This window comes from Kitasatospora sp. MAA4 (genome assembly GCF_029893355.1).
GTDB lineage: Bacteria > Actinomycetota > Actinomycetes > Streptomycetales > Streptomycetaceae > Kitasatospora.
Genome location: NZ_JARZAI010000037.1, coordinates 1 through 57,671, shown reverse-complemented (window position 1 = coordinate 57,671; position 57,671 = coordinate 1). Strand labels below are relative to the sequence as shown.

Below are 57,671 nucleotides of genomic sequence, written 5' to 3'. Positions count from 1 at the left end.
CCCGCAGCAGCTGGCCACTCCCCTGGTGGCGCCGCAGACCGCGCCGATGGACGAGCTGGAGCCGCTGGCCGCCGACGCGATGTCCAACTTCCTGAAGGCGCACGGCACTCTGCAGGATCTCCCGCTCGCGGTCTCGCTGCGCGCCTTCTACCACATCACCGTCTGCGGCGACCCGGACACCGTCTACGGCAACGTCCGCGCGATGATCGCCCAGCTGACCACCCTGCACTCCCCCGACGACCTGATGCTCGCCGTCGCGGCCGCCCCCGGCGCGCTGGACGAGTGGGAGTGGGTCAAGTGGCTGCCGCACACCCAGCACCGCAAGGAGAACGACGGCGCCGGGTCGCGCCGGCTGATCGCGCCCGGCCTCGGCGAGCTGGAACTGCTGCTGGAGGACGAGCTGTCGGGCCGCCAGCGCTTCTCGCGCGACGCGATCCCGACCCCCGACCAGCCGCACCTGGTGGTCATCATGGACAACGCCTCGGTCCCGCAGGACTCGATCCTGGCCGGGCCGGACGGCGTGCACGGGGTGACCGTGATCGAGGTGGTCCCGGGCGACCTCGACGAGCCGACCGGCCACCTGGTGGTCAACCTCAGCAGCGAGGAGCTGGTGCTGCAGTCGGCCTCCGGCGCCTCGTACACCGGCTCTCCCGACACGCTGTCCACCTGGCAGTCCGAGGCACTGGCCCGCCAGCTCGCGCCGTACCGGATCTCGGCCGGCGGCGACGACGAGCCGCTGCTGTCCAACCTGGACTTCACCGACCTGATGGGCGTCGGCGACGCCGGCTCGGTCGACGTCGCCCGCACCTGGCGGCCGCGCGCCCAGCACGAGAAGCTCCGGGTGCCGATCGGTGTCGGCGCCAACGGCGAGCTGGTGAACCTGGACATCAAGGAGGCCGCGCTGGAGGGCATGGGCCCGCACGGCCTGTGCGTCGGCGCCACCGGTTCGGGCAAGTCCGAGCTGCTGCGCACCCTGGTGCTGGGCCTGGCGATGACGCACTCCTCGGAGACGCTCAACTTCGTGCTCGCCGACTTCAAGGGCGGCGCGACCTTCGCCGGCATGGCGGACATGCCGCACACCTCCGCGGTGATCACCAACCTGGAGGGCGAGCTCACCCTGGTCGACCGCATGCGCGACGCGATCGAGGGCGAGCTGAACCGCCGCCAGGAACTGCTGCGCTCGGCCGGCAACTACGCCAACCTCAACGAGTACGAGCGCGCCCGGTTGGCCGGCGCCGCGCTGGACCCGATGCCCTCGCTCGTCCTGATCATCGACGAGTTCTCCGAACTGCTCAGCGCCAAGCCCGACTTCATCGACATGTTCATCCAGATCGGCCGGATCGGCCGCTCGCTCGGGGTGCACCTGCTGCTCGCCTCGCAGCGCCTGGAGGAGGGCAAGCTGCGCGGCCTCGACACCTTCCTCTCCTACCGGATCGGTCTGCGCACCTTCTCGGCGGCCGAGTCCCGCGCGGCGATCGGCGTACCGGACGCGTACCACCTGCCGCCGGTGCCCGGGGTCGGCTACCTGAAGTTCGGCACCGACGTGATGGACCGCTTCAAGGCGGCGTACGTCTCGGGCCCGTACCGCGCGCCCGGGCAGCGGCGCACCAGCGGACGGGTCTCCAACGCCCAGCCGGTGCTCTTCACGGCGGCCGAGGTGCCGGTGCTGGAACTGCCGGCGCAGGAGGTCGAGCCGGAGCCGGAGCAGCTGGACGACGCGCTGGTGGACACCGTGCTCGACGTGATCGTGCAGCGGATGGTCGGCCAGGGCCCGGCCGCCCACCAGGTGTGGCTGGCGCCGCTGGAGGAGGCGCCGAGCCTGGACCAGCTGGTCCCGCCGCTCCAGGCCACCCCCGAACGCGGCCTGACCTCACCGGAGTTCGGTGCACTGGGCCGTCTGGTGGTGCCGGTCGGGATCGTCGACCGGCCGCGCGAGCAGCGCCGCGACGTGCTCTACCAGGACTACTCCGGCGCGGCCGGCCACGGCCTGGTGATCGGCGGGCCGCAGTCCGGCAAGTCGACCATGATCCGCACCATGGTGTCCGGCTTCGCGGTCACCCACACCCCGGTGGAGACCCAGTTCTACCTGCTGGACTTCGGCGGCGGCGGCTTCCAGAGCATTCAGGAGCTGCCGCACGTGGGCGGGGTGGCCGGCCGGCTGGACAACGACAAGGTCCGCCGGATGATCAGCGAGGTGCACGGCGTCCTCAACCGGCGCGAGGAGCTGTTCCGCGCCACCGGGATCGACTCGATCAGCACCTACCGCACCCGCCGGGCGGCCGGACAGCTGCCGGACGAGCAGTTCGGCGACGTCTTCCTGGTGATCGACGGCTGGCTGACCTTCCGCCAGGAGTTCGAGGCGCTGGAGCCGGTGGTCGCCGACATCGCGCAGCGGGGCATTGGCTACGGCGTCCACCTGATCCTGACCGCCTCGCGCTACGCCGAGGTCCGGCCGGCCCTGAAGGACCTGCTGCAGAACCGCACCGAGCTGCGCCTGGGTGACCCGATGGAGTCGGAGATCGACCGCAAGGTCGCCCAGAACGTACCGGCCGGCGCACCCGGCCGCGGCCTGACCGCCGCCAAGCTGCACTTCCTGTCCGGCCTGCCGCGCCTGGACGGCTCCTCCTCCAAGGACGACCTGGCCGCCGGCGTGGCCTCGCTGGTCGCGACGGTCGGCGCGGCCTGGACCGGGCCGCGCGCGCCGCAGGTGCGGATGCTGCCCTCGGTGCTGGACGGCCACACGCTGCCCAAGGGCTTCGAGCAGCCCGCGCGCGGTGTCGCCTTCGGCATCGACGAGGTCGAGATGGCGCCGGTCTTCGTCAACTTCGAGACCGACCCGCTCTTCATCGTCTTCGGCGAGAGCGAGTCGGGGAAGTCCGCGGTGCTGCGGATGCTGATCAAGCAGATCACCGAGCGCTACACCTCCGACCAGGCCGGCATCGTGGTCGGCGACTACCGGCGCGCGCTGCTCGGCGCCGTCCCGCCGGAGTACCTGGTGGAGTACGCGGCGGCGCAGCCGGCGATGTCCGCGGTGGTGGACATGCTGCGCGGCGCCTGCGCCCGCCGGCTGCCCGGCCCGGACGTCACGGCCGAGCAGCTGCGCAACCGCAGCTGGTACTCGGGCAAGGACATGTTCGTGATCGTGGACGACTACGAGCTGGTGGCCACCTCCTCGGGCAACCCGATGGCGCCGCTGGCCGAGTTCCTGCCGTTCGCGCGGGACATCGGCCTGCGGGTGATCATCGCGCGCAGCGCGGGCGGGGCCGGGCGCTCGATGTTCGAACCGGTGATGCAGCGGATGAAGGAGCTGGGCGGGCAGGGCGTGCTGCTCTCCGGCAACCGGGACGAGGGCGCGCTGCTCGGCGTGGTCAAGCCGCAGGCGCTGCCGCCGGGCCGCGGCGTCTTCGTCTCGCGCCGGATCACCAGCGGGCAGATGGTCCAGACGGGCTGGCTGCCGGCCGGGTAACCACTACGGACAGTGAGCAGGGGTCGGCCGCAGAGCTCGTGCGGCCGACCCTTTCGCGTCCAGCGGCTGGACCGTTCCGGAATGTTATGGACTTTTTCTCATACCCATGCTGCGGATGTCGTCGCCGCGCACCGGGGCGGGCGGGGGCGGGGAGGCCCTTGAGGGCACCTGGGCAGAACTGATCATCCGCGCATGGGGCCTTTGAATCCTGTGCACTATGCGGAGTTCACCTTGGATTCAAGCCCCGTTGGCCAAAGTTAACAAGTCGGACATCAATCGTCACGATCGCAAGTGATCATCGGATCCGAAGTTCACGGGCGTTCACACAACGGATTCCGAAGCCTTTTCGGCATTGACGCAATCAATACGCACCAGGTTCCATGGCGGCCTGGGAGCGAGCACCAAAGACGTAGGCAACCCCCTTCGGAGGCGATACCGCTCCCCCACCCCAGCACCGCACAGGACCCGCGCGCCGTCGCGCAGAGCCGATCGGAAGCCCTCATGACCGACACGCTTCGCCCTCCCACCGCCGCCCCCGCGGTGACGGTCAGTACCGTCGACGCCCCGCGGCAGCTCAAGCGCTCCTTGGGCGTGGTGGGTGGCACGCTGCTCACGCTCTCCTGCGTGACGCCGGCCTCCTCGCTCTTCGTCCTGGTACCCACGCTGTTCAACAACCTGGGCACGGCCACCGCGCTGACCATCGGGATCGGCGCGATCATCTGCGTCGCGGTGGCCTTCTGCTACTCCGAACTCGGCACCCTGATCCCCAGCGCCGGCGGCGAGTACGCCATGGTCGGCACTCTGGCGGGCCGCTTCGCCGGCTGGCTGGTCTTCATCCAGTCGATGATCGTCGTGATGATCGTGCCCTCGGTGATCGCGATCGGCACAGCCGCCTACCTCGCCCCGATCGTGCACCTCAGCCCGGCAGTCGCCGGCGCCGCCGTGATGCTGGCCGCCACCGTCGCGGGCCTGCTCGACCTGCGGGCCAACGCCTGGATCACCGGCATCTTCCTGGTCCTCGAAGTGATCGCGGCCGGCGTCGTCTCGGTGCTCGGCTTCGCGCACAGCCAGCGCGGCCTGGGCTCGCTCATCCACGGTGTGACCGCCGACGCCCACGGCGTCACCAGCCCGGTCGGCCTCGGCGCGATCCTCGCCGCCATGGGCACCGCGCTCTTCGTCACGCAGGGCTTCAGCACCGCGATCTACCTCTCCGAGGAGCTGGAGAACCCGCGCCGCAACGTCGCCCGCACGGTGCTCTGGACGCTCGGCCTGTCCGCCGTGGTCATCATGGTCCCGGTCGTCGCCATCACCCTGGGCGCCCCCGACCTGGCGACGCTGACCGGCGGCGACATCTCCGGCATGGTGGCCGGCTGGAGCGACTCCGCGCTCGGCACCTTCATCAGCCTCTGCATCGCGCTGGCCATCATCAACGCCGGCATCGTGATGGTCATCCAGAACTCCCGGGTGCTCTTCGCCTCCGGCCGCGACAAGGCCTGGCCCGAGCCGGTCAACAAGGCCTTCGGCACCCTCAACAAGTTCAACGCCCCCTGGGTCGCGACCCTGGCGGTCGGCCTGCCCGGCGCGGCGCTCTGCTTCGTCCCCGGCCTGCTGCTCACCAACATCACCGGTGTCGCGGTCGCCGCGCTGTACCTGCTGGTCGCCGTCGCCGCGCTGCTCTCCCGCCGGGCCCACCACAAGGACGCCCCGGCCTGGCGCCAGCCGCTGTGGCCGGTCCTGCCGGTGCTGCTGATCGTGGCCCTCGGCTACACGCTGACCCAGCTGGACCACACGGCCCTGGTCTGGACCGCCGGCATCACCGCCGCCGCCACCCTGTACTGGGCCTTCTACCTGCGCCCCCGCCAGGCCACCCACTGGGTGATCACCGTCCCGGAGGACGGCGAGGCCTGATCCCGCCCGCAGCAGTACGGCCGAGGGCCCGGACACACCCCCACGGTGTCCGGGCCCTCGGCCGTCTGCGGCTACTGCTCGGGGTGCAGCTTCCAGAGCGGGCTGGTCGCGATCGCCCGGAGCTGGTCGAGGCTCAGCGCCGGGTCGGCCCGGTCGACGGCGGAGGACTGCTTGCCCGTGCCGTTGCGGGCGGCCACCACGATCCGGGTCCCGTCCGGCCGCAGGACGTCCGCCATCCAGCGGACGGCGTCGCTGCCGCCGTCGGCCGGGTCCGGCGTGACACCGGTCACGCTGCCGTCGGGCCGCGTCAGGACGCTGGTGCCGCCGACAGCCGGGTCCGGACCGAGGACCAGCCTGCTGCCGTCGGGCAGCACCGTGGCGCCGGCGAAGGTCGGGTCGTCGGGGATCCGGCTCCAGTCCTGCACCTCGATCTCGACCAGGCTGCCGCCCTTGCCGTCGTCCACCGTGAACGTGGCCGAGCCGTCCTGGCCGACCGGGTCCCGCTCGGTGAGTCCGGCCGGGAGCAGCCCGGCCGTGGTGGCGAGGATCTCGCTCCCGGTCATCGTCAGCCGTGGGCCGGACCCCGTCGGCCAGGGCAACGGCGGCGCGACGTCGACCAGCACACCGCCCCAGGACGGCTCGGTGACGAGGGCACTGAGCTGCGCGACGCTCAGCGGCGGCTGGGGGCTGGTGTCCGGGTTCCACTCCTCCTCGGCCTGGATGTACCGGCCGTCCGGCCCCGACAGCGTCACCTGCCAGTCCTGGCTGGCGACATGCCGGTCGGGATACAGGTAGCCCTGGGTGACCTTCAGAACCGAGCCGTCCGCCAGTGTGCTGCTGGTGCAGGAGATGCCGTTGGTGTCGACCGCCGCGGGACAGGTCATGGGCTGCGCAGGCCCGCGCTGCGGGTCGGAGCGGGCCACGCTGAACGCGAGGTGCGCCGTGCCGTGGCCGCTGTCGAACTCCAGGCTCACGCTCGGGGAGGCGCCGACGCTTCCGTCGTCCGTCTCGGTGCCGCGGCCCTGCACCTGGCTGACCTGGCCCGGGGGCAGCAGGGCCCGCAAGAGCGCGACCATCTGCGTCTTGGTGACGACCCGCATGGCCGGGGTGTGCGGCGAGGGCGGCGCGGACGGGCGGCCACTGGCCGGCGGGACGGCCACGGACACCGCCGATCCGTGCGAGGCACCCGGGCCCGCCACCAGGACGCCGCCCACGGCGACCAGCACGAGCGCACCCGCGCTGCCGGCCAGCGCGGCCGTCCGACGGTGGCGACGGCGCCGGCGGCCCAGCGCCAGGCCGGAGGCGATCAGCGGATCGGTCTCGGTCCGGAAGGCCAGTCCGGCCCGGCCCAGGGCCTCGATCAGATCGTCGTCGGCCGGTCGGTCCGGCGGCGACTGCGGGTCAGCGGACATGCGGGATCACCCTCTCGGGTCGGGTCGGGCGGCTGTCGCGGTGGGTGCGGGTGGGCATGTCAGCGCTGCGCGAGTTCGGTGAGCGAGTCGCCCAGCAGCACCCGCAGCCGGGCCAGCGCGCGGACGCTCTGCGTGCGGACGGCGCCGGAGCGGGAGCGCAGCACGTCGGCGGTCTCCTCGACGCTGCGGTCCTCCCAGTAGCGCAGCACCAGCACGGCCCGGTCCCGGGCGGAAAGCTGCGCCAGGGCACCGATCAGGGTCAGGCTCAGGGCGGGGTCGCCCTCACGGCCCGGGCCGTCGGGAAGTTCCCCGACCGGGCGCTCGCCGCTGCTGCGCAGGCGCCGGTGCGAGAGGAAGATCCGGACCAGCACGGTGTGCGCGTAGGCCGCCGGATTGTCTATCCGCACGGCGCCCGCGAACCAGGCCGTCCGCCGCCGCCAGAGCACGAACATCCGGCTCAGCGTCTCCTGCACCAGGTCCTCGGCGAGGTGGGTGTCACCGCCCGTCAGCAGGCAGGCCGAACGGTAGAGGTCGCCGGTGCGACCGGCCGCGAACTCCAGGTACTCGGCCTCCCGCCCCTGGCCGGCCGTACTGCTCCGGGTCACCGCTGCTCCCTCGTTCGCGCCACCCTGACACTCTGATGACGCGGCAGAAGCGCGGCGATGTTACAGCCGACTCCGGATCAGATCGGGCGCCCGCCGCGGCGGCGGAAGTCGCGCAGCACCACCGAGCCGCCGCCGATCAGCGCGACCAGCAGGGCGGCGCAGGCCAGCACGTAGGTGGCGGTGCGGCGGTTGCGGTCGGCCTGGGTCTCGCCGAGGCCCAGCGGCTGGGGCAGGATCGGCGCGTTGGCCAGCTGGACGGGGGCGTCCGGGACCGGCTGGTCGGCGGGCGGGGCGGTGTCGGTGACGGCCTTGACCGGGTCGACCACACCCCAGCCGATGTAGTCGTTGCGGCCGCGCTCGGTGCGCTGGGCGGTCTGCTCGATCCGGGTCCGGATCTGCTGCGCCGTCCAGGTCGGGTGCTCGCCGCGCAGCAGCGCCGCCACCCCGGCGACGTAGGGGGCCGAGAAGCTGGTCCCGTTGTCGACGCACTGGCCGCCGACGGGCACGGTGGAGAGCATGTCGACGCCCGGCGCGGCGACCCCGACGAAGCTGCCGTACTGCGAGAAGGAGGCCCGCTCGTTGTTGCGGTCGGAGGCGCCCACCGCGAGCACGGTGGGGAAGGCGGCGGGGTAGGTCGGGCCGTCGTTGCCGTCGTTGCCGGAGGAGGCGACCACCACCACGTTCGCCGCCTCGGCGGCCTGGACGGCCTGGCGCAGCTGGTCGATGCCCGCGAAGGAGCCGCTGGGGTCGGTGCCCCGGACGTCCTGCGAGATGTTGATGACCTGGGCGTGGTGCTGGACCGCGATGCCGATCGCCGTGATCAAGGTGTTGACGTCGCCGTCGCCGGTGTCGTCGTTCTGCCGGATCGACAGGATGTCCGCGTCGGGGGCGAGGCCGACGAAGCCGACGCCGTCGCGCTTGGTCGCGGCGATGATGCCGGCCACCTTGGTGCCGTGGCCAACCGTGTCGGTCATGCTGCCGCCGGGGACCGGCTGGTTGCCGTTCGACTTGTCCACCAGCAGCGAGCCGCCGTCCTGCACCTTGCCGGGGGTGGAGAGCTGCGGGTTGCGGTTGTCCACGCCGGTGTCGATCACCGCGACCAGGACGCCCTTGCCGGTGACGCCGTTCTGCCAGAGCTGGTCGAGCAGCACCCGCTGCAGGGCCCACGGGGTGGCCGCGACGTCCTGGGACGGGAAGGTGCAGTCGCCGGCGGAGGTGATGCCCAGCGGGGACCAGTGCACGCCCGGCGGGTCGGCGGCGTAGGCCGGGGCGACGGCCGGCCCGGCCAGTACGCCCAGCGCGGCCAGCGCGGCGGCGCCCCTGCGGTACGACCTCGACGACACCCGTTCCCCCTCGACTGGATCATGTGTTCCACGCGCCGGAGGCGGGCGCCCGGTCCCGGACGCCCGCCCCTCGTGCCGTACTTCACCGCCCCGGTTCGGGGCGGCGGCTCACGCGTTGTGCCAGATGGCGACGTTCGACGACTCGGTCTGGGTGTAGCCCGCGTGGGCGTTGTCCAGGGCCGTGGCGATCTGGTTCAGCGTGGTGTGCAGGTCGGCGGCCTTCGCGTCCCAGGTGGCCTGGCGGGCCTGGTAGCCCTCCTGGGCCGCGCCGGTCCAGCTGCTGGCGATCCGGGTGACACCGGCCTTGAGGTCGTCCAGCTGCTGCTGGATCGTGTTGGCCGTGGTGCGGACCTCGTTGCCCGCGTTCTCGATGGTGCCGAAGTTGACGAGGATGTGACCGTCGGCGGCCATGATGACTCCTTGCGAGGAAGAGAAGGTGACTGGGCCTCCCCGAGTCGGGGTGCCCGGTGCGGTCTACGCTGCGGAGACCGGCGCGATCAGGCGCCGGAGACGCCGCTGAGCGAGGAGCGCTGGTCCTCTTCGGTGGAGGAGTACTGCTTGGTGGTGGCGTCGATCGCCTGCTGGATCTCGCCCAGCACCTTGTTCAGCGCGGTCGCGTCCTCGTTCCAGCGCTGCTGCAGCTGGTGGTACGCGGTCGCGGCCGCCCCCTGCCAACCCGAAGTGATGGACTCGACCAGGGAGTTGAGCTTGGTGAGCTCGCCCTGGATCTGCCCGTTCACCTCGGTGATCTTGCCTGAAAAGGCGCGCATCTCCTCAGCGGTCGTCGTGAACTGACCAGCCATATTCCACCGTCCCCCATGAGACAGACCTTGTCAGGATGTGCTGGCTACCAACCCACCCGACCGCATCACGGTGTGATGCCTGCAAAGCACTGTAGTCGCCGAGTGCGACAGCCCCAACACCGGGACGCGATTGGTTACCAGACCCTGACGTTGCCGCACCGTTCCTGACGGATCGTCAGGAGTTCTGGGCCTGCGTCGCGGTCTTGGTGTTCAGCGCCGGACCGGCCGGGACCAGGTCCGACCACTGCTTGGGGACCAGCACCGGCACGGTGTCCTTGTAACCGAGCCTGGCCTGCGCCTCGTTGACCTGCGGCTGGGCGGCGCCCGCCGAGGGGCTCGGGCTGGGCGAGGCACTGGCGGTCGCGTCGGTGCCCTCGCTGGTGGCGGGGACGGAGTAGCGCAGACCGGTCTCGGTGATCAGGTAGTCGCTGCCGGAACCCTCGCTGGACGCGTCCATGGCCCGGTAGAACAGGCCGTGGCCCGGACTGACGTGGGCACTGGTCGAGCCGACGGTGAACGAGGCGGGGAAGTCGGTGCCGGCCCAGACGCTCTGCTGGACGGTGCTGCCGTTCATCCCGTCGAAGGTGCTGCACACCACCTGCCGTCCGCTCTGCGCGCTGCCGGCGTTGGCCGGCGCGGTGAGCGGCTTGGCCTGCGGCCAGTCCGCGACGGCGGCCAGCGGGCCGCCGGCGGCCTGCTGCTGGCTGAAGTTGGCGTTGTCGGACGGGGTGATCGGGTCGATCGTCGGGCTCTTGCCGTCGTAGGTGTTCTGCAGCATCGGCCGCTGGCTCATCAACACGGCCTGGAACGCCGACACCTGGTAGAGCCGGTCGGTGCCGACCACGTAGTCGGAGTCCCCGAAGGTGACCAGGCGGCCGACGAACCGCTCGGCCGGGTCCGAGAGTTGGACGCTGGACGGGGTCTTCGCCTGGGTCAGCCCGGGCACCTCGGGGAAGGTGATCGCGGTGCCCTTGGGCAGGGTGTCCAGCCACTGGCCGGTGACCCGCTCGGGCTGCGCGCTGCCGAACAGCCCCGAGCGCAGCGCCCGCTGGTCGACGTCGCTCATCCCGGCCGTGCCGACCTCGTGCTTACGGCCCTGCGGGTCGATCAGGTACCGGGTGCCCTCGACGCCGTTCTGGTCGATCGCCTGGACGTACAGCGACTGGGCGCCGGAGAGCACCCGGTCCGGCCGGGCCAGCGTCGCGGCGTCGGCGCCGGCGGCCACGAAGACCGCCTGGTTGGGGTGCGCGGCGTCGGCGCCCGGGCGGACGCAGACCGACCACTTCTTCGTCGTCCCCGCGTCCGCGGCGCTCGGCAGCTTGTCCGGCGCGTACGGGATGCCGATGGTCGGGCCGTGCGTCCCGTAGTTGTCCAGCACCGAGTCCGCGACCAGGACCACCTTGGAGTCGACCGGCAGCACCAGCTTCGCGGAGGCCATGTTCAGCACCGGGTGCAGCACCTTGGCGCCGTTGGTGCCCGGCAGGATGACGTACCGGGTCGTCGAGTCCTTGCCCAGGATGATGTTGCTGCCGCTGTCCCAGCCCTGCGGGGCGCTGGGCTTGATCATGCCCCAGATGCCGAACCCGGCCATGATCACCGCGGCCAGCACGAGCGAGGGCACCACGGCGCGCACCGGTCGCGGGGCGTCCTCGTCGTTGCCGCCTCCGCCCGGCTGCAGGAAGGCGCCCACGGTGCGCTTGCGCGCGAAGGTGTACGCGTTCAGCTCGTCCCGGCGTGCTGCCATGCTCGTCGTCTCCCCTGTTACGGCTGGTGCGGTCCCGCGCCGATCGCCTGTGCGAGTCTGCCACCCGGAAGGTGCGCCACGGGGCCAACCCTCTACGATGCGGCAGACGGTGAGTACGGTACGGGTACCGTTCACCAACCGGCCAGCCGGGCCGTGACAGCTGATCAGAGAGGTCGCACGGGGGATGCCAAGCCAGACGACCGCAAGGCGACGCAAGAACGGGCACGGCAGGCGGGAGAAGCAGGTCGACGCCCCCGCCCGACGCGCCGCCCGACGCGCCGCGGCCCCCGAGCCCGGCCCCTCGGCGGGAGCGGCGGGAGCGGCGGCGGTCCCGATCAAGGTGCACCCGCGGCCCGGGCTGCTGGGCAGCCGACTGCTGCTCCAGCAACTCGTGCTGATCGAGGTCGCGCTGGCCCTGGTCGCGGTCGGATGGACCGTCAGCCGGATGCTCGCCGCGGTGTTCGCGGTGCCCGCCGTGCTGCTGCTGGTGCTCGCCGTCGTACCGGTGCGCGGACGCACCCTGCCGGAGGCGCTGCGGATCCGCGCCGCCGCCCGGGCCCGCCGCCGGGAGGCGCAGGGCTACGTCCCGCCGCCCGGCACCGACCCGGGCCTGGCGCCGGTGCTGGAGCTGGAGCCCGCGCTGCGCACCTGCACCCACGCCACCGAGACGGACGTCGGCGCCGGCCGCCCGATCCGCCGGGAGACCGGCATGATCGGCGACGGGACCTTCCTGACCTCGCTGCTGCTGGTGCAGGCCAAGGACCAGCCGCTGCGGCCGACCCGCACCGCGCTGCCGCTGCCCCTCGACGTGCTCTGCTCGGCCCTGCGGGTGGACGACATCGCCCTGGAATCCGTCCAGTTGGTCCAGCACACCCAGCCCGCCCCCGCACCGCACCTGCCCGAGCAGGCCCTGGCCACCCGTGCCTACCAGGAGCTGGCGGACGGCCTCTCCACCCCCGCACTGCGGCTCAGCTGGGTCGCGCTCAAACTCGACCCGGAGCGCGCGGGCACCGCCGTACTGGCCCGCGGCGGCGGCGAGGACGGCGCACGCAAGGCGCTGCAGCGCGTCACCGACCAGCTGGCCGGACGCCTGAACGGGGCCGGCTTCACCGCCACCGTGCTGGACGAGCGCGAGCTGATCGCCGCGCTCTCCATCGCGACCTGCGCGAACCCGCTGGCCACCGCGGGCCGGCAGGGCACCGGCAGCGGTGGCGGCGCGACCCGCCGGACCCAGGAGAGCGGCCGGTTCTGGCGCATCGACGACCGCTGGCACTCCACCTACTGGATCTCCCGCTGGCCCCAGCTCGGCCGCCCGGACGGCGCCCCGGGCCGGATCTCGGCCCCGGACCTGGTCAACCTGGTCACCGGCACACCCGCCCTGGCCAGCACCTTCAGCCTGACCGCCCGCCCGGGCACCGGCGGCTCGGTGGCGATCAGCGGGCACGTCCGGGTGGTCGGGCGCAGCGAGAGCGAGGTCGGCGAGGTCGGCCGGCTGCTGGAGCAGCGCGCCCAGACCGTCGGCCTGGGCCTGGCCCGGCTGGACCTGGAGCAGGCACCCGGCGTGCTCACCACGCTGCCCCTGGGAGGGACTTCCTGATGGCGTACCAGACCTATCCCGCCCAAGCCCCCTCGGACGGCAACGAGAAGATCCGCGCCGTCGCCCGGATCCGGGCGGGCTTCGGCCTGCGCGGGCCGCGCCGGGAGCGGCACGTGCTGACCGCCGAGGACATCGGCGCGCTCTCCTTCCCGGTCGGCGACGACGGCGTGCTGATCGGCGAGGACCAGCAGCGCCGGCCCGCCGTGCTGGGCCTGTTCCGGCCCACCGCGTACGACGTGGTGCTGGTCGGCGGCCTGTGGACGGCGCAGATCATCGCGCTGCGGGCCGCCGCGACCGGCGCCCGGATCGCGGTGGAGACCGCCCGGCCGCACCTCTGGGCACCGCTGGCGCAGGCCGCCGGCGGGGGCCAGCCGTGCATGACGGTCCATCCGTTCGGCCGGATCGGGCCGCAGGGCGCCTCGGTCTCCGCGCCCGTGCTGGTGGTGCGCGACCTCGGCGCGAAGCCGCCGCGCAGCCGCCTCTCGGCCAGCCCCTGGCAGAGCACCCTGACGCTGCTCCCGCACCTGGGTCCCAACGCGGCCCGGGTGCTGAACGCAGCCGACCTGGTCGGTGTGCAGCGGGTCGCGCCGCCCGAGGCCGAGCTGATCGGGCGGGTACTCTCGCTCGGCAGCCAGGACATCGCCGGGCTGCCGACGCTGAGTGACAACTTCACCCTCTGGGCCACCCGGATCCGCAGGCAGTTCATCCGGCTCGAACCCGGTGCCGCCGAGGGCCAACTGCTCGGCGGCCCACGGCGGATGGACTGAGAACGCCGGGAGGCGACACCGATGAGCAACTACCAGCAGCACCAGGGCCAGGCCTGGCCACCGCAGCAGCAGGCGCCCTACCCGCCGCAGCAGCCGCAGACCGAGGGATGGGCGCAGCAGGCGCCGACGTACGCCCCCGCACCGCCGCAGCAGCCGTACCAGGCGCCGGTCGAGCCCGCCGCGCCGCCGGCCTCCCGGTTCGGGTCGGTCAACTGGCGTGCGGTCAAGATCTCGATCCCGATCATCGTCCTGGCGCTCGGTCTGATCACCGTGCTCGCCTGGCCCAGCATCAACCGGCAGATCAACCCGCCGGTCGCGATGTACCGGCTCGTGCCGCCGGCCACCGAGACCGTCCGCGGACAGCAGCTCCAGCAGGTGCCGGCGACGGCGGACGACCGGCCCGGCACCGACGCCGAGACCCAGGCGACCGGGCGGAACAAGCAGTTCCTCGGCCTGGTCCGACTGGACACCACGTACAGCCCGGACGGCACCCAGTCCACCCCGCCCGGCTACCAGGTCTTCGCGGCGTACGGCGACATCGCCGACCCGGCCGCGCGGATGGCCCAGGCGGTCGCCAACATCAAGGTGGCCGGAGCCAAGCAGCTCGGCCCGATGCGGGACTACCCCGCCAAGGGCCACAACGCCGGTGACGTCCCGATCCGCTGCACCGGGGTCAGCATCAGCGACACCGCCAGCTTCGGCTGGTGCACCTGGGCCAACCGCAGCACCATCGGCACCGTCACGCTGCTCTCCGCCACCGCGGACGGCCCCAGCCCCGACGACCTCGCGAAGCTGGCCGCCGACACCGTCACGCTGCGCGACGGCATGTACGCGGCGCACTGACACCGCGCACCGGCCGCGCCCGGTCCGGCAGCTGAACGGATCGGGCCCTCCGGCTTCAACGGACCTTGCGTGACGTCCTAGTCTTGTGCCTACGGCACCGCGAAGAGCGGCGGCGAACACGAGGGAGCCCAAGTTGAGCAGCGATCGGGACGGCGTCTACGTCGGCGACAACGCGGCAGAGGACGACGACGACTGGTCCGACGCCCCCGACTACACTCCCCCGTCCTGGTACACCCAGGGCGAAGCAGCGCCGGCCGAGGCGCCCGCGGTGGCATCCGCGCCCCCGCCGGCCGCGTCCGAGCCGGCGGCCGCACCCGTCGCACCTGCGGCGGCCACTGCGGCTGCGGACGCTGCTGCCGCCCCCGCGCCCGCTGCTGCCGCCCCGGCACCGGTGCCGGCGGCCGCCCCGGCGCCTGCTCCGGAGCCCGCGCCCGCGCCCGCGCCGGACGCGCAGCTGCCGCCCCGAGTGACCGCACCTCAGCTCACGCCCCCTCAGCCCGAGCCGAGCCGACCCGCCGCGCCCACCTCCGAGCAGGCTCCGGCCGCCGCCGCCGCCGCCGCAGCAGCAGCCCAGCCCCAGCCGCAGGCCGGCCCGCCCGGTGGCTCGCCGTGGCCGGGGACCGAGCAGCCGCCCCAGCAGGTCCCACCGCAGGCCCAGCAGCAGGCCCAGCAGCAGCCGCAGCCCTACCCCGCGCCGTACGCCGCCGTGCCGCCGCAGCAGCAGTACCAGCCGCCGGCCCGGCCGGAAGCGGCCCAGCAGCCCCCGCAGACCCAGCAGCCGGGGCCCGCCGCGCCCTGGGCCCAGCAGGGACAGCCGGGACAGCAGCCCCAGCAGGGCCAGCCCGCCGCCGTCCCACCGCAGGCGCACCCCGTCGACCCCCGGCAGGGCGGCTGGCCGCAGCCCGGCCCGCCGCAGGGCCACCAGCCGCAGGCCTACCCCCCGCCAGCCGCCTACCAGCAGCCCGTCCCGCAGGCCCCCGCCGCCTTCCAGCAGCACGGCGGCCCCGGCCAGCAGCCGATGGCGCACGGCGCCCCGCTGGGCTACACCGCCGCCGTCGAGCTCTCCTCCGACCGGCTGCTGCGCAACCAGCCGAAGCAGCAGCGGCAGGGCCCGCGCATCAAGTTCGGCGGCAAGGCCGCCCAGGCCGAGCGCGACCGCCGCTTGGAGATCATCCGCACCCCGGTGATGAGCTGCTACCGGATCGCGGTGATCAGCCTCAAGGGCGGCGTCGGCAAGACCACGACCACCACCGCGCTCGGCGCCACGCTGGCCAGCGAGCGCCAGGACAAGGTGATCGCGATCGACGCCAACCCGGACGCCGGCACGCTCGGACGCCGCGTCAAGCGGCAGACCGGCGCGACCATCCGCGACCTGGTGACGGCCATCCCGCACCTGCGCAGCTACATGGACATCCGCCAGTTCACCTCGCAGGACCTCAACTCCGGCCTGGAGATCCTGGCGAACGACGTCGACCCGGCGGTCTCCACCACCTTCAACGACTCGGACTACCGCCAGGTCATCGAGGTGCTCGGCCGCCAGTACCCGATCATCCTGACCGACTCGGGCACCGGCCTGCTCTACAGCGCGATGCGCGGGGTGCTGGACCTCGCCGACCAGCTGATCGTCGTCGCCACCCCCAGCGTGGACGGCGCGAGCAGCGCCAGCACCACGCTGGACTGGCTCTCCGCACACGGCTACGCGGACCTGGTGCAGCGCAGCATCACGGTGGTCTCCGGGGTCCGCGAGACCAGCAAGATGATCCGGATCGAGGACATCGTCGCGCACTTCCAGACCCGCTGCCGCGGCGTCATCGTGGTGCCGTTCGACGAGAGCCTGTCGGCCGGTGCCGAGGTCAACCTGGAGATGATGCGGCCCAAGGTCCGGGACTCCTACTTCGAGCTGGCCACCCTGGTCGGCGAGGACATCCTGCGGGCCCAGCAGGCCGCGGCGGCCAACGCGAGCTGGCAGCAGCAGCCTCCCCAGCACCACCAGCAGCCGCCCCAGCAGCAGCACTGGAACGGCCAGCCGCCGCAGTACAACCAGCCGCAGGCACCGGGCCAGCCGTGGGGCGCGCCGCCGCCCGCCCCGGAGCCGGGCCACCCCTGGTCCCCGCAGCAGCAGCCGCAGCCCGGCCAGAACCCGCCGCCGTACGCCCAGCCGCCGGGCCAGCCGGGTGGCTACGGCTACCCGCAGGCCGCACCCGGCCCGCAGCAGCCCGGCCCCCCGCAGGACTGGCCCCAGCAGCCGCAGCCGCCGCAGCACCAGCAGCAGCCCGACCCGGCCGGCCCCCCGCCGCCCGGCTACGGCTACCCGCCGCCGCCCCCGCAGCAGCAGTGAGCACGCAGGAAGGGCCCGTCCGGAGCGCATCCGGACGGGCCCTTCCTGCGTGCTGCCGCGCTGCTCAGCCGGTCGCGGTGAGCTCCCTGGCCTGCTTGACGTCGACCGCCATCCGGTCGAGCAGCGCCTCGATCGAGTCGAACTTCTCCATCCCGCGCAGGAAGGCGAGGAAGTCCACCGCGACGTGCATGCCGTAGAGGTCCAGGCCCACCCGGTCGATGGCGTACGCCTCGACGGTACGGGCGGTGCCGTCGAAGGTCGGGTTGGTGCCGACCGAGATCGCGGCGGGCATCCGCTCGCCGCCCGCGGTCAGCCAGCCCGCGTACACGCCGTCGGCCGGGACCGCGCTGTGCGGCACGGTGTCCACGTTGGCGGTCGGGAAGCCGAGCTCGCGCCCGCGCTGCGCGCCGCGCACCACGGTGCCCTCCACCTGGTGCGGGCGGCCCAGCACCTCGGCCGCGCCGCTCACGTCGCCGGCCGCCACCAGCCGGCGGACCAGGGTGGAGGAGAACGGCTCGCCGCCGCCCGCCGCGCCGCGCACCTGGAGGTCGAGCACCTCCACCTCGAAGTCGGCCTGCCGGCCGAGCTCGGCCAGCAGCGCGACGTCGCCCTCCGCCCGGTGGCCGAAGCGGAAGTTGGGGCCCTCGATGACCAGCCGCGCGTGCAGCGAGTCCACCAGCACCTGCTGGACGAAGAACTGCGGCGACTCCTGCGAGAAGGCCAGAGTGAACGGCAGCACCAGCACCGCGTCCACGCCCAGCGTCGCCACCAGCTCGGCCCGGCGGGGCTGAGGAGCCAGCAGCGGCGGGTGGCTGCCCGGGCGGACCACCTCGCTGGGGTGCGGGTCGAAGGTCACCAGGACGCTCTTCGCGTCCAGCTCGCGGGCCCGCTGCACCGCGCGGCTGATGATCAGTTGGTGTCCCAGGTGCACTCCGTCGAAGGAACCGATGGTGACGACACTGCGCCCCCAGTCACCGGGAATCTCCTCCAGGCCACGCCAGCGCTGCACCCTGACCGCTCCTTCTCCATCGCGATTACGCCCCCGAAGCACCTGTGTCAGGTGCTCAAACGATCGAACTCGAACCCCTATAGCGTGCCATGCGCCGGTCCGCGCTCCGGCACCGGAACGCCCGCTGTGATCGACGGCGGTGCGACCGTCCTCCGTACGGGGTCCCGTTCGGCCTGTGCGGCGGCGTACTGCGGGTCCCTGCCCTGCGCCACCAACTCCCGCATCCGGGCCAGCAACGGGCCGCCGGCCGGGGGCAGCGCCTCGGCCGGCCAGTCGGCGAGCAGCAGGGCGAAGCCGGCCGTCCGACCCGCGCAGCGCACCAGCGCGGCGTCCAGCCGGTCGGCGCCGCCGGGCCGGTGGCCGGGGCCGCCGGGCTCGGTGCGCTCCCAGGCGTCGGCGATCCGGCGGACCACCGCCCGGGCCCGCTCGGGGCGGTGCGCGGCGCCGGCCAGCGCGAGCCGCTCCAGGACGGGCTCCAGCACCGCCGGATCGTGCTCGGTGGCGAGCAGCCGGTCCAGGAACTCCTCACGCAGCCCCTCCCCCGCCGCCGGCGCGACCAGCACCAGCGCGAACGCCCGCCGCACCGAGGCCGGGCGGTCCGCCGGACGCGGGCCGAGCAGCGCCGTCAGATCCCCCTGGACGGCGCTGCCGCGGGCCAGCCGGTGGGCGAGGTACTCGGCGACCAGCTCGGCCCGCTCGGGGCGCTCGCGCAGCAGCCGCCCCGCCAGCCGGGTGCCCGCATCCGGCAGCCCGGCCGGCCCGCCACCGCGCCCGCCCGGCGCGTCCGCCTCCGCCAGCAGCCGCAGCACCCGCGCGACCCCGCCGCCCGGGGCGGAAAGCCGCGCCTCGAAGGCCGTCAGGACCTCCTCCCGGTCGGTGGCGAGCGCCGGCCCGAGCGCCTCCGCCGTGACGAACGGGTCGTCGGCCCGGTACGCCGCCAGCGCGGCGGGCAGCTGCCGGGCGCGGGTCCGCGGATCACGCACCAGCAGCGCCAGGGCGGCTCCGTGCAGCCCCGGCTCGTCCTCCCGGCCCAGCAGGGCGCGGGCCGCGTGCCGCAGCAGCAGCACGCCCGCGCCGCTCGCGTAGGGGGCGACCCGCACCGCGTGCACGGCGGCGGCCACATGCCGTTCGGGGCGCGGATCGTGGCTCCAGCGGTCGACCGCGCGACAGAGCGCCGACGGCTCCTCGACCGCCAGGACGGCCAGCAGCGCGTCCGCCCGCGGGTGCGCCGCGGCGACCAGCTCCTCCGTCAACTCGTCGACAGCCAGGGCGCGGTGAGCGTAGAGCAGCTCCTGGGCGAGGTCCGCGACGCCGGCCCCGGAGCGTCCGGGCAGACCCCGTCCGTCGGCGAACCAGCGGCAGAACAGCGGCAGCGCCGCCTGCGGATCGGCCCGCAGCTGCTCGGCCGCGAGCGCGAGGAAGCCCTGCTCCGGGCCGTCCGCCCGGACCAGGCGGCGCAGCAGCTCCAGCCGGTCGGGCAGGTCCAGTGGCAGTGCGGTCCAGAAGGCCGGTCCGAACCGGCCGAGTCCGCCCGGCTGCCCGTCCCGGAGCCGGGCGAAGCCGCCGACCGGCGCGGCCTGCTCGGCGATCCGCTCGGCGAGCCGCTCCAGCAGCTCCCGGTGGGCCGCCGGATCCGGGCCTGCCCGCAGCCCGGCCGCCAGCAGCCGGGCTGCCCACCACCCGGCGCCGTCCGCCTCAGCGCTGCTGGTCGAGCCCTCCAGCGCTCGCCAGATCCGCCACAGCAGGCCGTCCAGCGCGGACGCCCCCCGGGTCTCGCCGAACGTGCGCAGCGCCAGCGTGACGGCCCCGGCCCGGTGCCGCGGCACGGCCCGCGCCGCGGCAGACTGCCCGTCCTCGGCCAGCAGCAGGCGCAGCGCCGCGTCCAGGTCCAGGTGCTGACCCTGCAACCAGTCGGCCAACTCCTCGTGCGCCAGGCGGTATCCGCCGCCCGCCACCACGAAGAGCCGCTCGGCGAGCACCGCCTGCGCCCAGCCGGCCTCCGGCGGAAAGAGCTCGGCGAACGCGGAGAGCCCCAGGGCGCCCTGCCCCGGCCCGAGCATCCGGCGGGCCGCCTCGTGCACCCGGCCCGCCACCGCGGCCGCCAGCCGCCGCACCTGCCCGGCACAGGACCGGGCGGACGGCAGCGGCGCGCCGCGGCGGTGCGCCGACGGCCGCCGGGGGTGTGCCGGGCCGTCCGCGATCCGCTGGGCGATCCGCAGGCAGTACAGGTCCAGCACGCCGGCGTACAGCTCCGAGCGGTTCGCGGCCGGCTGCGCCACCCCGGCCGCGGCCAGCTCGCCGGCCAGCCGCAGCGCCAGCGGGTCCGGCTCGCCCGCCGGGCACGGCACCCCGTACCGCAGGGCGACCAGCTGCGCCGTCTGCGCCCGCAGCGGGCCGAGCCGGTGCAGCTGGACGGCCGCCGGGTCGACGCCCGGCGCGTACTGCTCCCAGCTCTCCGGCCGGCAGGCCACCAGCAGCCGCACCCCGGTCTCTCGCAGCCACTGGAGGGTCTCCCGGTGCCAGGCCCGGTCCAGCACGGTCGCGGCCTCCTCCGGGCCGTCCAGGACGATCAGCAGCGGCCGCCCGGCCGCCCCCGCGACCCGGGCCACCGCGGACACCGGATGCGCGGCGTCGAGTGCGCGGTCCGCCGCCTGCTCCGGCGTGCGGTCTCCGGTGCGCAGGTCCGCCCCGCGCAGCCAGAGCGTGGGCAGCGGCCGCGCCCCGGCGGCCCGGCGCACCGCGAGCGCCGCCAGCTCGGAGCTCCGCCCGCTGCCGGGCTCCCCGACCAGCACGGTGAGCGGCAGCTGCGGCTCCTCGCCGGCCAGGCCGTCCGGGCGCTCCACCCGGTCGGCCGCCAGCTCCACGATCCGCCCGGGACCGGCGCTCGCCGCGGCCAACTGACGGGAGGACAGCTCCAGCACCCCGCCGAGGTCGAGCGCCGGGCCGTCGAGCGCGTCCCGCAGATGCTGGTCGATACCCGCCATGAGCGCTGCCTCCCCGCCGCCGTGCCCGCTGCGGGGAGCCTGCCCACGGCGCGGCCCGAGCGACCCCGGCCGCACCGTTCACCACCGGTGTTCACCTCGCGCGCTCGCCCGTTCGGGTGAGAAACACCCAGGGGATCAGCCGACGAACACCGCCACCGGCACGGCACGCCCGTCCTTCTCCTCCACCAGCGCCAGGAAGGTGCCGTCCGGCCCGAAGACGGCGATCGGCCCGTCCACGCCGAGCCCGGGCGCCGTCAGCCGCACCCCGCTGGAGAGCAGCCGGGCGTCGTCCTCGCCGATCTCCCAGCGCGGGAAGGCGGCCGTGGCGGCCTCGCCGATCGGCAGCACCTCGAACTTCTCCTCCAGCTGCTCCAGCGTGTGCGCGGACTCCACGCCGTACGGCCCGACCCGGGTGCGGCGCAGCGCCGTCAGATGTCCGCCGACGCCCAGCCCGGCCCCCAGGTCGCGGGCCAGCGCCCGGATGTAGGTGCCGGAGGAGCACTCCACGGTGACGTCCAGGTCGACCACCGGCGTACCGTCCTCGGCCACCGCCGCCCGCTGCGCGTGCACGGTGAAGGAGTGCACGGTGGTCGGCCGGGCCGGGATCTCGAACTCCTCGCCCTCCCGCACCCGGCTGTACGAGCGCTTCCCGTCGATCTTGATGGCGCTGACCTTGGACGGCACCTGCATGATCTCGCCGGTCAGCACCGCGATCCCGGCGTCGATCGCCTCGCGGGTCACCGCGTCGGCCGGAACCGAGGCGGTGACCTCGCCCTCCCGGTCGTCGGTGACGGTGCTCTGGCCGAGCCGGATCGTCGCCTCGTACGTCTTGGCGGTGAGCATCAGGTGCCCGAGCAGCCGGGTGGCCCGCTCGACACCGATGATCAGCACGCCGGTGGCCATCGGGTCCAGCGTCCCGGCATGGCCGACCTTCCTGGTCCCGGCCAGCCACCGCATCTTGGACACCACCCCGTGCGAGGTGATGCCCTCCGGCTTGTCGACGATGACGAGGCCGTCGGGGCCAGTGCCTTTGCGCTTCATGGGTTCTTTTCTCTACAGGTGATAAGTCAGCTGAGCGCGGCCCGGAACCGGGCCACCGCGGCCGGTACGGGCTCGCGCACCGAGAACCCGGCCGCGTGGATGTGCCCGCCGCCGCCCAGCTCGGCGCAGGCCGCGGCCACGTCGACCGCGCCCTTGGAGCGGCAGGAGCCGCGCAGGGTGCCGTCGGGATCCTGCTTGAGGACCAGCGCGACCTCGGCCTCGGCCGGGCGGCGCAGGATGTCGATCAGGCCCTCGATCTCCTCGACGGTGACGCCGAACAGCACCAGGTCCTGGTACGGCACCCAGGTCCACACCAGGCCCTGCCCGCCGACCGCCTGCGGCTCGTACACCGCGCGGTCCAGCGCGGCGGCGAGCACCTTCAGGTAGCCGAACGAGGAGGTGTCCCAGAGCTGGCGGGAGATCAGGTCGTGCCGGATCCCGGTGGCCAGCAGCCGCCCGGCCAGCTCGTGGGTGGCGGGGGTGGTGGCGGCGTACTTGAACGAACCGGTGTCGGTGGCGATACCGGTGTAGAGGCAGGCGGCGATCGCCTGGTCGAGCGGCACGCCCAGGCGGCGCAGCAGCTCGTCGACCAGCACGGCGGTGGCCGGGGCGCTCGGATCGATGATCATGTGGCTGCCGAAGCCGGGGTTGGAGGCGTGGTGGTCGAGGAGCACCATCGCCCGCGCCGCGAAGACCTTCGTGTGCAGCAACCCGAGCCGCCCCTCGGAGGCGACGTCGAAGCAGATCACCAGCTCGGGAGCGTCGGGCACGGCCGAGGCCGGCACGATCAGCTCCTGGCCGGGCAGGAAGGAGAGCGACTCGGGGATCACCTGCGGGTCGTCGCCGAAGGAGACCCGCACCTCGTGCCCGAGCGAGCGCAGCGCGAGCCCGGCGGCCAGCGCCGAGCCGAGCGCGTCGCCGTCCGGGTTGATGTGGCAGACCAGGTCGATCGAGGAGGTCCGCGCGCTGGCCGCCAGCAGCCAGCGCCACTCGTGCTCGAAGCGCTCGAACCGCTCGGATCCGGCCGGTGACTCCGTGCGAGGAGCCGGAAGCACCGCGAGGGCGTCCTCCACCGTGTTGGTGGAGGACGCCCTCGCCGAACCGGCTGCCGCCGGCTCAACCGCCGTCACTACTCGTCCTCGTCCGCGTCGCGCTCGGCGGCGGGCACCTTGTACGGGTCCGCGTCGCCTGCGTACGTCGCACCGGCCGCGGCGGTACGGACCGCCGCGTCGGAGAGCCGGACCTGGTCCAGCAGGTCGTTGATCTGCCGGGCGTTGTCCGGCAGCGCGTCGGCGATGAAGGTCAGCGTCGGCGTGAAACGCACCCCGGTCTGCTTGCCGACCTCGGAGCGGAGCACCCCCTTGGCGCTCTCCAGCGCCGCGGCGGTCGCGTCCCGCTCGGCGTCGTCACCGAAGACCGTGTAGAAGACGGTCGCGTTCTGAAGGTCGCCGGTGACCTTGGTGTCGGTGATGGTCACGAAGCCCAGCCGCGGGTCCTTGATCCGCCGCTCCAGGGTCTGGGCGACGATCACCTGGATCCGGTCGGCGAGCTTGCGCGCCCTTGCTGCGTCGGTCACGTTGCCTCCTCGTGCTGTGGGCTCGGTATCCGGGTCAACTGCTCACCCGTCGGGGCCCATGCCCCAAAATACCGGCCCGCGCCCAGCCTTGTGGGCGCTCTCGGTCCGGATCGGTGTGACGGTGGCGACTTCCCACCATCACCGCCGATCTCATTCATCGTCGTCGCCGTGGTACCGCCTCCTCGCGGAGAGCAACTGCACCTCGGGGCGGCCGGCGACCAACCGCTCACAGCTGTCCAGGATCTCGGTGACGTACCCGGCATCGCCGGACACCACCGCCAGGCCGATCTCGGCCCTGCGGTGCAGATCCTGGTTCCCGACTTCCGCTGCGCACACGCTGTACTTGCGCTGCAGCTCGGCCACGATGGGCCGCACGATCGAACGCTTCTCCTTGAGCGAATGGACATCGCCCAGCAGCAGGTCGAAGGTGAGTGTTCCTACGAACATGTATGACAGGTCACGCCGACCTGAAGGCCTCGCAGCACGCCCCTCGAAAGGGGGCCGATGACGCCGACCCTACACAGCGAGACCGGGGCCGGTCGACGGGAATTTCCCCGTCGACCGGCCCCGGGCTTGATGAGCTGTGAGCGTTACGCCCGCGGCTTCTCGCGCATCTCGAACGTCTCGATGACGTCGTCGACCTTGATGTCGTTGAACGACCCCAGGGTCACACCGGCCTCGAAGCCCTCGCGGACCTCGGTCGCGTCGTCCTTGAAACGACGCAGACCCTCGATGGTGAGGTTCTCCGTGATGAGCTTGCCATCGCGGATGAGGCGGGCCTTGGCGTTGCGGCGCAGCAGACCCTCGCGGACGATGACACCCGCGATGTTGCCGAACTTGGAGCTGCGGAACACCTCGCGGATCTCCGCGGAGCCGAGGCGCACCTCCTCGTACTCGGGCTTGAGCAGGCCCTTGAGCGCTGCCTCGATCTCCTCGATGGCCTGGTAGATGACCGAGTAGTACCGGACATCCACGCCTTCCTTGTCGGCAGCCGTACGGGCGCGGCCTTCGGCGCGCACGTTGAAGCCGATGATGATGGCGTCCGAGCCCATCGCCAGGTCCACGTCGGACTCGGTGATGGCACCCACACCGCGGTGCAGGATCCGGAGCTCGACCTCGTCGCCCACGTCCAGCTTGACGAGCGCGTCCTCAAGGGCTTCCACCGAACCGGAAACGTCACCCTTGATGATGAGGTTGAGCTGCTGGATGCCGCCGGCCGCGATCGCCTGGTCCAGGTTCTCCAGGGAGATCCGCATCGGACGCTTGGCGAACATGGCGTTGCGGTCACGGGCCGAGCGCTTCTCGGCGATCTGACGCGCGGTGCGGTCGTCGTCGACGACGATGAAGCTGTCGCCGGCGCGGGGCACCGAGGTGAGACCGAGCAGCAGGACCGGACGGGACGGGCCCGCCTCGGCGACGTTCTGACCGTTCTCGTCCAGCATGGCGCGGACGCGGCCGTGGGCGTCACCGACGGCGATCGAGTCACCGACACGCAGCGTTCCACGCTGGACCAGGACGGTCGCCATGGCGCCGCGACCCTTGTCCAGGTGCGCCTCGATGGCGATACCCTGCGCGTCCTGCTCCGGGTTGGCCCGCAGGTCGAGCGAGGCGTCGGCGGTCAGGACGACCGCCTCCAGCAGCTGCTCGATGTTGAGGCCCTGGCGCGCGGAGATGTCGACGAACATGGTGTCGCCGCCGTACTCCTCCGCCACCAGACCGAACTCGGTCAGCTGACCGCGGACCTTGGTCGGGTCGGCGCCCTCGACGTCGATCTTGTTGACCGCGACCACGATCGGCACACCGGCGGCCTTGGCGTGGTTCAACGCCTCGACCGTCTGCGGCATGACACCGTCGTTGGCCGCGACCACCAGGATCGCGATGTCGGTGGACTTGGCACCACGGGCACGCATGGCGGAGAACGCCTCGTGACCAGGGGTGTCGAGGAAGGTGATCCGGCGCTCTTCGCCGTTGACCTCCGCGGAGACCTGGTAGGCACCGATGTGCTGGGTGATGCCACCCGCCTCACCGGCCACCACGTTGGTCTTGCGGATGGCGTCGAGCAGGCGGGTCTTACCGTGGTCGACGTGACCCATGACGGTGACGACCGGAGGACGGGCCTCCAGCATGTCCTCGTCGCCCTCGTCGGCACCGAAGTCGATGTCGAACGACTCGAGCAGCTCGCGGTCCTCGTCGTCACGGCTGACGATCTCGAGCGCGAAGCCCATCTCGCCGGCCAGCATCTGGAGCGTGTCGTCCGAGACCGACTGGGTCGCGGTGACCATCTCGCCGAGGTTGAACATCACCGAGACGAGCGCGGCCGGGTTGGCGTTGATCTTCTCCGCGAAGTCCATCAGCGACGCGCCACGGGGCAGGCGCACCGAAGCACCGTTGCCACGGGGCAGCATCACACCGCCGACGGACGGGGCCTGCATGGCCTCGTACTCCTGGCGACGCGCGCGCTTCGACTTGCGGGCACGGGCCGGGCGACCGCCCGGGCCACGACCGAAGGCACCCTGCGTGCCACCACGGGCACCCGGGCCGCCGGGACGTCCACCGAAGCCACCGGGACGCGGGCCGAAGCCACCGCCGCCACCGGGAGCGCCACCGGGACGCGGACCGCCGAAGCCGCCGCCACCGGCCGGACGCGAGCCCGGACCGGCCGCACGACCGGCGAAGCCGGGACGAGCGCCGCCACCGGCACCACCCGGACCACCGGGACGAGCACCGGGACCACCCGGACGTGCGCCGGGGCCACCCGGACCACGGCCGCCGGGGCCGGGAGCCGGACGCTGCGGCATCATGCCCGGGTTCGGACGCGGCATGCCGGACGGGCTCGGGCCACCGGGACGGGGGCCGGCCGGACGGGGCATGCCGTCGGGACGCGGGGCACCGGCCGGACGCGCACCGCGCTCGGCGCCGGGGGCGCCGGCGGGACGCGGACGGTCGCCACCGGGACGCGGGGCGCCACGGTCGGCGCCGGGGGCGCCTGCCGGGCGGGGGCCGCGGTCGCCACCGGGACGCGGCGCACCGCGCTCGGCACCGGGACGGCCACCGGCGACACCCTCAGGACGGGGTCCGCGGTCGCCACCCGGACGGGCGGCACCGCGCTCGGCACCGGGGCCACCGGGACGCGGCGCGCCACCGGCACCCGGAGCGGCCGGACGGCGGTCGCCGGGGCGCGCCATTCCGGTCGCGCTGCCCGAGGTGAACGGGTTGTTGCCCGGACGCGGGCCGGCCGGACGCGGGCCCGGACGGGCACCGCCCGCAGCCGGAGCCGCAGCCGCCGGACGCGGCGCCGCAGCGGCGGGACGCGCGGCGGGGGTTTCGCCGACCACCGGGGTCGGCGAGGAGAACTCGGCCGCCGGAGCAGCCGGAGCCGGGGCGGCGGGACGCGCCGCCGGGCGCGGGCCCGGAGCGGCGGCGGCCGGACGCGGCGCCTCGGTCGGCGCGACGGGCGCAGCCGCGGCGGCGGGAGCCGCAGCAGCCGGGCTCGCGGCCGGAGTCGGACGGGGACCCGGGGTCGCGGCGGGGCGCGGACCCGGGGTGGGGGCACCCGGCTTGGGTGCGGCCGCACCGGCGGTGCCGGCGGGCTGGGGCGCCGCGGGCTTCCGCGGGCCAGGCTTGGCAGCGGAACCACCCGTAGGGGCCACTCCCAGAGCGTCAGTCAACTTGCGTACGACCGGCGCCTCGATTGTCGAGGACGCCGAACGGACGAACTCACCGAGCTCGGTGAGCTTGGCCATCACGGCCTTGCTCTCCAAGCCAAGCTCCTTGGCGAGTTCGTATACCCGGACCTTAGCCACTTCACTCCTGTCTAAAAGTCCGGGGTGATCGTCCGCCGGACCGTCGCTACTTCATGGGCGAACCCATCGCGTACTCATCGCGTACTCATCGAGTGCTCATCGCAATCTCGACCTACTTCCAACTCGCGAGGTACCTGACTGGTGGCGTGCGACATCGTGGTGCGCGCGCCGAGTTCTTTTACGGTGGTTCTCCCCCGCTCACGGCGGGGCTGGTGCCCTCCGGGCCGACCGAGGATCTCTCCTCAGGAGGCCGGGGCGCCGGTGGTCCGGGACTCGACGTATGTACGAAGAGCCTCGGTGTCGAGCACTCCCTGGAGCCGAAAGGCCCTGGAAAACGCCCGACGGCGGACCGCCAGGTCGAAACAGGCCTGATCGAGGTGCAGGTGCGCGCCTCGTCCAGGCAGCGCGCCCCGAGGATCGGGGACACAAGTGCCCTCGACCGTCGTGACACGCAACAGCTCGTCTTTGGCCGCTCGCTTGCGGCAGCCCACGCAGGTGCGTTCTGGGCATGCGCGGACACGCGTCCGGCCGGACAACTTCAAGTCTACCCCTCCGCAGGGTGTGACTGCGGCCCCGCCGATCGGAACGGGGCCGCGACTACTGGATGACAACACGACTAATCAGTCGTGGATTCCCCGCGCCGACGGTCCGAACCACCATCGTCGGTGGCCTCGGTGTCCGGGCGGATGTCGATCCGCCATCCGGTCAGGCGGGCGGCCAGGCGGGCGTTCTGCCCCTCCTTGCCGATCGCCAGCGACAGCTGGTAGTCGGGCACGATCACCCGTGCGGAGCGCTGCGCGTAGTCCACGATCTCGACCTTCGTCACCCGGGCGGGGGACAGCGCGCTGGCCACCATCTCGGCCGGGTCCTCCGACCAGTCGACGATGTCGATCTTCTCGCCGTGCAGCTCGGCCATCACGTTGCGCACCCGGCCGCCCATCGGGCCGATGCAGGCGCCCTTGGCGTTCAGGCCGGCCCGGCGGGAGAACACCGCGATCTTGGTGCGGTGCCCGGCCTCGCGGGCGATCGCGGCGATCTCGACGCTTCCGTCGGCGATCTCCGGGACCTCCAGCGCGAAGAGCTTGCGCACCAGGTTGGGGTGGGTCCGCGAGAGCGTCACCGAGGCGCCGCGGACGCCGCGGCGGACCGCGACCACATAGCTGCGGATCCGGGTGCCGTGCTTGTAGTCCTCGCCGGGGACCTGCTCCTGCGGAGGCAGGATGGCCTCCAGCTTGCCGATGTCCACCAGCACGTTCTTGGGGTCGTTGCCCTGCTGGACGACACCGGTGACGATGTCGCCCTCCTTGCCCGCGTACTCGCCGAAGGTCTGGTCGTCGGCGGCGTCGCGCAGCCGCTGCAGGATCACCTGCTTGGCGGTGCTGGCCGCGATCCGGCCGAAGCCGCCCGGGGTGTCGTCGAACTCCTTGGGCTCGACGCCCTCGTCCAGCTCGCTCGCGTCCTCCAGCGCCCACACGGTCACGTGCCCGGTCTTGCGGTTCAGCTCGACCCGGGCCCGGCGGCGTGAGCCCTCGGTCCGGTGGTACGCGATGAGGAGCGCCGACTCGATCGACTCGACCAGCAGGTCGAACGGGATGTTCTTCTCGGTCACCAGCCCACGCAGGGCACTCATGTCGATGTCCACGGCTACGCCTCCTCTTTCTTTCTTAAAGCTCGTCGTCGTTGCTGTCGTCGTGGGCGTCGTCGTCGCTCTCGTCGAGCTCGTCGGCCACGTCGAGCTCGTCGCTCTCGTCCAGCAACTGCTCGTCGTCCTTGCGGTTGAACTCGACCTGGACGCGCGCCTTGGCGACCTCCGCAAAGGCCAGCCTGCGTTCCTTGGCCTTGCCGCGCCCCTTGACGGGCTGCACCTCGACCAGCGCGCCGTCCTCGTCGGTCTCCAGGACGCGGGCGGTGATCTCGGTGCCGTCGGTCAGGGTCGCGTTGACCAGCCGGCCGATGTTGCGGCGCCAGTGGCGGGGCTCGGTGATCGGGCGGTCCACGCCCGGGGAGCCGACCTCCAGCACGTACGCGGAGCTGCCCATCACGTCGGACTCGTCCATCGCCTGGCCCACCACGCGGCTGAACTCGGCGATGGCATCGAGATCCACACCGCCGTCGGCGTCCACATCGATCTGTACCTGGCGGCGGCTGCCGGCCTGGCTCACCTTGACGTCCTCAAGGTCCAGACCCGCCTGCACGGCCAGCGGCTCCAACAGGGCACGCAACCGATCGGTGGGGGTGGTGCTCATCCGGGTGACTCCTCGGCCGCGTCTGCTGTTGTCAGAAGTTCGTAACTCGGGCCAAAGCCTATCGGGTCAACCCCCAAACCGCCGATTCCGAGCAGCGCGGAGCGCCGCACGACCGCCCCCGCCGTCGGCCCGGCGATCACCGGGCGATACGGTCCAGGCGGGCGGGCACAATACTTTCACGGTCCGTCCCGACACCATCACGGAAGCGGGGGCACCGGTGTCACCCGCACGATCCAGCGGGAGCACGTCGATGCAGTCCCCCAGCCGGCGGGCCGTCCTGACCGCCGGGACCTTGGCCGTCGCCGGTCTGCTGGCCGCCTGCTCCAGCACGGGCGGCGGCGACGGCTCGGGACACGGCGGCCACCGGGCCGACCCCGACCTGCCGCTGCGCACCCGCGCGGTGGCCGCCACCGACGCCCTGCTCGGACAGTACGACGCGCTGCTCGCCGCAGCCGGCGCCGACACCGGCCGCCTCCAGCCGCTGCGCGCGGAACTCGTCCAGCAGCGGGCGGCGCTGGCCGCCGGGCTGCCGGCCGCCGAAGCCGCCTCGCCGTCCGCCAAGTCCGCCCAGCCCTCCGCGACGGCCACCGGCCTGGTGCCGGTCCCGCCGGCCGCCCCGACCCCGGCCGCCCTCGGGACCGCCGAACGGACCACCGCGCAGGCCCACCTCGCCGACCTGGACGCCGCCTCCCCCGAGCTGGCCCGCCTGCTGGCCTCGGTCGCGGCCGCCGGCGCGCTGCACGCCGTCCTGCTGGGCGACCCGACCCCGCCGGCCGCGTCCACCCCGGCCGCCACCACTCCCGCTGCCGCCACCCCCTCCAGCGGCAACTCGTCCAGCGGCAGCCCCGCGGCCAGCGCCTCGCCGAGCCCGCTGCCCGCCTCGACCGTCACCGCGCTGCAGGCCGCGCTCGCCGCCGAGCACGCGGCGGTCTACGGCTACGGCGTCATCGGCGCCCGGATCCCGGCCGGCCCCAAGCGCGACGACGCCCGCACGGTCTACGCCGCGCACCAGGCCCGCCGCGACGCCTGGCACCGGATCCTCGGCGCCGGCGGCGCGACGCCCGCCGCCGCGGCCCCCGGCTACCAACTGCCGTTCGCCGTCCCGGACGCGGCCACCGCCGCGAAGCTCGCCGCCTACATCGAGACCCGGCTGACCGGCGTCTACGGCGACCTGGTGGCGGGCACCGCCGCACCGCTGCGGATATCCGCGGCCACCGCGCTGCGCGACAGCGTGCTCCAGGCCAACCACTGGGGCGGCGCCTCCACCGCCCTGCCGGGGATGCCCGCTCCCGCCTCCGCCGCGAGCAGCTCGGCCAGTCCTTCGGCCTAGGCCCTGTGGCGTGCCACCCGCGCTGACCAGCGCGTCTTGGCCGACAATGGACAGGTAGCACACAGGGCGAGGACCCGACCGGAAGGCCAGCATGTCGGCAGCAGCAGGGCAGTTCAGCATCCCGGACCGGCTGCGGGACACCGTCCTGCGCTGGGAGGGCGAGCGCGGCGCGGCCTGGCTGGCCCAGCTGCCCACCCGCTTCACCGAACAGCTCGCCCGCTGGGACCTCACCCTGGACCGGATCTTCGAGCCGGGCGGACGGCTCAGCCTGATCGGCTACGTCCGCCGCGACGACGGCGCGCCGGCCGTGCTCAAGGCCGGGCTGATCACCCCCGAGACCGCCCAGGAGCACGCCGCGCTCACCCACTGGGCCGGCCGCGGCGCGGTGCTGCTGCTGGCCGCCGAGCCCGCCGACGGCATGCTGCTGCTGGAGCGGCTGCACGGTGACATCCCGCTGCGCTCGCTGGCCGAGGCGAAGGCGATGCTGGAGGCGGCCGGCCTGCTGCAACGGCTCTGGACGCCGCCCGGTGAGGGCCACCCGTTCACCTCGGTGGCCGAGCACGTGGGCGTCCTCAGCGCGGAACTGAGACGTCGTCGGCCGCTGGCGGAGCGGGTGGACGCGCAGCCGCTGGTCGACGAGGCGCTGGAGACGGCGGCCGGGCTGCTGGCCTCCGAGCCCGAGCAGTACCTGCTGCACGGCGACTTCCACCACGGCAACGTGATGGCCGCCGACCGGGCACCCTGGCTGGCCATCGACCCCAAGCCGCTGGTCGGCGAACGCGCCTACGACCTGGCCTGGCTGGCCCAGGACCGCAAGGACACGCTGGCCGGCTCGCCCGGCCCGCGCGGCGCGGCCCGGCGCCGCCTGCACCTGCTCGCCGACGCCGTGGACGTGGACCACGACCGGTTGCGCGGCTGGACGCTGCTGCGCACCGTCGCGGCCGGGCTGTGGAGCCTGGAGGCCGGCGACGCCCAGGAGGCCGAGCTCTCCCTGGAGTTCGCGGGCTGGCTCTGAGCGGCTCTGGGGCCTAGCCCTGGCTCCAGCGGTCCAGCAGCGGGAGCCGGGCGCCCATCACAGCGTACGGGCGGTCGGTGTTCGGGAAGCGCACCGCCCGGGCCAGGTCCCGGTATCCGAGCGAGCGGTAGAGCCGGCGGGCCGGGGTCTCGGCGTCGATCGCCGAGAGGATGCTGCGGTGCCTGCCCGAGCGCTCGCACAGGGTGCGGATCAGCGCGCTGCCCAGACCGCAGCCCTGGTACTGCGGCAGCACGTGCAGCTCGGTGACGGCGAAGACCTCGTCCAGCCAGTCCCCGTAGCCGCGCGCCTCCAGATAGGGCTGGATGACGGTGCTCCACCAGTGCTCGCGCAGGTTCGGCATGCCGTAGCCGAAGCCGACCAGTCGGCCGCCGCAGAGCGCACCGAGCGCCAGCACCCCCGGCTGCTGCGCGTGCCGACCGACGATCTGCAGCCGGACCGCGACCTCCTCCGGCGAGAGCCCGAAGGCGGCCGACTGCACCTCCAGCGCGTACGGCGCCCAGGCCGCCAGGTCGATCGGCTCGATGGTCACCTCGGACAACTGCATCTCAGAAGAGTACCGACATGAACGCGCCGATCTCGCGGAAACCGACCCGCTGGTAGGCGGCGCGGGCCGGCAGGTTGTAGTCGTTGACGTAGAGGCTGACCACGGGCGCGACCTCGCGCAGCGCGATCTCCAGCACCGCCGCCATCCCCGTCTCGGAGAGCCGGCGGCCGCGGTGGGCGGGGGCGACCCAGACCCCCTGGATCTGGCAGGCGCCCTGGGTGACGGCGCCTATCTCGGCCTTGAAGATCACCTCGCCCTGCTCCGAGATATGGGCGAACGAGCGTCCGCCGCCCACGAGTTCGGCCACCCGGGCCTGGTAGAGCAGCCCGCCGTCACCGGCCAGCGGGGAGACCCCGACCTCCTCGGTGAACATCGCCACGCAGGCCGGCATCAGCAGGTCGATCTCGTCCTTGCGAACGCGGCGGACCAGCGGATCGGGCGCCACCTCCGCGGACGGCTCGGTGGTGGCCAGCAGCGGCTGGTGGCCGCGGACCTCGCGGGCCGGCCCCCAGCTGCGTTCCAGCAGCGCCCAGAGGGCGGCCGTCGACTCGGCCGGGCCGACGATCGAGGAGCAGCGCCGCCCCTGCCGGCGGGCCCGTTCGGCGAAGGCCCGGACCGCCTCAGGGCCGGCGTTGATCGGGACCAGGTTGGCGCCGGCGTAGCAGAGCGACTCCAGTCGGCCGTCCCGGTCGGACCAGCCCCACATCTCACCGCCGAGCCGCCACGGGTCGAGCCCGACCGCCTCGACCCGGGTCGCGACGAACGCGTTGACCACCGGGTCCCGGCGCAGCACCTCCAGGGTGTCCGCGAGATCCGGGCCGTCCAGGACCCGGGTGGCAATGAGTGCCCGTGCGGCCTGCAACGAGCTGGGGAGCATCACACCTCGATCGAGCACAGCACCTCATTCAACGGCATCGCGGCACCCTACTCCGCCGCCGTGAGCGGCAAACGGCAGGGGGGTCCTCCGCCTGCGGACGACCCCCCTGCCGATCCGGCTCCATGCGCCGTGGTCAGTCGGCGGCGATCACGGTCGGGGCGCCGGACTCCACGCCCTCGGCCTGCATCTGCTCGGCGAGCTTGAGCGCCTCCTCGATCAGCGTCTCGACGATCTTCGACTCCGGGACGGTCTTGATGACCTCGCCCTTCACGAAGATCTGGCCCTTGCCGTTGCCCGACGCCACACCCAGGTCCGCCTCACGCGCCTCACCCGGACCGTTCACCACACAGCCCATCACCGCCACCCGCAGCGGCACCTCCATGCCCTCAAGCCCCGCGGTGACCTCCTCCGCCAGCTTGTACACATCCACCTGCGCCCGACCGCACGAGGGGCACGACACAATCTCCAGACCCCGCTGGCGCAGGTTCAGCGACTCCAGGATCTGGTTGCCGACCTTCACCTCCTCCACCGGAGGAGCCGACAGCGACACCCGGATCGTGTCCCCGATCCCCTCCGACAGCAGCGCACCGAACGCCACCGCCGACTTGATCGTCCCCTGGAACGCCGGACCCGCCTCCGTCACCCCCAGGTGCAGCGGGTAGTCGCACGCCGCCGCCAACTGCCGGTACGCGTTGATCATCACGACCGGGTCGTTGTGCTTCACCGAGATCTTGATGTCACGGAAGCCGTGCTCCTCGAACAGCGAGCACTCCCACAGCGCCGACTCCACCAAAGCCTCCGGCGTCGCCCGCCCGTACTTCTCCAGCAACCGCCGGTCCAGCGACCCCGCGTTCACACCGATCCGGATCGGCGTCCCCGCCTCCGCCGCCGCCTTCGCGATCTCGCCGACCTTGTCGTCGAACTGCTTGATGTTCCCCGGGTTCACCCGAACCGCCGCACACCCCGCCTCGATCGCCGCGAACACGTACTTCGGCTGGAAGTGGATGTCCGCGATCACCGGGATCCCCGACTTCCGCGCGATGATCGGCAACGCGTCCGCGTCGTCCTGCGTCGGCACCGCCACCCGCACGATCTGGCAGCCCGACGCCGTCAGCTGCGCGATCTGCTGCAGCGTCGCATTGATGTCGGCCGTCACCGTCGTGGTCATCGACTGCACCGACACCGGCGCGTCACCACCGACCGGAACGTTCCCGACCATGATCTGCCGGGAAACCCGACGAGTGGCAAGCGGCTTGAGCGGCAGGGACGGAATACCGAGCGAGATCGCGGTCATGTGCGCAGGGTTCCCCGGGGTTGAGGTGATGGACCAGCCGGGCGCGCGACTGGCGGCACGCCCGGCTGCAACGGTACGGCACCCGGGAGGACGCGAGCACACGCGCCCTGCCCCGGGGTCTAACTGATCTTGACCGGGTTGATCACGTCCGCGACCAGCACCAACAGCGTGAAGCCGATGAAGATGGTCGCCACCACGTACGCCACCGGCATCAGCTTGGCGACGTCGAAGGGGCCCGGGTCCGGGCGCTGGAAGAGCTTGGCGGCCCGGCGGCGCACCGACTCCCAGAGGGCGCCGGCCACGTGGCCGCCGTCCAGCGGGAGCAGCGGCAGCATGTTGAACAGGAAGAGCGAGAGGTTGACGCCGGCCAGCAGGTTCACCAGGAAGGCGATCCGCTGCGAGGCCGGCAGGTGCAGCGCCGCCACCTCGCCGCCCACCCGGGCCGCGCCGACCATGCCGATCGGGGAGTCGGCGGAGCGCGGGGTGCCCTCGAAGACCGAGTCCCACAGGGCGGGGATCTTGCCGGGCAGCGCGACCAGCGAGCCGATGCCGGTGCGTGCCATGTCGCTCATCCGGCTGACGCTCGCGTCGAAGCCCAGTCGGACCACGCCGGTGGTCGGCGAGATGCCGAGGAAGCCGGCGGTCACGGTCTGGCCCTGGATCGGGTCGCCGTTGGCATCGACCTTGGCGAGCACGTTGGTCCGGATGGTCGCCGAGAGCGTCACCTGCTGTCCGTCGCGCTTCACCACGATCGGCACGGTCTGCCCGGCCGACCTGCGGATGTCGTCCTGCAGCTGCTGGTAGTCGTGGATCCTGTCGCCGCCGAAGGAGACGAAGCTGTCGCCCGGCTTCAGACCGGCCGCGGCGGCCGGCGAGGACGGCGCGTCGGGCTTGCAGGTGTCGCTGGCCTGGCTGGCCGGGACCACGCACTGGGAGACCGAGCGGACGGTCGGCAGCGACTGCTGCACGCCGAAGCCCATCATGGTGACCAGGAAGAGCACGAACGCCAGGATCAGGTTCATGAACGGCCCGGCGAACATCACGATGACGCGCTTCCACGGCCTGCGGGTGTAGAAGAGCCGGTCCTCGTCGCCGGGCTGCAGCTCCTCGTAGGAGGCCTCCCGGGCGTCCTCGATCATCGAGCGCCACGGCGAGCTGCTGCGCTTGGTGATCCGCCCGTCGGCGCCCGGCGGGAACATCCCGATCATGCGGATGTAGCCGCCCAGCGGGATGGCCTTGAAGCCGTACTCGGTGTCGCCCTTCCTGCGCGACCACACGGTCGGCCCGAAGCCGACCATGTACTGCGGCACCCGGATGCCGAAGAGCTTGGCCGTCGAGAGGTGGCCGAGCTCGTGCCACGCGATCGAGAACAAGAGCCCGACGATAAAGACCACGATGCCGAGCACCGTCATCACTGCAGTCACTGCTGGTCCTCCGTCATGCCGCTCCACTCGCCATCATGCACCCGGACACCGACGACCATCAGCCCGCCGCGAGTTCGCGGGCCCGCGCGCGGGCCCAACCCTCCGCATCCAGGACGTCCTCGACCGTCAGAGAAGTTCCCGCAGCCGGGGTCCCGTGCTCGGCGACCACCTTGGCCACCGTGTCCACGATGCCCGTGAAGGCCAGCCTGCCCTTGAGGAACGCGTCCACGCACTCCTCGTTGGCGGCGTTGAAGACGGCCGGTGCCGTGCCGCCGAGCGTACCCACCTCGCGGGCCAGCCCCACAGCCGGGAACGCCTCGTCGTCCAGCGGGAAGAAGTCCCAGCTGGTGGCCTTGGTCCAGTCGCAGCCCGGGGCGGCGTCCGGCACCCGGTCCGGCCAGCCCAGGCCGAGCGCGATCGGCATCCGCATGTCGGGCGGGCTGGCCTGGGCGAGCGTGGAGCCGTCCGTGTACTCCACCATCGAGTGGACCACCGACTGCGGATGGACCACCACGTCGATCCGATCGAACGGGATGTCGTAGAGCAGGTGGGCCTCGATGACCTCCAGGCCCTTGTTGACCAGGGTGGCCGAGTTGATGGTCACCACCGGCCCCATCGCCCAGGTCGGGTGGGCCAGGGCGTCCTTGGGGGTGACGGCGGCCAGCTGGTCGCGGGTCCGGCCGCGGAACGGGCCGCCGCTGGCGGTCACCACCAGGCGGCGCACCTCGCGCGGGGTGCCGCTGCTCAGCGCCTGGAAGAGCGCGGCGTGCTCGGAGTCCACCGGGACGATCTGACCAGGCTTCGCGACCGCCTTGACCAGCGGGCCGCCGACGATCAGCGACTCCTTGTTGGCCAGCACCAGCACCCGGCCGGCCCGCAGCGCGGCCAGCGTGGGCGCCAGGCCGATCGACCCGGTGATCCCGTTCAGCACCGAGTGGCAGGGCAGGGCCGCCAGCTCGGTGGCGGCGTCCGGGCCCGCCAGCACGGTCGGCAGCGGGCGTCCGGCGGCCTGCGCGGCCAGCGCGGCGCGCAGCGCGGGCTCGGCCTCCGGGCGGGCCACCGCGACGGTGTGCACGCCCAGCCGGAAGGCCTGCTCGGCGAGCAGCTCGACCTGGCCGCCGGCCGCCGAGAGGGCCACCACCCGGAAGCGCTGCGGGTTGCGCAGCACGATGTCGATGGCCTGGGTGCCGATCGAACCGGTGGAGCCGAGGATCACCAGCTCCCTGGGACCTGACGGGTCGTCGACGACGGGGGTGAAGCGCAGCTGCGGGTGGGCGAGCGAGTTCATGGAGTCCATTGTGGCCTGCCGCACGCGCGGCGGCGCACCGCCCCGGGAGGGACGGTGCGCCGGTGGTACAGCGGTACTGCGAGCTGGATCAGAGGTCCAGACCGGTCAGCACCAGGACGCGCTCGAAGGTGAAGTCCTCCATCGCGTACTTCACGCCCTCGCGGCCCACGCCGGAGTCCTTGACGCCGCCGTACGGCATCTGGTCGGCGCGGTAGGAGGGGGCGTCGCCGATGATCACGCCGCCGACCTGCAGCTCGCGGTGGGCCCGGAAGGCGGCCTGCACGTCGTGCGTGAAGACGCCGGCCTGCAGGCCGTAGTTGGAGTCGTTGACGGCGGCGAACGCCTCGTCGGTGCCCTCCACCTTGTGCAGCGACAGCACCGGGCCGAAGACCTCGGCGGTGGCGAGCACCGCGTCGGCCGGCAGCTCGGCCAGCACGGTCGGGGCGTACGCGGCGCCCTCGCGGGTGCCACCGGTGAGCACCTTGGCGCCCTTGGCGACCGCGTCGTCCACCCAGGACTCCACGCGCTTGGCGGCGTTCTCGTCGACCAGCGGGCCGACGTCCGTCGCGTCGTCGTTCGGGTTGCCGGTCACCTGGGTACGGACCTTGGCGACCACCTTCTCGACCAGCGCGTCGTAGACCGTCGCGTCGGCGATCACCCGCTGCACCGAGATGCAGGACTGTCCGGCCTGGTAGTTGGCGAAGGTGGCGATCCGGGTGGCGGCCCACTCCAGGTCGGCCTCCGATGAGTAGTCCGCGAGCACCACGGCCGCGGCGTTGCCGCCGAGCTCCAGGGTGACGTGCTTGCGCGGCACCGAGTCCATGATCTGGTAGCCGACCTTGTCCGAACCGGTGAACGAGATCACCGGCAGGCGGCTGTCCTGGACCAGGGCCGGCATCTTCTCGTTGGCCACCGGGAGCACGCTCCAGGAACCGGCCGGCAGGTCGGTCTCGGCCAGGATCTCGCCGAGCACCAGCGCCGAGAGCGGAGTGGCCGGCGCCGGCTTGAGGATGATCGGGGCGCCGACGGCGATCGCCGGAGCGACCTTGTGGGCCACCAGGTTGAGCGGGAAGTTGAACGGGGCGATGCCGAGCACCACGCCGCGCGGGAAGCGGCGCACCACCGCGAAACGGCCCGTGCCGCCCGGGTCGGTGTCCAGCCGCATGGTCTCGCCGTTGGTACGGCGGGCCTCCTCGGCCGCCCAGCGGAACACCGAGACGGCGCGGCCCACCTCGCCGCGGGCCCACTTGATCGGCTTGCCGTTCTCGGCGGTGATCAGCTGGGCGATCTCCTCGGAGCGCTCGGCGAGCCGGCGGGAGACGTGGTCCAGCGCGGTGGCCCGCACGTGCGCGGGGGTCGCGGCGAAGACCGGCGCGGCGGCGACGGCGGCCGCGACCGCCTCGTCCACCTGCGCGTCGGTGGGCACGCTGACCGTGCCGACCAGGCTGTGGTCCCACGGGTGGTGGACCTCGAAGGTGCTGTCGCCGGTCTCCTGGCGGCCGGCCAGCCAGAATGCATGGGTCGTGGTGGTGGTCACGGTCGTACCGGCCCTCTCCTCGTCGTCACTGCTCCACCGCTGTGGGGCCTGACACCACGGTAGGTCGGGAGGCCACCTCGCGGGGTTGTCCGGTCCGTAGCGCGGCGGCCCCCGGGCACTCCACCTCGGCCTAGTCCTCCCCGGAGCGGAGCGCGAGCCAGAGCTCCATCCGGACGTCGGTGTCGTCCAGCGAACGGCCGAGCAGCTCCTCGACCCGGCGCATCCGGTAGCGCAGGGTGTGCCGGTGCACGCCGAGGTCGGCGGCGGCGGCGTCCCACTGGCCGTGCCGGGAGAGCCAGGCGCGCAGCGAGGCGACCAGGTCGCCACGGGCCGTCCGGTCGTGCTCGCGCAGCGGACGCAGCAGGCCCTCGGCGAAGGCCGTCACGGCGTCCTCGCCGAGCAGCGGCAGCAGCGAACCCGCGCCGACCTCCTCGTGGCCCACCGAGCGGCGACCGCCGCGCAGCGCCACCGCGAGGGCCCGCTCGGCCTGGGCGAAGGCGGCGCCCGCCTCCTCGATCGGCGCCGGGGCGGAGACGCCGAGGGCCAGGCCCGCGTGCTCCTCGACCGCGCCCAGGCAGGCCCGGTGCACCGCGCCGCCGTCCACCGCGAGCAGCACCAGCCGCTCGACCGGCGCGGGGCCGTCCTTACCCTTCTCGTCCTTGGCGTCGCGCCCCTCCCTCGGGACGGTCTCGCGGGCCACCAGCAGCTTCTCGCCGACCCGGCCGCCGGCCTGCTCGGCCCGTTCGGCCAGCTCGGTGAGGTCGTGCAGCGGGGCGTCCTGGTCGCTCCGCTCGGCGACACTCCGATCGCCCTTGGCGCCCTTGGCACCCTTGTCCGCCTTGTCGGCCTTCTCGCTGCGGTCCGCGCCCAGGGCGGGACCGGCCACCAGGACCCGTACGGTCCCCTCCGGCAGCCCGCCGAACAGTCCCGTGGCGACCTGGCGCGCCGTCGGCACCTGCCCGGCCAGCACCAGCCGCAGCAGCGCCGCGCCCATCCGCTCCTCGGCGTGGCGCAGCTCGCGCGAACGCTCCAGGGTCAGCGTGAGCAGCGCGACCGCGGCGTTCAGGACGTAGCGCTCGGTCGGGGTGATCCGGTCCTCGGTGCCGACCGCGAGGAAGCCGCGGGCCCGGCGGTCGGCGCCCAGCGACTGCACCACCACGAAGTCCTCGTCGGCGGTGTCGAACCCGGGGGAACGGCCCTGCAGCGCGGCACTGGCCGGCGCCGGACGGCGGCGCAGCCGGTCCACCTCGGACGCCAGCCGGGCGGCCCGCCGCGCGGCCCAGTCCGGGGCGACCACCGAGAGCGCGCCGGAGCTGTCGTACAGCGCGGCCCAGCCGCCGAGCCGGGCGGCCAGCTTGCGGACCACCGCGGCGGTGCCGTTCTGCCCGAGCGCGGCCCGGGTCAGCTCCTCCTGCGCCTCGAAGCTGGTGGTCACCGCCTCGTACTGCTCGGCCGCCAGCGCCGCCGAGACGGCCTTGCTGATCGCGATGAACGGCGTCGGCTCGGGCACCCTGAGCAGCGGCAGCCCGCGCTGCGCGGCGGCGTCCACCAGCGGCTGCGGGACCTCGGCGTGCGAGAGCCCGACACCGAGGCCCAGACCCACCACCCCGGCATCCGCCAACCGGTGGACGTACGCCTGAAGGTTCTTCGCACTGCGTCCCAGTTTGATGCCGGTGGTGAGCAGCAGCTCGCCGCCCTCGAGGAACGGCGTGGGGTCGTCCAGCTCACTGGTGTGCACCCAGCGGACCGGTCGCTCCAGGTGGTCCGCGCCGGCCAGGACCGTCAGGTGGAGCGAGGAATTGCGCACGACTGCGGCGAGTGTGGGGGGCATGGCACCTTCGGTGGGACGACCCGGCAGCCTCGTTGCCACCGGGCGGCGGGGAGCGTCGCTCTCGGTAGGATCCCTTCCATTATGGACGCTGCGGACAAGCCGCGTCGCCGAATCCACCGCTGCGTAGCTAATCGATACCGTGTGGCAGCATCGCGCGGGCGTCTCAGCTCCGCAGGTCCACCAGCAGCGGCGGGACCTGCTCCCCCGCCACCGTCGCCAGCGACACCACCGCGTGCCCGGCCGGCAGCGCGTGCGCCAGATCGGACGGCGACCAGCGCTCCCGCTCCACCTCCCGAGTGGTGACGCTCTCGGTCTGCGCCGCCGTCCCCGCCAGCGCCTTGCGGGTGAGCCGGCCCGCCTTGCGCACCATGCCCCCCGACGTGTCCGGCGCCAGCGTCACCGCCCGCTCGCGCACCAGCACGGTGCCCCAGGCCTCGGAGAACAGCTTGCCGTCCCAGGGCGCGATGCCCGGGAACGCCATCCGGCAGCCGACCGCACCGAACAGCGGCACCCGCAGCGCCTCCGGCACATCCACCAGGCTGCGCAGCAGCAGCACCGCCCCCGCGTTGGCGCCGCGCATCCCGCGCAGCGCCAGGACGGTACCCGCGTCCAGCGCGGCCGAGGCGTCGTCCACCACCAGGCCGGCGAAGAGCGAACGGTCCACCCGAGCCGCCGCGGCCTGCATGAACTGGCCCACCACCAGCCGGGACAGCATCCGCGCCGCCTCCGGGTGGCTGCGCTCGGGAAGCTTCACCCGCACCCGCAGCGGATGCTCCAGCGCGCGCATCGCGAAGGCCGGCCTGACGTCCTCCCCCGCCGGGCTGAAGCACCCCGCGAAGGCCGGTCGGTCCAGCAGCGCCAGGCGGTCCGCGAGCAGCGCCCCCGGATCGTCGGCCCGCCCGTGCTGGCGCCGCCGGTGCTGCACGTCCGGCTCGTGCACGCCCAGGCGCCCGCTCGCCCCCAGCGCCTTGACCAGTGCCTCCCAGCCCTCCGGCTCCCCGCTCAGCAGCGCCCGCAGCTCCCGCACCGTCGGGTAGCGCCCGTACCCCGCGTGGAACGGCCCCACCACCTGCTGCAACGCGATCCGGGCGCTCTCCGCGCGCAGCGCCAGCTCGTCGGGCAGCAGCGCGTCGGCGAGCCGGGCGGCCGCCTCGTCGGGATCGTTCGCCGCGCCGTAGAGGTCCAGCCCGTACGCCGAGGACGGATCACCCGGCGCGATCACCACGTCGTACGAGGCGTCCGGCCCCAGATCGGCCCCGGCCGCGCTGATCACCACCACACACGCGGTACGGGCCAGCGCCTGCAGGCAGAGCGCCTCCGCCACCGGACGCGCCAACCGGGCCGTCTTCCCCGTCCCGGCCGGACCCACCGCCAGCAGCGAGGTCCCCAGCACCTGCGGATCGAGCGCGAACCCGGCCCCCCGGTACGCGGCCGGATTCTTCGGCACGTCCTGCGCCGTCCCCAACCGCACCTGACCCACCAGCAGATCGTGCTCCGCCCCCCGCACCGGCAGATCCCGCGCCTCCGACGGATGCGCACACGCCGCCGCCCCCCGCAACGCCACCTGCTCCCCGAACGCCACCGCCAACCCCGGCTCCGCCTGCACCTCCTGCCACACCCGATGGATCCGCACATAATCCACATCCGTCACCAACCCACCCCCGGCATCCCGCTCCACCGCCCCAAGCGCCCCCCCGAGCCCGGCCTCCCGCAGAACGGCCCAGGGGTCGGCGGTCTCCCGAGCCGCGTCGGGCGAAGGTCCGGAAGGGTCGGAGGAGCCATCCTCGGTCACTGTCTTCGCCAGCGCCGGAAGAACGTTCCTCCGGAACCCGGTCGGTGAGAGGTAACGCCGGAACACCTCGGTCCAACGACCCATCCGACCGAACAGCGCTACCAGCAGAACCAGGACGACGACATTCATCAGCGAGGTGACGAGGTCGAACTGGGCAAGCGAGAGCCCCTTGAACCACCCGAGATAGTCAACCGTGTACGTCACGAAAGGCATGCCGTAGCGGTAGACGAGCAGGAAGGTCAGCAAGTTGGCCGCCGCCCGCAACAACAGCGCCCCCGACCCCACCGCGGCGGCCTCCGCGTGGGTCGGGTCTGCCTCGCGGTACCCGTACCGGTAGATCCCCGGCTCCGCCGGCGGCCGCGGCTCGGTGGCCCAGGCGGCCACCCCCGGCGCGGCCCCCGCTGCTGCTCCCGTCGAGCGCACCCGCGGGCGCGGGACGTCCGCGGGCGGGGGGGACTGTGGGGGGCGGGCGGCGAGGTCGGTGCGGTGTTCCTGTGTGCCGTCCAGTCCCATTGCGGTCCCGCTCCCTTGCCCCGTCGCGCCCGGCAGTTCCCATACCCATGCCGCCCGGCCGACGACACGCCCGCGCTCAATGTAGTGGAGCGGACCCTCCCCGTCGGCGAACCGCAACCGCACACGGCCAGTGGCCGGGCAGGACAAGTCGGACGGCGCAGTGCGCCCCAGTGGCGCATGCCGCTGTCGACGAACCCGCCGTAGCCTGCGATGACAGAGTCGAAACGTCCGTCTGGAGAATCCCTATGAGCGCCGCACCGCAGCTCCCGCAGGAGCGCCGTCTGGTCACCGCGATCCCCGGCCCGAAGTCTCAGGAGCTGCAGGCCCGCAAGCTGGGTGCGGTCGCGGCCGGGGTCGGCACCACCATGCCCGTGTACGTCGCGCGCGCCGGTGGCGGCGTGCTGGAGGACGTGGACGGCAACTCGCTGATCGACTTCGGCTCCGGCATCGCCGTGACCAACGTCGGCAACAGCGCGGCGGCCGTGGTCGCCAAGGCCACCGACCAGCTGGCCGCCTTCACCCACACCTGCTTCATGGTGACCCCGTACGAGGGCTACGTCGCCGTGGCCGAGCACCTCAACGAGCTGACGCCGGGCGACCACGAGAAGCGCACCGCGCTCTTCAACTCGGGTGCCGAGGCGGTGGAGAACGCGGTCAAGATCGCCCGTTCCTACACCAAGCGCACCGCCGTCGTGGTCTTCGACCACGGCTACCACGGCCGTACCAACCTCACCATGGGCCTGACGGCGAAGAACGTGCCGTACAAGCAGGGCTTCGGCCCGTTCGCGCCGGAGATCTACCGCGTCCCGGTCGCCTACCCCTACCGCTGGCTGACCGGCGCCGAGAACTGCGCCGCCGAGGCGGCCGCGCAGGCGATCGACGTCATCAACAAGCAGATCGGCGCGGACAACGTCGCCGCGATCATCATCGAGCCGATCCAGGGCGAGGGCGGCTTCATCGAGCCGGCCAAGGGCTTCCTGCCGGCCATCGTCGAGTACGCCAAGGCGAACGGGATCGTCTTCGTCGCCGACGAGATCCAGACCGGCTTCTGCCGCACCGGCCAGTGGTTCGCCTGTGACGACGAGGGCATCGTCCCGGACCTGATCACCACCGCCAAGGGCATCGCCGGCGGTCTGCCGCTGGCCGCGGTGACCGGGCGCGCCGAGATCATGGACTCCGCGCCGGCCGGTGGCCTGGGCGGCACCTACGGTGGCAACCCGGTGGCCTGCGCCGCCGCGCTGGGCTCGATCGAGACGATGAAGGAGCTGGACCTCAACGGCAAGGCCCAGCACATCGGCGAGGTCATGCTCGGCCGACTGCGCGCCATGCAGGAGAAGTTCGCCGGGTCCGAGCGCTTCGAGATCGGCGAGGTCCGCGGCCGCGGCGCGATGATCGCGGTCGAGCTGGTCAAGCCGGGCGGCAAGGAGCCGAACCCGGAGGTCACCGCCGCGGTGGCGAAGGCCTGCCACGCCCAGGGCCTGATCGTGCTGACCGCCGGCACGTACGGCAACGTGCTGCGCTTCCTGCCGCCGCTGGTGATGCCGGAGCACCTGCTCGTCGAGGGCCTGGACATCATCGAGAACGCCTTCGCCGGTATCTGACAGCCGAGATCCCGCGAGGACGCCCGTGCCGCTGTCGGCACGGGCGTTCTGCGTACCAAAGCAACACCGGACCACACCGGACCGCACCGGCGCACACCATCCTCGAACGCGGCGTACAGACGATCGAGCAGCCGTGGAGGTTGCTCCGATTCTGGTGAAGATACTGTGCGAGATCCTGTGAACTGCGCTACGGCCAGGCCGCCCTGACGTACTGTCGAAGCACCTGGAGAACAAGCCTCATCCGCCGACCGACCCCAGGGTCGCGGCGGGCGACAGCGAGGACGACATCGAGGACAACCAGGCGCCGCCCACGGTGGCGCTCCCACAGGACCGATCGACCGACCGTCCGGCCCACACCCCCCGGGGCGCGCGGAGCGGCGATCACCCAGGCCGCCCCGGGGCACTCCCCCCCGCCCCGGGGCGGCTCTCCGCTGTCCTGGCCTCCCTGCTGACGCCGATACTGCTGCTCCTGCTGCTGATCCCGGTGTCCTGGCAGGTCGCCGTCGGCGGACCGCTGCTGACGGTGGACCACCGGGTCCGCACCGCCGTGACGCACGCCCGGCACGCCGCGGACAGCACGGTCCTGAACCGGCTCGCCCAGTTCCTCTCCGACCTCGGCGACGGCGGTATCGCCGTCCCGGCGCTGCTCGCGACCGGCGCGCTGGCCGCCTGGCTGCTGCACCGCGGACCATCCGCGACCCCCCGGCGCTGGTGGCTACCGCTGCCGACGGCCGCCCTCACCGCGCTGCTGATCCCGCTGCTGGTGGTACCGGCGAAGGTGTACTTCGCCCGCCCCGGGCCGCTCGGCCTGCCGCTCGTCCCCGGGCAGTGGGGCTGGTATCCGTCCGGGCACACCTCGACGGCCTGCATCGCGTACGGCACGGGCGCCCTGCTGCTCGGCCGCGCCCTGCGCGCCGCGGTGCGCCGGGTGCTGTACGCGGCGACCGCCGTGCTCGGTCTCGGCGTGGGCGCGGGGCTGGTCTGGTGCGACTACCACTGGTTCCTGGACGTGCTGGCGGGCTGGTGCCTGTCCGGCCTGGTGCTCTGGGCGCTGGCCCGCCGGCTGCCCTCAGCCCGCTGAGTCCCCGTCCTCGGCGGTCTCGGCCTCGTTGCGGTACACCGTCCCGGGCTCGCCGTTGTCGCGGTGCCACTCCACCACCAGTTCGTCCCTGCCGCCGAACCGGACCAGGTGGCGGCCGATCACGTCCTCCAGGAGGGCCAGGCTGCCGCTCTCGCCCTCCACGGCGAGCAGCAGGGCGTCCGGCTCGGCGACCAGGGTGGCCGTGCCGGCACCGAGGACGAGGTCGCCCCGCCCGGTCTCGGCGTCCCAGCGCGCGGTGATCTTGCGGCCGAGGTGGGCGGCGAGCTGCTTGGCGTAGCGGGCGGACCGGTCGGTGGCGACGCGGGCTTCGGAGCGCGACATGGGTTCTCCATCGAGGGGAGCGGAAGTGGACTGTCAAATCCTGAGGTTAGCTCAACATGTGCCTGGATCCCTAGCTCCCGGACGGCTACCCTGGCCCCAGTCCCCCGCGAGGAGTGTCCGCATGACCAGCCCGTCCATCGACCACACCGCCGACCACGCCACCGACGGTGGTGCCGACGGCGCGGCCGAGCTCGCCGACGCGCTGACCCGGGCGATGAAGCGGATCCGCCGGCGGACCATGGACCGCCTGGAGCCGTACGGGATCACGCCCGCCCAGGGCCGCGCGCTGCGCGTCCTCGCCCACGCCCAGGGGCACGGGACCCCGGGACGGGCCATCCGGCTGAGCGAACTCGCCGAGCGGCTGCACATCGCACCCCGCTCGGCCACCACCGTGGTGGACGCCCTGGAGCAGGCCGGACTCGTCGAGCGGGTCCCCGACCCGGCCGACCGGCGCGCCGTCGGCCTGCTCCTCACCGCCGACGGCCACGGCGCCATGGAGCGGCTGGCCCAGGTCCGCCAGGAGGTCGCCGAGGACTACTTCAGCGGCACCGACCCGGCCGATCTGGCCGTGATGCTGCGGGTGCTCAGGAGCGTGGAAGCGGCGCAGCCGGCGCCGTCCTCGCGCGCCTGCCGCCCCACCCCGGCAGCCGCAGCACCCCCGGCCGCAGCGCACTGAGCCCGATCCCGGCGATCACCAGCAGCGCCGAGCACCCGGCCGCCGGGCTGATCGCCTCGCCGAGCAGCAGCCAGGACGAGGACATCCCGAAGACCGGCACCAGCAGCGAGTACGGCGCCACCACGCTCGCGTCGTAGCTGCGCAGCAGGAACCCCCAGGCGCCGAAGCCGAACAGGGTCGACAGCAGGCCGACGTAGGCGATCGCGCCCAGCCCGGCCGGCGTCACCGAGGCCAGCGCGTGCAGGTCCGCGCGCGGCCCCTCGACCAGCAGCGACAGCGCGAGCAGCGGCAGCGGCGGGACGGCACTGACCCAGGCCATCCAGCGCAGCATGTCCGGCGGCGCCGCCCGGCGGGTCAGCACGTTGGACAGGCCCCAGGCCACCGCCGCCGCGATGACCAGGGCGAAGGCCCCCGCCGGACCGGCCGGTCCGTAGTCGACGGCGGCCAGCACGATGCCCGCCGAGGCGATCAGCAGCCCGGCGATCCGCTGCGGGCGGGGGCGTTCACGCAGCATCCCGGCCGCGAAGAGCGCGGTGAAGACCGCCTGGCTCTGCAGCACCAGCGAGGAGAGCCCGGCCGGCATCCCCGCGTGCATGCCGAGGAAGAGCAGGCCGAACTTCACCACCCCGAGCACGAAGCCGACGGCCAGGATCCAGCGCCAGGCCACCCCGGGCGGCCCGACCAGGAAGACCGCGGGCACGGCCACCACGGTGAACCGCAGGGCGCAGAAGAGCAGCGGCGGGAAGTCCTTCAGGCCGACGTCGATCAGCACGAAGTTGAGCCCCCAGACGGCGGCGACCAGGACGGCCAGCGCGATGTGACGCGGCAGCAGGGAGGCGGGCAGGGCGGCGGAGGGGACGCCTGGCGGCGCGGGCTGAGCGGGCATGACCCGAGCATCCCCGAGGTCGACTCTTCAGCACCAGCGAAGAATCCTGAAGGCTGTTGTTCAGCTCTGCTAACCAATGCTGCCGCCGATGCCGGATACTCGTCCCATGATGGATCTCGGGCGGTTGCGCGCCCTGCACGCGGTGGCGGTGCACGGCTCGGTCGGCAGGGCCGCGGCCGCGCTCGGTTTCACCTCCTCGGCGATCTCCCAGCAGATCTCCAAGCTGGAGCGCGAGACCCGCACCGTCCTGCTGGAGCGTCAGGGGCGGGGCGTGGTGCTGACGGACGCGGCGCGCGAGCTGGCGGGCACCGCACAGCGCGTGCTGGCCCTGGTCGAACAGGCCGAGGTGACGTTGGAGGAGCAGCGCGGCCAGGCGGTCGGACGGCTGCTGGTGGCCTCGTTCGCCACCGGCGCGCGCGGCCTGCTGCCGGGGGTGCTGGCCGACCTGCGGGCCGACTGCCCGGACCTGGACGTCCGGCTGCTGGAGAGCGACCCCTACCTCGCGGCGGAGCTGGTCGCCCGCGGCGAGGTGGACCTGGCGCTGGTGCAGGACTGGCCGACCGTCCCGCTGCCCGTGCAGGAGGGGGTCTCGCGCCTGGACCTCGGCCGCGACCCGGTCGACCTGCTGCTGCGGGCCGAACACCCGCTGGCCGAGCTGGCGGTGGTGCCGGTCGAGCGGCTCTGCGGGCAGCGCTGGATCAGCGTGCCGCCGGGCAACATCTGCCACGACTGGCTGGTGCGGACCATGCGGGAGGCCGGCGAGGAGCCGGACGTGCTCTACCAGGTCGGCGAGTTCGAGACCCAGATCGCGCTGATCGCCGCCGGTCTCGGCGTCGGCCTGGTGCCGCGGCTGGGCCGCGGTCTGCTGCCGCCCGGCGTGATCGCCCGGCCCGTGCTGCCGGAGCCCTCGCGACGGATCTTCGCGCTCTGGCGCACCCAGGCCTCCCGGCGACCCGCGATCACTGCGGCCCTGGCGGCGATGCGCCGCCGCTGGCCGCTGCGCGACGCCGCGGGTGGTCCCACCGAAGCCTGATCAGTTGGCCAGGCCGATCACCAGCCACATGAACGCGACGCCGACCAGCGTGCAGATCAGCGTGGAGCGCGACGGGTGCGGGCTGTGCGCCTCCGGCAGGATGTCCGAGGTGGCCAGGTAGAGCAGGAACCCGGCGAAGAAGCCCAGGTAGAGGCCGAGCACCCGCTCCGGGATGGTGAAGAGCAGGGTGATCGCGGCGCCCGTCACCGGGGCCAGCGCGTCGGCGGCCAGCAGGCCCATCGCCCGGCGCCGGTTGTTCCCGTACAGCCGGGTCACCGTGTACGTGTTGAAGCCGTCCGCGAAGTCGTGCGCGACCACCGCGATCGCCACCACCGTCCCGACCGTGCCACCGGCCTGGAAGGCCGCACCGATCGCGAAGCCGTCCATCAGGCTGTGGCCGACCAGTGCCCCGGCCGCGGTCAGCCCGATGCCCTCGGACCGGCCGTGGTGGCCGTGCGCATGGCCGTGGGCGTGGGTGTGCGAGGCGTACTCGCCCTCGTGCGCCCGGTGGATCGCCACCGAGCGCTCCACGCAGTGCAGGGTCAGGAAGCCGGCCGCGAACATCAGCAGCGCCTGCGGCACGCCGTGCAGCTTCGCGGGGGCCTGCGAGAGGGCCTCGGGCAGCAGGTCGAAGGCGACCACCCCGAGCATCAGCCCGGCCGCGAAGCCGAGCACCAGATGCCGTCGGTCACCGGTGCGCTGGGCGACGTAGCCGCCGATCAGCGTCATCAGAAAGGCCCCGACGGCGACGAGTATCGCGGTCATCCGGATGCTCCCGACGTTCCCGTACCCGGCTCGGCGCCGCTCGGACGGCGTCCGGGATGGCGGGCCGCTGCCCTCGGTCCAGCTTGACGCCGACGCCGACCGTCCGCCCGCCGAGCCCGCTCAGGCCGCTCGGCCCGCTACTCGGTGCCGACCGAGAGCGGCAGGCCCAGGTGCGTTTCGGCGAGCGAGCGGAAGCCGGCGCCGTCGGCCAGGTGGATCCGGCGGAACTCCTCGGTGGAGACCAGGTCCAGCGCCTCCTCGGTGAAGTCCCCGGCGGTCAGCCAGAGCCCGTTCCCGGCCGACTCCTCGGCCACCGCCTCGGCCAGCGTGCGCACCTCCGCCTCCCCCACCGGCCCGGGCCGCCGGGACGCGCAGACCACCCAGCGCCCGGGCAGCGCGCTGTCCGGGGCCCCGCTGCCGGTCGCCACCAGGCCGGACGGTCCGCGCAGCAGGACGCTCCAGTCGGCCAGGCCGCCACGGGTGAACAGCTCGCGCACCAGAGCGGCGAACTCGGTGGGCGAGAGGTCGGCCACCGCCGGCACGGCCGCACCGGCCGTGGCGCACGGCTGCACGCCGATCCGGGCGTACGGGTCCGGGCTGACGGCGGCACTCAGCTCGCGCAGCCGCAGCAGCGCCTCGTCCTGCTCGGCGTCCGCGTACACGCCCGGCTCCGCCTCGTCGACGTCGGCGGCGGGGTCGGCGACGAACCTGGTCCTGGCCAGCGCGTCGCGGTCGGCATCGACGCTGAGCAGGCAGCGGGCGTCCGGTTCGCGCAGCCAGCCGTTGAGCACCACGCCGGCCAGGATGCCGTCGGTGTCGACCGCGTCGGCCGCCTGGAGGGCGCGCAGTGCCAGGCGGGAGACCAGCCGGAGGTAGTCGGCCGCGCGGTCGCCCGGTGTGCGCGGGACCGGGGCGATCTCGCCGTCGGGGGTCAGCCGGTAGCCGTCCAGCGAGGGCACCAGGCCGAGCGGCGGCAGGTCGAGGTCGAGCACGGCGGTCCTGGTGAGCGGGCGGAAGACCGCCCGGCAGGCAGCCGGCAGGTCGGGTGTGGCCGCCTCGGCGGCGGCCAGTGCCCGCTCCAGCAGCGACTCGACGGCGGCCGGTTCGACCTGCCGGTAGGCCCGCCGGCACTCCTCCAGGCTGTCGTTGTACTCCTGGACGGCGCGCGCCCTGGCCTGCTCGGCCTGCTCGTGGGCGAGCCTGGCGGCGGCCTCGGCCGGATCCGCGGCGCTCGCCCGCTCGGCCCGCCACTCGCGCAGCGCCCGCTGATGGGCCAGCCGGGCCTTGGCCAGCTCGCGCTGGAAGCCGGAGTCCAGCAAGCGGCTGGGCGCGGCGGCCTCGGGGTCCGTCACGACGAGTTCGGCGGGGGCGAAGTCCGCCCAGCTCGGCTCGCGGTCCGCGGCCGGGTCGGGCGAACCGGCCGGGTAGGGCCGGGGCTCGTAACTGCGGAGCTGGCTCTCGAAGTCCATCGCGCTGACCGGCAGCGCGAGCCTGCGCAGCAGGTCGGCGAGCCGGTCCTGATCGGCCCGGACGGCGGCCGTCCGCCGGTGGGTCAACTCGGCCGCCCGGCCGTGCTCGGCGACCGCCTCGTCCAGGCCGTCGGCCCCCGCCGCAGCGGGCTGCTCGGCGGCGAACGGGTCGGCAACGGCCGCCGCCCCCGGGAACATCGAGGCCAGAAAACCCGTACGGGCGCCGAAGGCCCGGTCGTCGGCAGGCTGGCGCTCGGTCGAATCCTGCATCGGCGGTCGGTCCCCCCTCGGAGAGCCCGGGTCCGCTCGGACACAGGCTGTCAGCATTCTCCACCGTCCGACCTCTCCGGTGGGGGTTTACCGGTGGACCGGTCGGGGCCCGCGCGACAGCTGGCGACCGGTGGGACGAGCAGCGGTCCGCCCTGCGGCGACGGACCGCTGACGCGCGGTCAGTTGGTCAGTGTGTTGGTGAGGTGCAGGCCGATGTACCCGACGTAGATCCGGCCGCTGCCCGAGCAGTCGTCCAGGTAGTGCAGCCGGGGCGCCGTCCGACCGCCGCCGATCCGCAGGTGGGCGCCCATAAAGGCCCGCCCGCTCGGATCCACGCCGGACGGGACGGCGAACATCCGCTCGCGCCGCATCTTGCTGTGGCTGCAGACCGTCTGCGACTCGCCGCGGACCGCCTTGCGCGGCGGGAAGTGGCTGCCGCCGAGCGGAGCGTGCTCGCACCACTGCTTGAAGTCCCCGCCGGCCGCGCCGTGCACGGCGACGGTGGCGTACTCCTGCAGCGCGGTCAGGCCGTCCCAGGTGAGCCGGACCCAGCCAGAGCCGGTCGTCGAGGCGTCCAGGGCCTGCGTCTCCTTCGCGTCGCCGGTGAAGGTCAGCAGCGGGAACTCCCCGATCCGGCCGAGCAGTTCGGCGAAGCTGGCCGGGCTGCCGGGGCCCTCCTCCAACGAGGCCGGATCCGGTGCCGGTTGGCCGGGCGGGCAGAGCCTGCTGTTCAGAGCGCGCAACTGGCTGCTGACCCGGCGCAGCGCGGTGCTCTGCACCTCGTTCTCGGTGCGCAGGTGGAACTCGCGGCGGCGGGAGCGGTGCAGGCTGATCCGCACACGCTGCAGCTCGTCCGCACCGGCCTGCCGTGACACGCTCAGTTCGCCGACCAGTTCGTCCAGTTGGGGATCGCGAGGGCGCGGCTCGACGAGCCGGACCCGAAGCGCCGGGACCCGGGCGAGCGGCCCGGGCAGCGGGGCGAGGTCCGCCAGTCGGCGCGGCTCGCGGGCCAACAGGGCGGCGGCCCGGCGGGGTTCGCTCTCGATCCGGTGCCGGGGCAGGACCAGATGCCGGCCGGCGTCCCGCCGGGAGGCCGGATCGACCTCCGGCAGGTAGGTCCGGACGGCGCCGCCGTAGACGGTGTGGAACTCCAGCGCCGTGTTGAAGAGCACCCGGGCCTCCGGCGCGAGCACGTAGCCGACGGCCAGGCCGGCGACGTTGCGCAGCAGCGGGTGCAGGACCTGTTCGGCCCAGACCTGCGGGTCCAGGTCGGCGGGCACGCTGGCGATCACGGTCGGGAGGCGGCGCGCCGGGTCGCAGAGCTCGTCGATGACGATGTCGACCTCGGCGGCGGTGATGATCCTCGGCAGCAGGCGCACCTCGGCCCCGGCGTCCGAGGCGTCGAGCAGTGGCAGCAGGGTGGCGACGAGTTCGGGCACCGGCACCCGGCCGGGGGTACGGACGCCGGGTGCGGACTGGTGCTCGGCCTCCAGTCGGACCCAGCTGGGGGCGCCGGGTTCGGAGGCGATGGTCAGGGTCAGCTGGTGGGTGCCGTGCGGAGCGGGCGTCCGCAGCCGGCGCCGGGTGTAGCGGCCGCCTGGTGAACCGGGGGGATCCGCGGGCAGCGGGCCGCTGTCCCGGTCGAGCAGGACCCGGTCGGCGAGGCGGTGGCGCGCGCCCGCCGACTGGTCGGAGTCGGGCGGCGGGGTCGGGGCAGGTGGCGGCTCGTCGTAGCCCTCGTGCTTCAGCCAGGCGGCAAGGCACTGGTCGGCCAGGGCGACCACGTCCGCATGGGACTGACGGGTCGTCACCGTCATCCGGTACGGCGTGGCATGGCCGGGGGCGGCGGCGGTCCGGGAATCGGTACCGGCTGCGGCAGACGGAACGGGTGGCGCGAAGCGGTCGGTGGTCATGGGCGGTACCTCCGTGGTGCGCTGGTGGGGTCTGACGGTCCTCCATCGACGGTGATGTCCGGCTCCGGCCGGCGGCTGCCGACCTGGTTCCTGCTGCTAAGAACGCGCATGCCCGGAGCTGAAGTTCCAGCTCCGGGCACCGTCAATTCGTTCGAACGTCACCGGGCCGCCTTGCGACCCGGCCGACCCGCTAGACCTTTCCTGTGGGCCCCACCAGATCCGGGTCGCCGGCGGGCCGCCCGACACTCCGGGCGGACAGCGTCGGGGCCGGCGCCGGCACGGCGAGCAGGCAGCCGTCGGCGACCTGGAAGTTGGCGAGGATCACGACCCGCTCCACCCCGTGGTTGTAACCGATGTGCACGTGCTCCGGCCCCGGCAGCTCGACCAGGGCCTGCCCCGGCCGGGTGATCTCCACGGTGCCGTCCGCCAGTATTCGGGTCAGCGTCCCGGAGAGGACCACCGCCTGCACCCTGGCCGGGTGATAGTGCCAGCCGGTGTTCTCGCCCGGCTCGATGGTGACGGTACGAATCACGGCCATCTGGGGATCTGCTCCTGGACTCGACGATCGTTTCAGGCTACTGAGCACCAGTGCCCGCCAAAACCGAATCCACACGCTTTGGCCGAAAGCCCGTCCGGTTCGTTCACCCGGCCGGTGCGCTGCGACGCTGACCGGACGGACGGCCGACCGATCATCCGGTCAGCGGGACTTCGAGGAACGTGTAGCCGGAAGGCTCCGCCACCGCGGAGCCCCCGCTGGCCTCGGCGAGCCAGGTGTGGAAGGCCGCCAGGCCCGTCTGCGGGACTCCCACCTCGATCCGCACTCCTGCCGCCTCGTACCGCAGGTCGCGGACCGCGTGGCCGGCGGCGCGCAGGTCGTTCTCCAGCCTCCCGGCCCTGGTGTGGTCGACCGCGACCACCAGCAGGGCCACCGGACGGCGCTCGACCGTGCCGACCGCGTCGACCGCCTCGGAGACCGCACTGCCGTAGGCGCGCACCAGCCCGCCCGCGCCGAGCAGCACTCCGCCGAAGTAGCGGGTGACCACGGCCACGGTGTCGGTGAGCCTGCGCCGGCGCAGCACCTCCAGCATCGGCACGCCGGCGGTGCCGCCGGGCTCGCCGTCGTCGTTGGAACGCTCGCGGCGGTGGTCCTCACCGACCACGAACGCGGTGCAGTTGTGCCGGGCGTCCCAGTAGCGCTTGCGGATCCCGGCGATGAACTCCTGCGCCTGCTCCTCGTCGCCGACCCGCGCGAGATGGCAGATGAAGCGGGAGCGCTTCACCTCGATCTCGTGGCTGCCGTCCCCCCGGATGGTCAGGTACGGCTTCGGGGCTGGCTGCGACATGAGCGGGCGGGTCTCCCAGGTGGACGGCGGACGGGCGGGTCCCGCCAGCCTATCCACCCGGGATCCGGTCGGATCAGCGGCCGGATCAGCGACCGGAGAGCGCGTCCAGCTGCCGGCGGTCGAGACCGGTGAGCGCGGTGACCTCGGCGAGGTCCACGGCGCCGCAGTCCAGCCCGCGCAGCAGGTAGCCGGAGAGCGCCTTGGCGGTGGCCGGCTCGTCCATCACGTCGCCGCCGGCCTTGGCCACGTACGCGGCCAGCCGGGCCGCCGCGGCGGCCAGGCCCTCGCGATAGAAGGCGTAGACGGCCGCGTAGCGGGTCGGCAGGTGGGCGGGGTGCATGTCCCAGCCCTGGTAGTAGGCGCGGGCGAGCGAGCGCCGCACCAGGCGGTGGTGCAGGTTCCAGGCGGCGAAGACCTGCTCGGTCGGGCCGGTGGGGATCACGTTGGTCGAGCCGTCGGACAGCCTCACGCCGGTACCGGCCGCCGCCACCTGCATCACGGCCTTCGCGTGGTCGGCGACCGGGTGGTCCATGCTCTGGTAGGCCGCGCTCACCCCGCAGGACGCGCTGTAGTCGAAGGTCCCGTAGTGCAGACCGGTCGCCCGGCCCTCGGCGGCCTCGATCATCAGCGCGACGGTCGCCCGGCCGTCGGCACCGAGGATGGCCTGGGTGGTCTCGATCTGGATCTCGAAGCCGATCCGCCCGGCGGGGAGGCCGGCGCGCTGCTCGAAGTCCTCCAGCAGCCTGACCAGCGCGGTGACCTGCTGGGGGTAGGTCACCTTCGGGAGGGTGAGCACCAGGCCCTCAGGCAGCTCGCGGCCGCCTTCGAGCAGGGTGGCCAGGAAGATCTCCAGCGTGCGGATGCCGCGGTCGCGGACCGCCGCCTCCATGCACTTGATCCGGATGCCGATGTACGGCGGCGCACTGCCGTCGGCGACCGCGGCCGCCACCAGACGCGCGGTACGGACCGCCTCGGCGTCCTCCTCGGCGTCGGGGCGCGGGCCGTAGCCGTCCTCGAAGTCGATCCGCAGGTCCTCAATCGGCTCTCGCTCGAGCTTGGCCCGCACCCGGGCGTGCACCTCGGTGATCAGGTCGTCGGCGGGGACGCCCAGGGCCTCGGCCAGCTCGGCCGGCGTGCCCGCGTGGGTGTCGAGCGCCTCCAGGGCCTGCCGACCCCAGCTCTCCACGGTGTCGGCGGCGAAGGCGTCAGCCGGGACGTACACCGTGTGCACCGGCTGCCGGCTGCCCGAGTCGCCCGGGTAGCGGCGGGCCAGCTCGGCGTCGACCGGGCCGAGCAGCGCGTCGACGCCCGCCCGTGCTGCGCTGGAGAACGTCAGGCCCTCCGCTGCGGCAGCGCCGCCGTCCACCTCGACCTGGGACATCCGGGTTCCTCCACACTGCTGTCATTCAACAATTTGTTGATGTGAAGGTAGCTCCGGGCGCCGCCGGGCGTCAATGGCGGACCAACCTGCGGACCGGCACGGCACGGTCCGCGGCAGCTGCCGTCTTCCGCTGTCGCTACTCGCGACCGAGGCTGCTGTAGCGGGCCTCCAGCTCAGGCCACATCCGGCGCATCTGATCGGCGCCGATCGGGCTGCCGGGGTCGCGGCCCGAGACGCCGTACTGGGTGAACAGGTAGAGGGCCAGCGCCTCCTGGTCGGGGTCGTGGCCACGGGCGTCCTGATAGGCGATCAGTGCCTCGACGCAGAGGTCGACCGTCAGCTCCGGGCCTGCGGCGGGGGGCTCCTCCTCAACGGCAACCCCGGTCGCTGCGGGGGCAGTTGCCGCGGCCTGCCGCTGCGCCGACCCGCGCGGGTCGAAGACGCTCGGCTCGGCCTCGGCCTGCACCGGCGGACGGAAGTGATCCTCCGTCGGCTGCGCGTCCTGCCGCACGGGCTGCTCGGTGTGCCCGACCGGTTGCGCGGGCATCGACTGCGTGGTCGGCGCCCCGGTCTGCGGGTGCGGCGGGTGCGGGCGCGGCACGCGCGGAGGCTTGAACCACGGGGACCCCTGCCCGGCCGGACGCCCGGTGTTCGCCACCGCGCCCTGGTGTGCGCCGACCTGCGCCGGCTCCGCTGCGGCGACGGTGGCACGCGGCGCGGCCGTCCGACCTCGCCAGACGTCCTGCTGGACGCGGGCCGGCTGCACCCGGGCCGACTGCGGCTCCCGGACCTGCCCGGTCGGACCGCCCGCGTTCGCCGCCGGCTCCCCGCCAACGGTCTGCGGCGCATCGCGCCAGCGAGCGGCGGCCAACTTGGTCAGCAGCGGCCCGGCGACCGCCGGGGACACCGCCGGCACCTCCGACACAACTGCCGCTGCGGCGGCGGCCGGTAGCGCGCCCGCCGCCGGAGCCTCCTGGACGATGGGTCCGTCGAGTCGGTCGAGCACGGTCACATCGAGCGGGACACCGTACTTGGCCAGCTTGAGCGGCAGCAACGCCTGGATCGGCGCGTTCCGCCGCCAGCTCCGTCCGTACCGGAAGCGCAGCTGCGCCCGGTACACCAGGCGGTTCTGCTCCAGCCGGACCACCTCGTCGTAGGAGCGCAGCTCCCAGAGCTTCATCCGGCGCCAGAGCCGGAAGGTCGGAACCGGGGAGAGCATCCAGCGCATCAGCCGGACGGATTCCATGTGCCGGTCGGCGGTGATCGCCGCAATCCGACCGACCGCGTGCCGCGAGGCCTCGACCACCACGACGAAAAGCACCGGGATGACCGCGTGCATCCCCATGGCCAGCGGATCGCCCCAGGACGCCGCCGCGTTGAAGGCGATCGTGGCCACCGTGAGCAGCCACGCGGTCTGCCGAAGCAGCGGAAAGGGTATGCGGAGCCAGGTCAGCACCAGGTCGAGCGCGAGAAGGACGACGATGCCCAGGTCAACGCCGATCGGAAAGGCGTAGGAGAAGTTCCCGAACCCCTTGTGCAGCGCGAGCTCGCGCACCGCCGAGTACGAGCCCGCGAAGCCGATCCCGGAGATCAGGCTGGCCCCGGCTGCCACCACGCCGAGCAGAACCCGGTGTGCGCGGGTAAGGGATGGACGTGCCATTCGTTGATCAACCCCTGGATCTCAGCTGCCGGCGGGCGCGACCGTTGGCTGACGGAGCCGCCATCTCGACCACGGGGATCCTACTCGGACAGACGTTCAGGACGGACGGCAGGCCGACCCCTGCGGCCCTCCAGCGGCTCGCACGGGACACCCCCGACCGGCGGGAAAAGGGTCCGGAAACGCAGGTAACCCCCATCCGATAAATCGGATGGGGGTTACCTGGAATGATTGTTCGGCGGCGTCCTACTCTCCCACAGGGTCCCCCCTGCAGTACCATCGGCGCTGTGAGGCTTAGCTTCC

Annotated in this window: 45 protein-coding genes (1 of these 45 running past the window's edge); 12 read left to right on the top strand and 33 right to left on the bottom strand. The window is 73.4% G+C overall.

Annotation, left to right across the window (positions count from 1 at the left end; translation table 11 throughout):
- Together eccCa and P3T37_RS33195 are read left to right on the top strand one after the other, a co-directional pair.
- Positions 1 to 3,466, top strand: partial view of a type VII secretion protein EccCa gene (gene eccCa, locus P3T37_RS33200; protein WP_280727651.1) — the 3' portion only. 482 nt of this gene lie to the left of the window's left edge; only the last 3,466 of its 3,948 coding nucleotides appear in the window; its start codon lies off the left edge, out of view; it ends in the stop codon at positions 3,464 to 3,466.
- 501 nt (positions 3,467 to 3,967) lie between these two features.
- Positions 3,968 to 5,374, top strand: a complete 1,407-nt coding sequence (locus P3T37_RS33195; protein WP_280727650.1) for an APC family permease — start codon at positions 3,968 to 3,970, stop codon at positions 5,372 to 5,374.
- A gap of 71 nt (positions 5,375 to 5,445) precedes the next feature.
- Here P3T37_RS33195 and P3T37_RS33190 read toward each other — a convergent pair whose 3' ends face one another.
- From P3T37_RS33190 to eccB, 6 genes are all read right to left on the bottom strand, one after another.
- Complete coding sequence (locus tag P3T37_RS33190; protein WP_280727649.1) at positions 5,446 to 6,786, bottom strand: hypothetical protein; 1,341 nt, start codon at positions 6,784 to 6,786, stop codon at positions 5,446 to 5,448.
- Positions 6,787 to 6,845: 59 nt separating this feature from the next.
- A complete protein-coding gene (locus tag P3T37_RS33185; protein WP_280727648.1) occupies positions 6,846 to 7,391 on the bottom strand; it encodes a SigE family RNA polymerase sigma factor in 546 nt (181 codons plus the stop codon).
- A 77-nt stretch (positions 7,392 to 7,468) separates the two neighbouring features.
- Positions 7,469 to 8,734: a type VII secretion-associated serine protease mycosin gene (gene mycP, locus P3T37_RS33180; RefSeq protein WP_280727647.1), complete on the bottom strand. Its 1,266-nt coding sequence runs from the start codon at positions 8,732 to 8,734 to the stop codon at positions 7,469 to 7,471.
- 108 nt (positions 8,735 to 8,842) lie between these two features.
- The gene (locus P3T37_RS33175) at positions 8,843 to 9,145 is read right to left on the bottom strand and encodes a WXG100 family type VII secretion target (RefSeq protein ID WP_280727646.1); all 303 of its coding nucleotides are present in this window, start codon (positions 9,143 to 9,145) and stop codon (positions 8,843 to 8,845) included.
- Positions 9,146 to 9,231: 86 nt separating this feature from the next.
- A complete protein-coding gene (locus P3T37_RS33170; RefSeq protein WP_280727645.1) occupies positions 9,232 to 9,537 on the bottom strand; it encodes a WXG100 family type VII secretion target in 306 nt (101 codons plus the stop codon).
- Between the two features lie 175 nt (positions 9,538 to 9,712).
- Complete coding sequence (gene eccB / locus P3T37_RS33165) at positions 9,713 to 11,281, bottom strand: type VII secretion protein EccB (protein ID WP_280727644.1); 1,569 nt, start codon at positions 11,279 to 11,281, stop codon at positions 9,713 to 9,715.
- 184 nt (positions 11,282 to 11,465) lie between these two features.
- On the opposite strand from eccB, the gene eccE reads away from it, so the two are divergent.
- The 4 genes from eccE to P3T37_RS33145 all read left to right on the top strand — a co-directional run bounded on the left by eccE (position 11,466) and on the right by P3T37_RS33145 (position 16,826).
- Positions 11,466 to 12,878 (top strand): type VII secretion protein EccE, encoded by a 1,413-nt coding sequence (gene eccE / locus P3T37_RS33160; protein WP_280727643.1) that lies wholly within the window; start codon positions 11,466 to 11,468, stop codon positions 12,876 to 12,878.
- Positions 12,878 to 13,645, top strand: a complete 768-nt coding sequence (locus tag P3T37_RS33155) for a hypothetical protein (RefSeq protein ID WP_280727642.1) — start codon at positions 12,878 to 12,880, stop codon at positions 13,643 to 13,645. Before eccE ends, P3T37_RS33155 begins: the two co-directional genes overlap by 1 nt.
- 21 nt (positions 13,646 to 13,666) lie before the next feature.
- Positions 13,667 to 14,488: a hypothetical protein gene (locus P3T37_RS33150; RefSeq protein ID WP_280727641.1), complete on the top strand. Its 822-nt coding sequence runs from the start codon at positions 13,667 to 13,669 to the stop codon at positions 14,486 to 14,488.
- Positions 14,489 to 14,621: 133 nt separating this feature from the next.
- Positions 14,622 to 16,826: an AAA family ATPase gene (locus tag P3T37_RS33145; protein WP_280727640.1), complete on the top strand. Its 2,205-nt coding sequence runs from the start codon at positions 14,622 to 14,624 to the stop codon at positions 16,824 to 16,826.
- A gap of 64 nt (positions 16,827 to 16,890) precedes the next feature.
- On the opposite strand, the gene P3T37_RS33140 is transcribed toward P3T37_RS33145, so the two are convergent.
- The 10 genes from P3T37_RS33140 to rimP form a co-directional block, all read right to left on the bottom strand.
- Positions 16,891 to 17,835 (bottom strand): bifunctional riboflavin kinase/FAD synthetase, encoded by a 945-nt coding sequence (locus tag P3T37_RS33140; protein WP_280727639.1) that lies wholly within the window; start codon positions 17,833 to 17,835, stop codon positions 16,891 to 16,893.
- 77 nt (positions 17,836 to 17,912) lie between these two features.
- Positions 17,913 to 20,819, bottom strand: coding sequence for a serine protease (locus P3T37_RS33135; protein ID WP_280727638.1), 2,907 nt, complete (start codon positions 20,817 to 20,819; stop codon positions 17,913 to 17,915).
- A 135-nt stretch (positions 20,820 to 20,954) separates the two neighbouring features.
- Complete coding sequence (gene truB / locus P3T37_RS33130) at positions 20,955 to 21,860, bottom strand: tRNA pseudouridine(55) synthase TruB (RefSeq protein ID WP_280727637.1); 906 nt, start codon at positions 21,858 to 21,860, stop codon at positions 20,955 to 20,957.
- Positions 21,861 to 21,886: 26 nt separating this feature from the next.
- Positions 21,887 to 22,990 (bottom strand): bifunctional oligoribonuclease/PAP phosphatase NrnA, encoded by a 1,104-nt coding sequence (locus tag P3T37_RS33125; RefSeq protein WP_280727636.1) that lies wholly within the window; start codon positions 22,988 to 22,990, stop codon positions 21,887 to 21,889.
- Entirely contained in the window at positions 22,990 to 23,436 is a 447-nt protein-coding gene (gene rbfA / locus P3T37_RS33120; protein WP_280727635.1) for a 30S ribosome-binding factor RbfA, read from the bottom strand. Before rbfA ends, P3T37_RS33125 begins: the two co-directional genes overlap by 1 nt.
- A gap of 150 nt (positions 23,437 to 23,586) precedes the next feature.
- Positions 23,587 to 23,883, bottom strand: coding sequence for a DUF503 domain-containing protein (locus P3T37_RS33115; RefSeq protein WP_035794051.1), 297 nt, complete (start codon positions 23,881 to 23,883; stop codon positions 23,587 to 23,589).
- Positions 23,884 to 24,026: 143 nt separating this feature from the next.
- Complete coding sequence (infB, locus tag P3T37_RS33110) at positions 24,027 to 27,239, bottom strand: translation initiation factor IF-2 (RefSeq protein WP_280727634.1); 3,213 nt, start codon at positions 27,237 to 27,239, stop codon at positions 24,027 to 24,029.
- A gap of 242 nt (positions 27,240 to 27,481) precedes the next feature.
- Positions 27,482 to 27,775, bottom strand: a complete 294-nt coding sequence (locus tag P3T37_RS33105) for a YlxR family protein (RefSeq protein WP_280727664.1) — start codon at positions 27,773 to 27,775, stop codon at positions 27,482 to 27,484.
- Between the two features lie 80 nt (positions 27,776 to 27,855).
- Positions 27,856 to 28,881 (bottom strand): transcription termination factor NusA, encoded by a 1,026-nt coding sequence (gene nusA / locus P3T37_RS33100; RefSeq protein WP_280727633.1) that lies wholly within the window; start codon positions 28,879 to 28,881, stop codon positions 27,856 to 27,858.
- Positions 28,882 to 28,903: 22 nt separating this feature from the next.
- On the bottom strand, positions 28,904 to 29,485 hold the full coding sequence (rimP, locus tag P3T37_RS33095) for a ribosome maturation factor RimP (RefSeq protein ID WP_280727632.1): 582 nt from the start codon (positions 29,483 to 29,485) through the stop codon (positions 28,904 to 28,906).
- 250 nt (positions 29,486 to 29,735) lie between these two features.
- Between rimP and P3T37_RS37110 the strand changes: the two genes are divergently transcribed.
- Positions 29,736 to 30,815, top strand: coding sequence for a ferritin-like domain-containing protein (locus tag P3T37_RS37110; RefSeq protein ID WP_348533304.1), 1,080 nt, complete (start codon positions 29,736 to 29,738; stop codon positions 30,813 to 30,815).
- Between the two features lie 91 nt (positions 30,816 to 30,906).
- Positions 30,907 to 31,830: an aminoglycoside phosphotransferase family protein gene (locus P3T37_RS33085; protein ID WP_280727631.1), complete on the top strand. Its 924-nt coding sequence runs from the start codon at positions 30,907 to 30,909 to the stop codon at positions 31,828 to 31,830.
- A gap of 13 nt (positions 31,831 to 31,843) precedes the next feature.
- On the opposite strand, the gene P3T37_RS33080 is transcribed toward P3T37_RS33085, so the two are convergent.
- From P3T37_RS33080 to P3T37_RS33045, 8 genes are all read right to left on the bottom strand, one after another.
- Entirely contained in the window at positions 31,844 to 32,395 is a 552-nt protein-coding gene (locus tag P3T37_RS33080; protein ID WP_280727630.1) for a GNAT family N-acetyltransferase, read from the bottom strand.
- A gap of 1 nt (position 32,396) precedes the next feature.
- Positions 32,397 to 33,272 carry a GNAT family N-acetyltransferase gene (locus P3T37_RS33075; RefSeq protein ID WP_280727662.1) on the bottom strand — a complete coding sequence of 292 codons (876 nt, stop codon included), beginning with the start codon at positions 33,270 to 33,272 and terminating at the stop codon, positions 32,397 to 32,399.
- Positions 33,273 to 33,405: 133 nt separating this feature from the next.
- On the bottom strand, positions 33,406 to 34,566 hold the full coding sequence (gene ispG, locus P3T37_RS33070; RefSeq protein ID WP_280727629.1) for a flavodoxin-dependent (E)-4-hydroxy-3-methylbut-2-enyl-diphosphate synthase: 1,161 nt from the start codon (positions 34,564 to 34,566) through the stop codon (positions 33,406 to 33,408).
- A 119-nt stretch (positions 34,567 to 34,685) separates the two neighbouring features.
- Positions 34,686 to 35,990: a site-2 protease family protein gene (locus P3T37_RS33065; protein WP_280727628.1), complete on the bottom strand. Its 1,305-nt coding sequence runs from the start codon at positions 35,988 to 35,990 to the stop codon at positions 34,686 to 34,688.
- A 58-nt stretch (positions 35,991 to 36,048) separates the two neighbouring features.
- On the bottom strand, positions 36,049 to 37,278 hold the full coding sequence (dxr, locus tag P3T37_RS33060; protein WP_280727627.1) for a 1-deoxy-D-xylulose-5-phosphate reductoisomerase: 1,230 nt from the start codon (positions 37,276 to 37,278) through the stop codon (positions 36,049 to 36,051).
- A gap of 88 nt (positions 37,279 to 37,366) precedes the next feature.
- Complete coding sequence (locus P3T37_RS33055) at positions 37,367 to 38,815, bottom strand: aldehyde dehydrogenase family protein (protein ID WP_280727626.1); 1,449 nt, start codon at positions 38,813 to 38,815, stop codon at positions 37,367 to 37,369.
- 130 nt (positions 38,816 to 38,945) lie between these two features.
- Complete coding sequence (locus tag P3T37_RS33050) at positions 38,946 to 40,646, bottom strand: PucR family transcriptional regulator (RefSeq protein ID WP_280727625.1); 1,701 nt, start codon at positions 40,644 to 40,646, stop codon at positions 38,946 to 38,948.
- 163 nt (positions 40,647 to 40,809) lie between these two features.
- Positions 40,810 to 42,951, bottom strand: a complete 2,142-nt coding sequence (locus tag P3T37_RS33045) for an ATP-binding protein (protein WP_280727624.1) — start codon at positions 42,949 to 42,951, stop codon at positions 40,810 to 40,812.
- Between the two features lie 245 nt (positions 42,952 to 43,196).
- On the opposite strand from P3T37_RS33045, the gene gabT reads away from it, so the two are divergent.
- Together gabT and P3T37_RS33035 are read left to right on the top strand one after the other, a co-directional pair.
- A complete protein-coding gene (gabT, locus tag P3T37_RS33040; RefSeq protein WP_280727623.1) occupies positions 43,197 to 44,552 on the top strand; it encodes a 4-aminobutyrate--2-oxoglutarate transaminase in 1,356 nt (451 codons plus the stop codon).
- 484 nt (positions 44,553 to 45,036) lie between these two features.
- The gene (locus P3T37_RS33035; RefSeq protein ID WP_280727622.1) at positions 45,037 to 45,633 is read left to right on the top strand and encodes a phosphatase PAP2 family protein; all 597 of its coding nucleotides are present in this window, start codon (positions 45,037 to 45,039) and stop codon (positions 45,631 to 45,633) included.
- Here P3T37_RS33035 and P3T37_RS33030 read toward each other — a convergent pair.
- On the bottom strand, positions 45,622 to 45,975 hold the full coding sequence (locus tag P3T37_RS33030; RefSeq protein ID WP_280727621.1) for a DUF2218 domain-containing protein: 354 nt from the start codon (positions 45,973 to 45,975) through the stop codon (positions 45,622 to 45,624). The two genes, P3T37_RS33035 and P3T37_RS33030, sit on opposite strands and share 12 nt — an antisense overlap.
- Before the next feature lie 121 nt (positions 45,976 to 46,096).
- Here P3T37_RS33030 and P3T37_RS33025 point away from each other — a divergent pair, with 121 nt between their 5' ends.
- The gene (locus P3T37_RS33025) at positions 46,097 to 46,651 is read left to right on the top strand and encodes a MarR family transcriptional regulator (RefSeq protein ID WP_280727620.1); all 555 of its coding nucleotides are present in this window, start codon (positions 46,097 to 46,099) and stop codon (positions 46,649 to 46,651) included.
- On the opposite strand, the gene P3T37_RS33020 is transcribed toward P3T37_RS33025, so the two are convergent.
- Entirely contained in the window at positions 46,560 to 47,483 is a 924-nt protein-coding gene (locus tag P3T37_RS33020) for an EamA family transporter (RefSeq protein WP_280727661.1), read from the bottom strand. The genes P3T37_RS33025 and P3T37_RS33020 overlap by 92 nt on opposite strands.
- A 160-nt stretch (positions 47,484 to 47,643) precedes the next feature.
- On the opposite strand from P3T37_RS33020, the gene P3T37_RS33015 reads away from it, so the two are divergent.
- Complete coding sequence (locus P3T37_RS33015; RefSeq protein ID WP_280727619.1) at positions 47,644 to 48,570, top strand: LysR family transcriptional regulator; 927 nt, start codon at positions 47,644 to 47,646, stop codon at positions 48,568 to 48,570.
- Here the strand turns inward: P3T37_RS33015 and P3T37_RS33010 are convergent, their stop codons facing one another.
- The 7 genes from P3T37_RS33010 to P3T37_RS32980 all read right to left on the bottom strand — a co-directional run bounded on the left by P3T37_RS33010 (position 48,571) and on the right by P3T37_RS32980 (position 57,371).
- On the bottom strand, positions 48,571 to 49,335 hold the full coding sequence (locus tag P3T37_RS33010; protein WP_280727618.1) for a ZIP family metal transporter: 765 nt from the start codon (positions 49,333 to 49,335) through the stop codon (positions 48,571 to 48,573). It abuts the gene before it with no gap.
- Positions 49,336 to 49,472: 137 nt separating this feature from the next.
- Positions 49,473 to 51,074, bottom strand: coding sequence for a restriction endonuclease (locus tag P3T37_RS33005; protein ID WP_280727617.1), 1,602 nt, complete (start codon positions 51,072 to 51,074; stop codon positions 49,473 to 49,475).
- A 179-nt stretch (positions 51,075 to 51,253) separates the two neighbouring features.
- The gene (locus P3T37_RS33000; RefSeq protein WP_280727616.1) at positions 51,254 to 52,987 is read right to left on the bottom strand and encodes a hypothetical protein; all 1,734 of its coding nucleotides are present in this window, start codon (positions 52,985 to 52,987) and stop codon (positions 51,254 to 51,256) included.
- A gap of 190 nt (positions 52,988 to 53,177) precedes the next feature.
- Positions 53,178 to 53,525: a cupin domain-containing protein gene (locus P3T37_RS32995; RefSeq protein WP_280727615.1), complete on the bottom strand. Its 348-nt coding sequence runs from the start codon at positions 53,523 to 53,525 to the stop codon at positions 53,178 to 53,180.
- Between the two features lie 151 nt (positions 53,526 to 53,676).
- Positions 53,677 to 54,330: a YigZ family protein gene (locus P3T37_RS32990; RefSeq protein ID WP_280727614.1), complete on the bottom strand. Its 654-nt coding sequence runs from the start codon at positions 54,328 to 54,330 to the stop codon at positions 53,677 to 53,679.
- 85 nt (positions 54,331 to 54,415) lie between these two features.
- Positions 54,416 to 55,711 (bottom strand): aldolase/citrate lyase family protein, encoded by a 1,296-nt coding sequence (locus P3T37_RS32985; protein ID WP_280727613.1) that lies wholly within the window; start codon positions 55,709 to 55,711, stop codon positions 54,416 to 54,418.
- Positions 55,712 to 55,847: 136 nt separating this feature from the next.
- Positions 55,848 to 57,371: a DUF2637 domain-containing protein gene (locus P3T37_RS32980; protein ID WP_280727612.1), complete on the bottom strand. Its 1,524-nt coding sequence runs from the start codon at positions 57,369 to 57,371 to the stop codon at positions 55,848 to 55,850.
- Between the last annotated feature and the right edge of the window lie 300 nt (positions 57,372 to 57,671).

Bases quoted from the DNA above. Each gene is read 5' to 3' on its own strand.
- P3T37_RS33195 (WP_280727650.1), top strand. From the start codon at position 3,968: ATGACCGACACGCTTCGCCCTCCCACCGCCGCCCCCGCGGTGACGGTC.
- P3T37_RS33190 (WP_280727649.1), bottom strand. From the start codon at position 6,786: ATGTCCGCTGACCCGCAGTCGCCGCCGGACCGACCGGCCGACGACGAT.
- P3T37_RS33175 (WP_280727646.1), bottom strand. From the start codon at position 9,145: ATGGCCGCCGACGGTCACATCCTCGTCAACTTCGGCACCATCGAGAAC.
- P3T37_RS33170 (WP_280727645.1), bottom strand. From the start codon at position 9,537: ATGGCTGGTCAGTTCACGACGACCGCTGAGGAGATGCGCGCCTTTTCA.
- eccB (WP_280727644.1), bottom strand. From the start codon at position 11,281: ATGGCAGCACGCCGGGACGAGCTGAACGCGTACACCTTCGCGCGCAAG.
- eccE (WP_280727643.1), top strand. From the start codon at position 11,466: ATGCCAAGCCAGACGACCGCAAGGCGACGCAAGAACGGGCACGGCAGG.
- P3T37_RS33155 (WP_280727642.1), top strand. From the start codon at position 12,878: ATGGCGTACCAGACCTATCCCGCCCAAGCCCCCTCGGACGGCAACGAG.
- P3T37_RS33150 (WP_280727641.1), top strand. From the start codon at position 13,667: ATGAGCAACTACCAGCAGCACCAGGGCCAGGCCTGGCCACCGCAGCAG.
- P3T37_RS33135 (WP_280727638.1), bottom strand. From the start codon at position 20,819: ATGGCGGGTATCGACCAGCATCTGCGGGACGCGCTCGACGGCCCGGCG.
- truB (WP_280727637.1), bottom strand. From the start codon at position 21,860: ATGAAGCGCAAAGGCACTGGCCCCGACGGCCTCGTCATCGTCGACAAG.
- P3T37_RS33115 (WP_035794051.1), bottom strand. From the start codon at position 23,883: ATGTTCGTAGGAACACTCACCTTCGACCTGCTGCTGGGCGATGTCCAT.
- rimP (WP_280727632.1), bottom strand. From the start codon at position 29,485: ATGAGCACCACCCCCACCGATCGGTTGCGTGCCCTGTTGGAGCCGCTG.
- P3T37_RS37110 (WP_348533304.1), top strand. From the start codon at position 29,736: ATGCAGTCCCCCAGCCGGCGGGCCGTCCTGACCGCCGGGACCTTGGCC.
- P3T37_RS33085 (WP_280727631.1), top strand. From the start codon at position 30,907: ATGTCGGCAGCAGCAGGGCAGTTCAGCATCCCGGACCGGCTGCGGGAC.
- P3T37_RS33080 (WP_280727630.1), bottom strand. From the start codon at position 32,395: ATGCAGTTGTCCGAGGTGACCATCGAGCCGATCGACCTGGCGGCCTGG.
- P3T37_RS33075 (WP_280727662.1), bottom strand. From the start codon at position 33,272: ATGCTCCCCAGCTCGTTGCAGGCCGCACGGGCACTCATTGCCACCCGG.
- ispG (WP_280727629.1), bottom strand. From the start codon at position 34,566: ATGACCGCGATCTCGCTCGGTATTCCGTCCCTGCCGCTCAAGCCGCTT.
- dxr (WP_280727627.1), bottom strand. From the start codon at position 37,278: ATGAACTCGCTCGCCCACCCGCAGCTGCGCTTCACCCCCGTCGTCGAC.
- P3T37_RS33050 (WP_280727625.1), bottom strand. From the start codon at position 40,646: ATGCCCCCCACACTCGCCGCAGTCGTGCGCAATTCCTCGCTCCACCTG.
- P3T37_RS33045 (WP_280727624.1), bottom strand. From the start codon at position 42,951: ATGGGACTGGACGGCACACAGGAACACCGCACCGACCTCGCCGCCCGC.
- gabT (WP_280727623.1), top strand. From the start codon at position 43,197: ATGAGCGCCGCACCGCAGCTCCCGCAGGAGCGCCGTCTGGTCACCGCG.
- P3T37_RS33030 (WP_280727621.1), bottom strand. From the start codon at position 45,975: ATGTCGCGCTCCGAAGCCCGCGTCGCCACCGACCGGTCCGCCCGCTAC.
- P3T37_RS33025 (WP_280727620.1), top strand. From the start codon at position 46,097: ATGACCAGCCCGTCCATCGACCACACCGCCGACCACGCCACCGACGGT.
- P3T37_RS33015 (WP_280727619.1), top strand. From the start codon at position 47,644: ATGATGGATCTCGGGCGGTTGCGCGCCCTGCACGCGGTGGCGGTGCAC.
- P3T37_RS33010 (WP_280727618.1), bottom strand. From the start codon at position 49,335: ATGACCGCGATACTCGTCGCCGTCGGGGCCTTTCTGATGACGCTGATC.
- P3T37_RS33005 (WP_280727617.1), bottom strand. From the start codon at position 51,074: ATGCAGGATTCGACCGAGCGCCAGCCTGCCGACGACCGGGCCTTCGGC.
- P3T37_RS33000 (WP_280727616.1), bottom strand. From the start codon at position 52,987: ATGACCACCGACCGCTTCGCGCCACCCGTTCCGTCTGCCGCAGCCGGT.
- P3T37_RS32995 (WP_280727615.1), bottom strand. From the start codon at position 53,525: ATGGCCGTGATTCGTACCGTCACCATCGAGCCGGGCGAGAACACCGGC.
- P3T37_RS32990 (WP_280727614.1), bottom strand. From the start codon at position 54,330: ATGTCGCAGCCAGCCCCGAAGCCGTACCTGACCATCCGGGGGGACGGC.
- P3T37_RS32985 (WP_280727613.1), bottom strand. From the start codon at position 55,711: ATGTCCCAGGTCGAGGTGGACGGCGGCGCTGCCGCAGCGGAGGGCCTG.
- P3T37_RS32980 (WP_280727612.1), bottom strand. From the start codon at position 57,371: ATGGCACGTCCATCCCTTACCCGCGCACACCGGGTTCTGCTCGGCGTG.